Genomic DNA, 57,671 nt, shown 5'->3' with positions numbered 1-57,671 from the left:
GTCGAGATCAGGTTGCGGTCGCCGATGCGGCTGATGGTGATGCGGGCGCGCGGCGCATTGACCGAGACCAGCGGAATGCCGGTCTGGCCGGTGCGCGGCAGGATGTAGCTCTTGCCGGTGAAGCGCACCTGGGGGGCGCGGTCGCGGACATAGATCTCGTAGTCGGCGGCCTTGGGCAGGGCCTCGCCGACGGTCGAGGGCAGGCCCTGGCGCAGCACGATGGCGTAGCGCTCGCCGTGGGCGAGGCCGTCGACGCACAGCTCCTTGCCCGAGACGGAGACCGCCGGGTTCGGCTGGCCGCTGACCGTGACGAAGCTCGCGAGATCGCGCGAGGCCAGCGCCTCGGAGAACTGGAAGCACACCTGGGCTGCTGCGGCATCGGCCGCCACCGTGTAGTCGACGATGCGGAAGCCGTGCTCGGCGCGCAGCGCCTCATAGGCCGAGCGGGTGTCTGTGGTCTCCACCAGCTTGAGGCTGGCGAGATAGGCGTCCATCGCCGGCCGCCACATCTGCCGCTTGGTCAGCGCATCGCCCAGAAGCGTCAGCGCCACCGCCTCGTCGTTGCGCGCGGTGGCGCGGCGATAGGCGGCATAGGCGGCGATCGCTGCGTTCTCCAGAAGCTGGTAGCGCTCGCGGCCGTCCCTGGGATCGATGGCGAGGAAAGCCCGCGTCGCCGCCAGCCACGCGCCGGCATCCTTGGGCTCGGCAGCGATCGCCGCGCTCGCGTCGAGCAGCGCGGCGCGGGCATCGGCAACGAGCCGCGACTCGGCGGCGCGCCGCAATTGCTGCACGCTGCGCCCGGCGATCTGCGAGGCGCCCTCGCGCCTGAGCTGATCCTCCAGCCGCAGCGAGGCCGCGGCCAGATCCTGGCGCACCAGCTCCTTGGGCATGGCCGGCTGCACCGGGCCGGACTGCACGGGGGCGGGCTGCACAGGTTTGGGCACCGGCAGCGGCGGCGTCTGGGCAATGGCGACAACGGGCAGGATCAGCAGCAGCGCGGCCAGGGCGGCGCGGACGACAGGGCGCATGCGAACCTCCGGGAAAATTTCGCCGCAACGATACCCGTATTTGACGCCGAATGGTCGCGACAGGTTCGGTCAGAGGATACACGTATACCGCTCGACCGAAACCCCGTCGACATTGCGGCATCCCGTGAGCGGACGCTACGATGGCCGGCCACTTTTCCCGCCCCACGGACATCGCGCCGCGACGGACATCGCTGGAGTTCAAGGATCAAAGCATGCAGCAGATTGGGACGGATCGCGTTCCGGCATCGGCCGGCACGCTCGAGCATGTTGTGCTGCTCGACGCCGCCGACCAGCCGTCCGGCACCGCCGAGAAGCTCGACGCCCATCGCAAGGGCCTCAAGCATCTCGCCATTTCGGTGATCGTGCGCGACCGCGACGGGCGCTGGCTGCTGCAGCGGCGCGCCGCCGGCAAGTATCATTCGGGCGGGCTGTGGACCAACACCTGCTGCAGCCATCCGCGGCCCGGCGAGACCGTCCCCGCCGCCGCCAGCCGCCGGCTGGTCGAGGAGATGGGCATCGCCTGCGCGCTGGAGCCGGCGTTCGTGACCACCTACCGCGCCGCGGTCGACCCCGATTTGATCGAGCACGAGGTGGTGCACGTGTTCATCGGCACCTATGACGGCGCGATCTCGCCCGATCCCGACGAGGTGGAGTCCTGGCGCTGGGTTTCGGTCGAGGATCTGGTGGCCGACATCGCCGCCCACCCCGACGCCTACACCGTGTGGTTCCGCCACTATGTCGCCGACTTCCTCGACCACATGACGAGCTGACCGGGCGGATGGACCACGTCGAGGCGATCGTCGTCGGTGCCGGCGTGGTCGGGCTCGCGGCGGCGCGCGCGCTGGCCCTGGCCGGGCGCGAGGTGGTGCTGGTCGAGGCCGAAGGCGCGATCGGCACCGGCGCGTCCTCGCGCAATTCCGAGGTGATCCACGCCGGCATTTATTATCCGCCGGGCAGCCTGAAGGCGCGCCATTGCGTGGCCGGCGCCCGCGCGCTCTACGCCTATTGCGCCAGCCACGGCGTCAACCACCGCCGCATCGGCAAGCTGATCGTCGCCACCAGCGACGCGCAGGTGGCGAAGCTCGAAGCCCTCAAGGCGCAGGCGGAGGCCAATGGCGCGGGCGACCTCGCCTGGCTCGACGAGGGCGAAGCGCGCGCGCTGGAGCCGGAGGTCGCCTGCGTGCGGGCGCTGTGGTCGCCGTCCACCGGCATTCTCGACAGCCACGGCTACATGCTGGCGCTGCGCGGCGACATCGAGGCCGCGGGCGGCATGCTGGCGCTGGCCACCCCGCTTGCCGCCGCCGAGGCGACCGGCCGTGGTTTCATCGTCGAGACCGGCGGCGCCGAGCCGATGCGGCTCGCCTGCGACGTGCTGGTCAATGCCGCGGGCCTCGCGGCACCCGACCTCGCCCGGCGCATAGCGGGCTATCCCGAAGGGCGGGCGCCGCAGGCGCGGCTCTGCAAGGGCAATTATTTTGCGCTGGCCGGCGGCCGGCCGCCGTTCCGCCACCTCGTCTATCCGATCCCCGAGCAGGCCGGGCTCGGCATCCACGCCACCATCGATCTTGGCGGGCAGGTGCGCTTCGGCCCCGACGTCGAGTGGACCGACGCGCTCGACTACACGCCCGACGCCAGCCGCGCCGCGGCGTTCGCCGCCGCCATCCGCAGCTATTGGCCGGGCCTGCCGGAGGGCGCGCTGGTGCCGGCCTATGCCGGCATCCGGCCCAAGATCACCGGCCCCGGCGAGCCGGCGGCCGATTTCGTGGTGGAGGGGCCGGCCGACCACGGCGTGCCGGGACTGGTCAATCTGTTCGGCATCGAGTCGCCGGGGCTCACCGCCTCGCTATCGCTCGCTCTGCAGGTGCGCGATCTCGTCGACGCCAACCGCTGACGGCCGGCCGCCGGTGTGGGCCACGCCGCCGCAGGCGGGCCTTGCCGCTGCGGCCAGGGCATCGAAATGCTGCTGCGCCGCCTCGATCTGGAGCGCGTTCTGGCGCGCCCAGTCGCGGATCGCCAACACCGGAATCAGCAGCGAGCGGCCAAGCTCGGTCAGCGCATATTCCACCTGCGGCGGCACGGTGGCGTAGACCGTGCGGGTCACCAGCCCGTCGCGCTCCAGGCTGCGCAGGGTCAGCGTCAGCATGCGCTGCGAGATGCCGCCGATCTCCCGGCGCAGCGCGTTGAAACGCATCGGCCCGCGCCCGAGGAACGTCACCACCAGCACCGTCCATTTGTCGCCGATGCGCGACAGCACCGGCGCCACCCGCGCGCACTCGGCGGTGACGTGATTGGCGGGCGTGCCGCCGTTGGGTATGCCGTTGGCAAAAGCCTGGGTTGCAGGCACATGGCTGTGACCGGGTTTCATCGATGTGCCTCCTTGCGCCGGCCCTGGGCCGGTCACATAGTCATCGCTGGTTACAATAGTATACCAACCCACCGGTCACTAGAGCGTGATCCGATCTGACCGCATCAAATTGGGCGCTCTAAGTTTCTGGTTTGTCGCATTTTCTTCCGCACAACCGGTATCCACTTGTGCGGAAAATGCTCCAGGAGTGGAACGATGGCCCCTCGCCTGCACATCATCACCACCTCGACCCGCCCCGGCCGCATCGGCCCGTCGATCGCCGCATGGTTCCACGACGCCGCCAAGGCCCATGGCGGGTTCGAGGCGGTACCGGTCGATCTCGCCAGCTTCAACCTGCCGATCTATGACGAGCCGCAGCATCCCTCGACGCAGATCTACGAAAAGGCCCACACCAAGGCCTGGGCGGCCAGCGTTGCGGCGGCGGATGCCTATGTGTTCATCCTCCCCGAATACAATTTCTCGCCGCCGCCGTCGCTGATCAATGCGCTCGATTTCGTCTACAAGGAGTGGAACTACAAGCCGGCGGGCTTCGTGTCCTATGGCGGCATTTCCGGCGGCCTGCGCAGCGTGCAGATCGCCAAGCTGCACCTGACGACGCTGAAGATGGTGCCGCTGGTCGAGGCGGTGGTGGTGCCGCTGGTCGGACAGCAGATCGACGCCAACAAGGTGTTCACCCCGAACGACATCCAGAAGGACGCCGCCAAGGGACTGCTCGACGAGCTTCTGCGCTGGACGAACGCGCTGAAGCCGCTGCGCGCGGCGAAATAAAACTGTCACAAAACTGGACTGGACATGCCGCGCCACCCGGCGCGGCATTTTTTTACCGCTTCCGGGCACTGGTAGTAAGCAGTCGTAACGGCCCATTTACACCTTACTTGCAGTATTCTCCCGGTATTCTCGGGGGCAAGGAATTCGTCAGTGACAGGTTCAACTGTTCAACTACGGGAAGAATTTACTGCGGATGCGAACATCGCTGTCGAGAGCATCGCAGACCTGCTCGGCAGCGTGGCCGATGGCGGAAATTCCGTCGCTGCAGCCTGGCGTGACCTGAAAAACACGATCGGCGGCGAGCTTGGCGACTTCTATGAACGGTTGCGCCATCTTCCCGGCTCTCCGCCACTTGTCGGCGACGACACCGCGGTGCCGCAACTGGTCGCCGCCCAGATGGCCCATCTGGAGGCGCTGTTCACCGGCACGGCGCCGGCCGCGGCCCATTCCGCCGCCGACGCACAGGCGGCGCTGCCGCCCGTCTGCCATCTCGCCGCCCAGGGCTGGCTGCTGATGCGGCTGGTGCCGCACCTCACCCGTCGGCACCGGCTGAACCGCCGCGCGCTCGACCGGGTGCTGACCGCGCTGATCGCCCGCCTGTTCGAGGACATCATCCGCGCCAGCGCCGCCGGTCAGGCGCAGATGCTGGCGCAAGGCGCGCGCGCGATCCGGAGCGAGAACAATCTCGCCAGCCTGCGCTCGCTCGCCGGCACCGTCAGCGACGTCAACAATGTCGCCTTCGACCTCGCCCATCTGTCGCGCAACACCCGCAACCTGTCGTCGGGCGCGCAGACCATCGCGTCGGCCGCGGCCGAGCTCGTCGCCTCGGTCGAGGACATCGCCCGCAACAGCGAGGGCGCGGCCAACGACGCCGCCGAGACCAACCGCAACGTTCTCGCTGGGCGCAGCGCGGTCGAGCAGGTGAACGGCGCGATCTCCAACATCGCCGCCGCCGTGGAGGAGACCGCCCGCTCGGTGGATGAACTGTCCGTCGCCTCCGAGCAGATCGGCCAGATCCTGACGGTGATCGAGAGCATCGCCGGCCAGACCAACCTGCTGGCGCTCAACGCCACCATCGAGGCGGCGCGGGCCGGCGAGGCCGGCCGCGGCTTCGCGGTGGTGGCGAGCGAGGTGAAGAGCCTCGCCACCCAGACCTCGAAATCGACCGAGGACATCACCCGCCGCATCGCCTCGCTGCGCGAGGGCATGGGCGTCATATTGTCGACGATGGAGCGCTCCAAGTCCGCCGTGGTCGAGGGCCAGACGGCGATCAGCGAAGCCGCCAGCACCATGACCGTGGTCGCCGACCAGGTCGGCAATGTCTCGGCGCGCATGCAGGGCATCTCCGACATCCTGCATCAGCAGAAGGGCGCCAGCGCCGAGATCGCCGCCTCGATCGACAAGGTGGCGGCCATTGCCGGCGACAATCACGACCTCCTGGTGTCGATGGCCGGCCATCTGCACAACTCCAATGCCCGCTTCTCGGAGAACGCCAAGGCGTGGTTCGTCGCCGGCTCGCACCGCTCGCTGGTCGAGATGGCGAAGATCGACCATGTGATGTTCAAGAAGCGCGTGATGGAGGTGCTGATGGGCCGCGACACCTGGCCGGTGGCCGAGGTGCCCGACCATCACACTTGCCGCCTCGGCAAATGGTACGACGCCATCACCGCGGCCGACATCAAGGCGCTGCCGGCCTATGGCAAGCTCGTGGCGCCGCACCAGCGCGTGCACGCCGCCGGCATCCGCGCCATTGCCGCCTATGGCGAGGGCGACATGGATGGCGCGCTCGCCGCGCTCAAGGATCTGAACGGCGCATCGAGCGAGGTGCTCGCCGTCCTCGACGAGATGTCGCAGACGCTCAATGGCCGGCTGGCCTATCTCGACGCCGCCACCCCGCGCACCCCGGCCGCAGGCGCGCCCCACAGCCACGGCGGCGCGTGCTGCGGCGGCAAGCCTTGACGCGCTATTCGGTTTCCGAGTGATTGGCTCGCCTTCTTCCTTCCCTCTCCCCTTGCAGGAGAGGGTGGCGAGGCCGAGCGAAGCGAGGTCGAGCCGGGTGAGGGGTGTAGACGGCGCATGCTGGAAGCTCACCCCTCACCCGCCTCGCGATCTAAAGATCGCTCGGCACCCTCTCCCGCAAGGGGAGAGGGGAAGAAAGAGCGCCGTTCAGCCGAAATCCGTATCAGCCGCCCGTTGACGGCGGCTCGCCGGCGGCGGCGGCGAAGCCGGCGCGGGTGCGCGCCTGCACCACCAGCAGCGCCAGCGCGCACGACACCAGCCGGCTCGGCATGGTGTCGCCGCTGCCTCCCGGCACGATCGGCACGCGGGCGCCCATCAGGATGCCGGCGGCCTGCGCGTCGGCCAGATGGCGCAGCTCCATCGCCAGCATGTCGCCGGCCTCCAGATTGGGCACCACCAGGATGTCGGCATTGCCCGCCACCGGCGAGGTGAGGCCCTTGGCGCGCGCCGCCGCCTCGTTGACCGCGGTCTCGAACGACAGCGGCCCGTCGAGCTGGCCGCCGGTGATCTGGCCGCGATCGGCCATCTTGCACAGTTGCGCGGCGTCCAGCGTCGAGGGCACGCGCGGCGTGACCACCACCCCCGCCGACAGCAGCGCCACGCGCGGACAGGCGATGCCGATGGCCAGCGCGAGATCGATGGCGTTCTGCACGATGTCGCGCTTGACGGTGAGCGTGGGCGCCACGTGCACGCCGGTGTCGGTGATCAGCAGCGGCCGCGGATAGGTCGGCACGTCCATCACCATGATTTGGCTGAGGGCGCCGCGCCCGGCGCATGCGGCGGCGGCGGCGGCCACCAGCTCGTCCTCCGCCACCGAGCCGTTGACGATCGCCTCGACCTTGCCGGTGCGGGCCAGCGCAAACGCCGTGTCGATCGCCGCCTGCTCGTCGTCGGCCTGCACGAGGTCGAAGGAGGCGATGTCGAGGCCGGCATCGGCGGCGACCCGGCGGATCACGGCGGCGCGGCCGACCAGGACCGGCTGGAGCAGGCCGGCTTCGGCCGCCTGCAACGCCAGTTCGAGCGCATCGGCATCGACCGGATTGACGATCGCGGCACGCACCGGCGCGGGGTCGGCGGCGAGATCGAGCAGGCGCTGCAGGCGCGGGCGCCGGTGCTCCAGCCGCACCGTCGGCAGCTCGGCCGGCGGCCGCTTCACCTTCACGGTCGGCGCGACCACTTCCGCCGTGCCGCTGATCACCGTCTCGCCGCTCTCATTGACCGCCGAGCAGTCCAGCCCGATGCGCTTCTTCTCCGGATCCTTGCGGGTCACCACGACCTTGACGGTCAGCCGGTCGCCGATCTTGACCGGGCGGCTGAACGACAGCGTCTGGCTGCGATAGATGGTGCCGGGGCCGGGAAGCTGGGTGCCGAGCACCGTGGAGATGAGCGCCGCACCCCACATGCCGTGGCCGATCAGATCGCCGAACACCGTGTGCTTGGCGTATTCGAGATCGAGATGCGCCGGGTTCACGTCGCCCGACAGCACGGCGAACATCTCGATGTCGCGCAGTGTCAGCCGGCGGACGAGCTGCGCGGAATCGCCGATCGCGATCTCGTCATAGGTCTTGTTCTCGATAAACGGCATCCGGCCTTTCCTGGCGTCGAAGATTCTGGCGTCGGTGACTCTGGCGTCGGTGACTCCGGCGACGCGCGCCCCTCGACCGGAGCTTTGCCGCGTCCGCGCGACACGACCATGAAATGGAGCATCGGCAAAGCCGCCCACCCCGCCTAGCCGCACACGCACAGGATGCGTTTTTCCCGCACGGTCGATCCTGTCGCGGCCGCACCGGCAATACTGGCCCAACCGCCCTGCCGGTATAGCGCGGATCGAGCGTCCACAGGCGGCAAACGAGCAGCCGGCGGGCTACCGGGAGTCGCCGCCGGTCAGGGGCATGCGCGACGAAGGTTTCAGACGCAACAGGCTTGACCTTGCGGGGCGTCCTGGTGGTAAAGTTCCTGATGGGACGATACGCGGGCTTTCCAGACAGCGGCGCGCCAGACGCCGGCGGAGAGCATAGGCAGGACATGAGCGACTTCATTGTCGAGACCGATGGCCTCACCAAGGTTTTCAAGGGCTTCACCGCGGTCGACTCGGTGTCGCTGCGCATCCGGCGCGGATCCGTCCACGCCTTGATCGGCCCCAACGGCGCCGGCAAGACCACCTGCTTCAACCTGCTGACCAAGTTCCTGGAGCCGTCGCGCGGCGCGATCTTCTACAACGGCCGCGACATCACCCGCACCCGGCCCGCCGACGTCGCCCGGCTGGGTATGGTGAGGAGCTTCCAGATCTCCGCCACCTTCGGCCACATGACGGCGCTGGAGAATGTGCGGGTGGCGCTGCAGCGGCCGCTCGGCACCTCGTTCCAGTTCTGGCGGTCGGACGCCTCGCTCAGCCGGCTCGACGGCCGGGCGATGGATCTGCTCGACGATGTCGGCCTCGCCGAATTCGCCGACGTGCCGGCGGCCGACCTGTCCTATGGCCGCAAGCGCGCGCTGGAGATCGCCACCACGCTGGCGCTCGACCCCGAGATGCTGCTGCTCGACGAGCCGACCTCCGGCATGGGCCACGAGGATGTCGGGCGCATCGCCGACCTGATCCAGCGCGTCGCCCGCCAGGGCGGCAAGAACCGCACCGTGCTGATGGTCGAGCACAATCTGTCGGTGGTGGCCGGGCTGTCCGATACCATCACCGTGCTGGCGCGCGGCCAGGTGCTGGCCGAAGGCCCCTATTCGGAGGTCTCCAAGAACCCCGAAGTGGTGGAAGCCTATATGGGGACCGGCCATGCCTGAGGCGGGCGCGATGGACGCGAACACCCCCGCGGCCGGCGCGGCCGGATCCGCGGCGGCAGCGCCGGCGGCGGCGCACCGCATCCTGCTCGAAGTGTCGGACCTCCACGCCTATTACGGCGAGTCCCACGTGCTGCACGGCATGACCTTCACCGTGCCGGAGGGCGAGGTGGTGACGCTGCTCGGCCGCAACGGCGCCGGCAAGACCACCACCATGCGCGCCATCATGGGCATGCTGAAGAGCCGCAAGGGCTCGATCCGCTTCGACGGGGTCGAGACCGTGGACCTGCCCTCCAACAAGGTGGCGCGGCTCGGCATCGCGCTGTGCCCGGAGGAGCGCGGCATCTTCGCCGGCCTGAACGTGCAGGAGAACCTGCTGCTGCCGCCGGTGGTCAAGCCGGGCGGCCTGTCGGATGCCGAGGTCTACGAGCTGTTTCCGCGCCTCCTGGAGCGCCGCTACAGCCAGGGCACCAAGCTCTCCGGCGGTGAGCAGCAGATGCTGGCGATCGCCCGCATCCTGCGCACCGGCGCCAAGCTTCTGCTGCTCGACGAGCCGACTGAAGGGCTGGCGCCGGTGATCGTGCAGCAGATCGGCGAGCTGGTGCGCACGCTCAAGCACAAGGGCTTCACCATCGTGCTGGTGGAGCAGAACTTCCACTTCGCCGCCACCGTCGCCGACCGCCACTACGTCGTCGAGCACGGCCGGGTGATCGACATGTTCCGCAACGACGACATCGAGGCCAACCGCGACAAGCTCGCATCCTATCTCGGCGTATGACGCGCGCCGCAGCAGACGTTCAACAACAACCACCGGGAGGAGACCACATGCGCATACGCACGATCCTGTTGGCGGCCGCGGCAACGCTCGCGACCACGGCGGCCAACGCGCAGAATTCCAACGGCGTCGTCAAGATCGGCGTGCTCAACGACCAGTCCGCCCTCTATGCCGACATGTCAGGCCAGGGCTCGGTGTGGGCGGCGAGGAAGGCGGTCGAGGATTTCGGCGCGGCGGCCAAGGGCATGAAGGTCGAGATCGTGTTCGCCGACCACCAGAACAAGGCCGACATCGGCTCCAACATCGCCCGGCAATGGTACGACCAGGACGGCGTCGACATGATCGTCGACGTGCCGAACTCGTCGGTGGCGCTGTCGGTCAACCAGATCACCCGCGAAAAGAACAAGGTGTTCCTCAATTCGGGCGCGGCGAGCTCGGACCTCACCGGCAAGGCGTGCTCGCCCAACACCGTGCACTGGACCTACGACACCTGGGCGCTGGCCAACGGCACCGGCAAGGCGGTGGTGAAGACCGGCGGCGACTCGTGGTTCTTCATCACCGCCGACTACGCCTTCGGCCACGCGCTGGAGCGCGACACCGAGGCCGTGGTGCTGGCCAATGGCGGCAAGGTGCTGGGCAAGGTGCGCCACCCGCTCTCGACCCAGGACTTCTCCTCCTTCCTGCTGCAGGCGCAAGGCTCCGGCGCCAAGATCATCGGCCTCGCCAATGCCGGCGGCGACACCATCAACTCGGTCAAGCAGGCGGCCGAGTTCGGCATCACCCAGGCCGGGCAGAACCTCGCGGCGCTCCTGGTGTTCCTCACCGACGTCCACTCGCTCGGGCTGAAGACGGCGCAGGGCCTCGTCTTCACCTCGGCGTGGTACTGGGATCTCGACGACGACGACCGCGCCTTCGCCAAGGCGTTCGCTGCCGACAACAAGGGCATGCACCCGACCATGGTGCAGGCCGGCGTCTATTCGGCGGTGATGCACTATCTCAAGGCGGTCGAGGCGCTGGGCAGCGACGCGGACGGCGCCGCGGTGGTGGCCAAGATGAAGGAGATGCCCTCCGACGACAAGCTGTTCGGCAAGGGTTCGGTCCGCGCCGACGGCCGCAAGATCCACGACCTCTATCTGTTCGAGGTCAAGAAGCCGTCCGAGTCGAAGGCGCCGTGGGACTATTACAAGCTGCGCGCCACCATCCCGGCGGCGGAAGCCTTCCGGCCGCTGGACCAGGGCGGCTGCCCGCTGGTCAAGCGGAGCTGACGCACGATCGCCGCCGCGCCTTCCCTCTCCCGCCCGGGCCGCGCTTGCGCGCGCCCGGGCGCAGGCTCTTGTGGGAGAGGGTGGCGAGGATGAGCGAAGCGAAAGCCGAGCCGGGTGAGGGGTATTTTCGAGCCGCTCGACGTCACCCCTCACCCGCCTCGCGATCTTGAGGATCGCTCGGCACCCTCTCCCGCAAGAGCCTGCGCCCGGGCGCGCGCAAGCGCGGCCCGGGCGGGAGAGGGAAAGAGAGCGAAGCGCCCAGCCGCGATTATTTCGCGACCATCGACCGAAGACCGTTTGAGGAGCCGCCCACATGTTCGAGCTGATCGGCGTGCCGCCGGCGGTGCTGTTCGGCCAGCTCCTGCTGGGCCTGATCAATGGCGCGTTCTACGCGATCCTGTCGCTCGGGCTCGCGGTGATCTTCGGCCTGCTCAACGTCATCAATTTCGCGCACGGCGCCCAATACATGATGGGGGCGTTCGCGGCGTGGATGCTGCTCACCTTCGCCGGCATCCCCTATTGGGCGGCGCTGGTGGTGGCGCCGGTGCTGGTCGGCGCCACCGGCATCGTCGTCGAGCGGCTGCTGCTGTCGCGCATCTACCATCTCGACCACCTCTACGGCCTGCTGCTCACCTTCGGGCTGGCGCTGATCCTGGAGGGGGTGTTCCGCAGCCAGTTCGGCTCGGGCGGCCAGCCCTACCCCAACCCGCTGCCGGGCGGCCAGAACCTCGGCTTCATGTTCCTGCCCAACTACCGCGCCTGGGTGGTGGTGCTGTCGCTCGCGGTGTGCCTCGCCACCTGGTTCATGATCGAGCGCACCAAGCTCGGCTCGTATCTGCGCGCCGCCACCGAGCGGCCGGATCTGGTGCAGGCGTTCGGCGTCAACGTGCCGCGCATGATCACCCTGACCTACGGCTTCGGCGTCGGGCTCGCCGCCCTTGCCGGCGTGCTGGCGGCGCCGATCTATCAGGTGAGCCCGCTGATGGGCTCGAACCTGATCATCGTGGTGTTCGCGGTGGTGGTGATCGGCGGCATGGGCTCGATCCTGGGCTCGATCGTCACCGGCTTCGGGCTCGGCCTGATCGAGGGACTGACCAAGGTGTTCTACCCCGAGGCCTCCAACACCGTGGTGTTCGTGATCATGGCGATCGTGCTGCTGATCAAGCCGGCCGGCCTGTTCGGGACGGCGAAATAATAATCAACAAGCGGGCGCGGGTTTTCGAGGATGGAGACGATGCTGGTGAGGGCCGAGGAGACGACCGGGACGCCGGCCGGTGCGCCGGCCGCGGCCCGGCGGCCGGGCGGCGGCGCCACCTTCCTGTGGCTGTTCGCGGCGATGGTGGCGGCCGGCATGGTCGCGCCGTTCTTCGCCTATCCCGTGTTCCTGATGAAGGTGCTGTGCTTTGCGCTGTTCGCCTGCGCCTTCAACCTGCTCATCGGCTATGTCGGCCTGCTGTCGTTCGGCCACGCGATGTTCTTCGGCGGCGCCGCCTATGTGTGCGGCTACGGCATCAAGACGCTGGGGCTGACGCCCGAGCTCGGCATTCTCGCCGGCATGGCGTTCGCAGCCGTGCTCGGCAGTGCGGTGGGCTGGCTCGCCATCCGCCGCCAGGGCATCTATTTCGCCATGGTCACGCTGGCCTTGGCGCAGATGTTCTTTTTCTTCTGCCTGCAGACGCGGTTCACCGGCGGCGAGGACGGCATCCAGGCCATCCCGCGCAGGCCGCTGTTCGGCCTCATCCCCACCACCGACGACCGCGTGCTCTATTTCATCGTGCTGGCACTGTTCCTCGCCGCCTTCCTGCTCATCTACCGCATCGTGCATTCGCCGTTCGGGCAGGTGCTGAAGGCGATCCGCGAGAACGAGCCGCGCGCCATCTCGCTCGGCTACCGCGTCGAGCGCTACAAGCTCGTCGCCTTCGTGCTGTCGGCGACGCTGGCCGGCATGGCCGGGGCGATGAAGACGGTGGTGTTCCAGCTCGCCTCGCTGTCCGACGTCGCCTGGCAGATGTCCGGCGAGGTGGTGCTGATGACGCTGGTCGGCGGCATGGGCACGGTGTTCGGCCCGGTGGTCGGCGCCGGCATCATCGTGGCGATGCAGAACTATCTCTCCGGTATCGGCGAGTGGGTGCTGGTCACCCAGGGCGTGGTGTTCGTGGCCGCCGTGCTGCTGTTCCGCCGCGGCGTGGTCGGCGAGATCGCCGCGCTGGTGACGCGGGCGCGGGCGCGCGGCGAAAGCTGACAAGGCTTCGGGTGAGCGGCTTGGCTCCATTCGTCCCTCTCCCACCCGGGCCGCGCTTGCGTGCGCCCGGATGGGAGAGGGACGAAAAGGCCGGCTTCGCTATCCCATGCGGCGGCGCAGCAGGCGCGGCAGCGCGGCGAGGTTGCCCGCCGCCAGCGTCTCGATCGCCTCGCGGCGGCGCAGTTGCGCAGCATCGAGCAGCATCTGGCCGGCCCAGCGATAGACGTTGCGGGTGCGCACCAGCGCCCGCATCTGGCGCATGCGCGCCTCCTGCTCGGCCACCGGCATGGTCAGCGCCCGGTTCATCGCGTCAGCCATGTCGTAGGCATAATAGGGGTTGACGATCAGCCCCTCGACCAGCTCGCGCGAGGCACCGGCGAAGGTGGAGAGCACCAGCACGCCGCGCTCGTCGTCGCGCGCGGCGACGAACTCCTTGGCCACCAGATTCATGCCGTCGTGCAGGCTGGAGACCACGCAGAAATCCGCCGCCCGGAACAGCTCGAACACCTCGGCCGGATCGTGATGGCGGATCGACAGCACGATCGGCCGCCAGTCGGGCGTGCCGTGGCGGGCGTTGATCTCGTCGGCCAGCGCCACCGCCTCGTCCTGCAAGGCGCGGTAGGAGGCGATCTTGCTGCGGGTGGGCGCCGCCGCCTGGATGAAGGTGAAGCGGCCCAGCCATTCCGGATGGTTCTGCAGCAGCGCATCGACCGCGTGCATCCGGTCGACGATGCCCTTGGTGTAGTCGAAGCGCTCGATGCCGACGCCGATCCGTACACCCTCGCCGAGGCCGAAGCGGCTGCGCACCGCCGCGCCGCACGCCGGCACCGGCTTCTGGCCGGCCAGCGCCGAGGGCGGCCATTCGATCGAGATCGGATAGGGGCGCACCAGCGTCTCGTGGCCACCCAGCGTCGCCGAACGGCGCTCGCGGTCGATGCGGCTCTCGACGAAGCGGTCGACCGTCTCGAAGAAGTTGTTGCAGTGGAAGTCGGTGTGGAAGCCGAGGATCGACGAGCCGAGCAGGCCGTCGATGATCTCCTCCTTCCACGGGCAGATGCCGAAGGTCTCGGCGTTCGGCCAGGGAATGTGCCAGAAGGTGACGATGGTCGCCTTGGGCAGGCGCTTGCGCACCATGCGCGGCAGCAGCGCGAAGTGATAGTCCTGTACCAGCACGATGGGATCGCGCGTCTTCGCCTCGCGCACCACGGCGTCGGCGAACATCTCGTTGACCTCGCGATAGTAGCGCCAGTCGCTCTCGCGGAAGGCCGGCCGCACGAAGGCGATATGGCACAGCGGCCACATGCCCTCGTTGGAGAAGCCGTAATAGTAGCCGTCCTGCTGCTCCTCGGTGAGCCAGATCCGCCGCAGCGCATAGCTCGGCGCGTCGGGCGGCACGGCGATGCGGTCGGCGGCGTCCACCGTATCGCGGTCGGCGCTGCCGCTGCCGTGGGCGATCCAGGTGCCGCCGCAGGCGCGGATCACCGGCTCGATCGCCGACACGAGGCCGCTCGCCGGGATCTGGACGTTGATGCCGCCACCCTCGATGTGGTTGTGGATGTAGGGCTCGCGATTGGACACCACCAGCACCTCGGCGCCGGGCAACTCGGCGCCGAGCGCCCGCTGCAGCGTCTCCGGCGTCCAGTCGATGTGGACGCCGTCGATGGTGCGGCGCACGAGATCGTACTGGTCGAGCGCCTCGCGCAGCTCCGCCGGCAGGGCTGCCTCCGTATGGGGCGCGTCGACGCGGCCGGCCCGCAGGTCCTCCAGCGTGGTGCGCAACGCCGTGCGCCAGTTGCGCACCAGCACCAGCATTGCCACCGCGACCGCGCCGCTGACCAGAAGCGCCGCCACCACGGTTGCAACCAGAATGTAGACGCGCGCCTTGTCGGAGCGTGCCTTGGCATAGGTCAAATCGTGAACGATGACGACATGGCCCAGCACGCCATCCGCGAGCGGAAACGCCGAGACCAGGAGATCCTGGCTGTCGATGCGGATCGGCATCGTGGTCTCGGCCTTGCCGCGCCGGATCGAGGCGCACAGGAGGCGCGACGGCATGGTCGATGTCGGCGCCCGCATGCGGCCGTCCGGCTCGCAGATACCCACCGCCTGCAGCCGCTCGTCGGTGATCAGGCGCGCAAACAGCGCCTGCAGCTCGGCGGCGGCCTCGGGCGAGGGATCGCGCGCCAGCTCCTCGATCTGGCCCTTGGCCGACAGCAGCACGATGCGGGCCCGCAACTGAACGTCGCCGCGGCTCCAGGTCTCCACCGCGACACCAACCAGCGACGAAACCGTGAGAAGCACGCCGGCCCCGGCGATGGCGCCGAGGGCGATGAACACCGCCGGCCGCGGCACCCGCGCGAGCACCTGATCGCGGACGAACGCCAGCCCACGCCATAGAGATGTCACTGCCAATTGAGCACTGCTTTTCGCGGCATTCCATCCGTTGTTCGAGAGTGTCATCGACCGGTCCCCCTGGCTCTGCTCCAGCCCCGGAGCGTTTTCGGATCAGGCACGGCGTAGGTCTTCTGCCCTCGACACGGGAGGGCGCTGACGTCGCGGCCGGCCTCGCGAGAACCGACTGTCGATCGAGCCCCGGTTTCATGGAGCAATGTCGCCTTCCCCCCGATCACCTTCCCTGGTCACGTTTGGTCGTCTTATGTCGGGATTGTGGCAGAACGCCGGGCCACTTCAGCCCAAGGCGGATCCACCCGACCCGAAACCCCGGGCACGAAGCGTCGCCAGCAGCGCGGCGGTGCGCGGGGCGCCCACCCCCGGCAGGGCATGGCCGACCTCCGGCGGATGGCCGGCCAGCTCGGCGGCGAGCAGCGCCAGCGACGGCGGATCATCAACGTCGTACCAGCCCGGCAGTTCGACCAGCTCGAGCTCCGCCGCCCGTGCCCGCGTTCGCGTCAGTGCCGCCACCTGATTCGTGCTCCACGGCATGTCGGCAAACAGCGCCGGGTGCGGCCGGTCGAGCGCCAGCACGCCGTAGCCGCCGTCGCGCACCGGGGCCATGGCGATCCGGCCGGGAATATCGAGAGCGCGCACCGCCTCGGCCAGGATGGCGTCGGGCAGGGTCGGCGCATCGGTACCGAGCAGCACCACGCCGCGGTGGCCGCGGGCGCATAGCGCCGCCACCACGCCGGCCATGCGGGCGCCGAGATCGCCCTCCCCCTGCGCGATCAGCGGCAGCGGCAGCGGCAGGCACGCGGCCATCTCGACCGCCTCCCCGGCCGGCGCATGGGCGACATGCGCCACCGCGCCGAGGCGGCGGGCAAGATCCGCCACCCGCCCGGCGACATCGGCCAGGAACGCCGCCGCGAGTGCTGCCGCCTCGACCGGCGCCAGCGGCGGGCAGAGCCGGGTCTTCACCCGCCCCGGCACCGGCACCTTGGCCATGATGGCGATGGCGACCGGGCCCGAGGCCTCCACGTCAGCCCCGCGCCGGGTCGGCGGCGGCCTGCTTGAGGTCGAAGGACGGATCGGCGATCTCGGCGGCGCTGAGGCGCGTGCCGGCGGTGACCAGCCGGCGGCCGATCATGTGGTCGGCCGGCTTGTTGAGGGTGTCGACGGCGATCACCCGGCCGCCCCGGAGCAGGAACACCGAGAAGGCGAGGCTGTCGGGATCGCCGCGCACCACCGCCTCCTCGACGTCGAAGGCGAGACCCGTGGTCTGCAGCTTCATGTCGAACTGGTCGCTCCAGAACCACGGCACCGCGTCATAGGGCTTGGGCTTGCCGAGGATGGTGGCCGCCACCGCCTTGCCCTGGTCGATGGCGTTCTGCACCGATTCGACCAGCACCGGCTTCGGCGCGAAGCGGGTGGGGAAGCGCGCCACGTCGCCGATGGCGAACACGCCGGGCGCGGAGGTGCGCAGAAGCTCGTCGACGACGATGCCGTTGTCGGTGGCGATGCCCGCCGCCTGGGCGATGCCGGCCGCCGGCACCACGCCGATGCCCACCACCACCAGATCTGCCGGCAACTTGGTACCGTCCGACAGCACGACGGCCGAGACCGCCCCCTCGCCCTCGATGCGGCTGACCCCGGCGCCGGTCTTGATCTCGACGCCCTTCTCGCCGTGCCGGCGCACGATGGCCGAGGCCATCGCCGGCGCGGTGGAGCGCGCCAGCACCCGCGGCAGCGCCTCGACCACCACCGCCTTACTGCCGAGCTTGGTGGCGGAGGCCGCCACCTCCAGCCCGATGAAGCCGCCGCCGATCACCACCACCTGGCGCGGCCGGGCCAGCGCCTCCTTGAGCTTGAGCGCATCGTCGAGCCCGCGCAGGTAGAGCACGCCCTCCAGCTCGGCGCCCGGCACCGGCAGCTTGCGCACATCGGCGCCGGTGGCAACGATCAGGTGGTCGTAGGCGATCGTGTCGGCGCCGGCGGTGACCGTCCTGGCGCCGGGGTCGATGGCCTCGACCCGGCGGCCGGTGACGAGGTCGAGCCGGTTGTCGGCGAAGAAGGCAGGCGCGCGCAGCGGCACGGTGTCGACGCCGGCCTCGCCCGACAGCACCGCCTTCGACAGCGGCGGCCGCTGATAGGGCGCGTACGGCTCGGCGCCGATGATGCGGATGGCCTCGCCATAGCCGCCCTGGCGCAGGCTGGTGGCGAGCTGCAACCCCGCCTGCCCGCCGCCGACGATGACCACTCCCGCGCCCATGGCTCGACTCCCCTTACCGGTCTTTTGACCCCGGACGATTAGCGCGCCAGGGCGCGGGGGGGAAGCGGCAGGCGCGCGCGGCCTGCCGCCGCCACCGGTCATATCGCCTGCTGCGCCCTGCCCCCTGCTCCGACCTTGCATCGGCGTGCCATCGGGTGCAGTTGGACGTTTCCCCTCTCCAGCACCCTTGACCGATGCCCACGCCCGCGACCCCCTTCGACGATCTTCACCCCGAGACCCGGCTGGTGCATGGCGCCATCCAGCGTTCGCAGTTCGGCGAGACCTCGGAGACGCTGTTCCTGACCCAGGGCTTCGTCTACGACCGCGCCGAGACCGCCGAGGCGCGGTTCAAGAACGAGGATCCGGGCTACCAGTACACCCGCTACGCCAACCCGACCGTGGCGATGTTCGAGGACCGGCTGGCCGAGTTCGAGGGCGCGGAGATGTGCTGCGCCACCGCCACCGGCATGGCCGCGGTGCACGGCGCCATGGTCGGCCTTCTCGCCGCCGGCGACCATGTGGTGGCGCCGCGCCTGATGTTCGGCGCCTGCCGCTGGATCATCGAGGATTTTCTCCCCCGCTTCGGCGTCGCCTCGACCCTGGTCGACGGCACCGACCTCGATGCGTGGCGCGCCGCCATGCGGCCGAACACCAAGGCGTGCTTCCTGGAAAGCCCGGCCAATCCGACGCTCGTGGTGATGGACATCGCCGCCATCGCCGAGATCGCGCACGCCGCCGGGGCGCTCGTCGTGGTCGACAATGTGTTCGCCACGCCGGTCTTCCAGAAGCCGCTCAAGCTCGGCGCCGACGTGGTGGTCTATTCCGCCACCAAGCACATCGACGGCCAGGGCCGCTGCATGGGCGGGGCGATCCTCGGCGGCCGCAAGCTGTTGGAGGAGAAGATCCAGCCCTTCCTGCGCATGAGCGGGCCGACGCTGTCGCCGTTCAATGCCTGGGTGCTGCTGAAGAGCCTGGAGACGCTGGTGCTGCGCGTCGAGCGCCAGACGGCCACCGCCGCCAAGGTCGCCGACGCGCTCGCCGGTTTGCCGGGCGTGACGCGGGTGATGTTCCCCGGCCGCGCCGACCACCCGCAGGCCGCATTGATCGCGCGGCAGATGCTCGGGCCCTCGACCATGGTGGCGTTCGAGGTGAAAGGCGGCAAGGCCGGCGCGTTTTCCTTCCTCAATGCGCTGAAGGTGGTGCGCATCTCAAACAATCTCGGCGATGCCAAGAGCCTGATCACCCACCCGGCCTCCACCACCCATTCGCGCCTCAAGCCGGAGGAGCGCGCGGCGCTCGGCATCACCGACGGCATGCTGCGGCTGTCGGTGGGGCTGGAGCACGCCGACGACCTGATCGCCGATGTGAGCCGGGCGGCCGGGGTGGTGTGAGGTCGTCGTCCCGGACGGCGCGCAGCGCCGAGCCGGGACCGTCATCAGGAAGGGGACTCGTCCGGAGGACGATCCCGGGTCTCGGCTATCGCCTCGTCCGGGATGACAACCGGGATTTCGTCGTCCCGGACGGCGCGAAGCGCCGAGCCGGGACCGTGCGCAGGATGGGGACGCTTCCGGAGGACGATCCCGGGTCTCGGCTATCGCCTCGCCCGGGATGACAAGGTTGCGTCACCGTGTCCGTTTGCCCGCATCGCGCTGGGCGGTGGCCCGCGCCAGCGCCTCGGCGAGCGCGCCGCCGCCGGACGACGTCTCCTGCTGGCGCTGCTCGCGGCGCGGCTGCCTTGGCGCCGACGACGGCCGGCTGCCGGCGGGCGCGCTCGCGGCATCGGGCAGCGGATCATCGAGCCGCATGGTGAGCGCGATGCGCTTGCGCGCCAGATCGCAGGAGAGCACCTTCACCTTCACCACGTCGCCCGGCTTCACGATGGTGGACGGATCCTTCACGAAGGTCTTCGACATCGCCGACACGTGCACCAGCCCGTCCTGGTGCACGCCGATATCGACGAAGGCGCCGAACGCCGCGACATTGGTCACCGTGCCTTCCAGGATCATGCCGGGCTTCAGATCCGACAGCGTCTCGACGCCCTCCTGGAAGGTCGCGGTCTTGAACGACGGGCGCGGATCGCGGCCGGGCTTCTCTAATTCGCGCAGAATGTCCGACACGGTGGGCACGCCGAAGCGGTCGTCGGCGAAGGCGTGCGGCTTCAGCCCGCGCAGCGTGATCTCGTCGCCGATCAGCGCCTTCGCGGTCTTGCCGGTGGCCTTGAGGATCTTGCGCACCACGTCATAGGCTTCCGGATGCACGCCCGAAACATCCAGCGGATCCTCGCCGTCGCGGATGCGCAGGAAGCCGGCGCACTGCTCGAACGCCTTGGGGCCGAGCCGCGGCACGTCGCGCAGCTTGGCGCGCGAGGTGAACGCGCCGTTCGAGTCGCGGTGGACGACGATGTTGCGGGCGAGCGTTTCCGAAAGCCCCGACACGCGCGTGAGCAGCGGCACGGAGGCGGTGTTGAGGTCGACGCCGACGCCGTTGACGCAATCCTCCACCACCGCGTCGAGCGAGCGCGCCAGCTTGTGCTCGTCGACGTCGTGCTGGTACTGGCCGACGCCGATCGACTTGGGATCGATCTTGACCAGCTCGGCCAGCGGATCCTGCAGGCGCCGGGCGATCGACACCGCGCCGCGCAGCGTCACGTCGAGTTCCGGCAATTCCTGCGAGGCGTAGGCCGACGCCGAATAGACCGAGGCGCCGGCCTCCGACACCACCGCCTTGATGAGCTGGAGATCGGGCTTGCCCTTGATCAGATCGGCGGCGAGCTTCTCGGTCTCGCGCGAGGCGGTGCCGTTTCCGATCGCCACCAGCTCGACCTTGTGCTTTTTCACCAGGGCGGCCAGCACCGCCAGGGCCTCGTCCCAGCGGCGCTGCGGCTCGTGGGGATAGATGGTGGCGGTGTCGACCACCTTGCCGGTCCTGTCCACCACCGCCACCTTGACGCCGGTGCGGAAGCCCGGATCGAGCCCCAGCGTCGCGCGCTGTCCGGCCGGCGCGGCGAGCAGCAGCGCGCGCAGGTTTGCGGCGAACACCCGCACGGCTTCCGCTTCCGCCATCTCGCGCAGGCGCATCCTGAGGTCGACGGCCAATTGATGCTGCAGGCGCGTGCGCCAGGCAAAGCGCACGGTGTCGACAAGCCAGCGGTCGCCGGGGCGGCCGCGGTCCGAAATATCGAAGCGCGCGGCGATGCGCCGCTCATACTCGCTCGGCCCCTTGGCGTCGGCCTCGGCCGGCGGCTCCGGCACGATCGAGACGTCGAGGATCTCCTCCTTCTCGCCGCGCAGCATCGCCAGGATGCGGTGCGCCGGCAGCTTGGGCAGCGGGTCGGCGACGTCGAAATAGTCGGAATACTTCACGCCCTCGGCGGCCTTGCCGTCGCGTACCTTCGAGATGAAGCGGCCGCGCCCCCACATCTCCTCGCGCAAGCTGCCGACGAGATCGGCGGTCTCGCTGAAGCGCTCGACCAGGATCGAGCGTGCCCCTTCCAAGGCTGCCGTGGTGTCGGCGACCTTCTTCTCGGCATCGACGAACGCAGCCGCCGCCGTGGCGGGGTCTTTCTCCGGGTGGGCGAGCAGCAGGTCGGCCAGCGGCTCAAGCCCCGCCTCGCGGGCGATCTGCGCCTTGGTGCGGCGCTTGGGCCGGTAGGGCAGATAGAGATCCTCCAGCGCCGCCTTGGTGTCGGCGGCCTCGATCGCCGCCTCCAGCTCCGGCGTCAGCTTGTCCTGCGAGCGGATCTCGGCCAGCACCGCCGCGCGCCGCGCGTCGAGCTCGCGCAAGTACGTCAGCCGCTCCTCCAGCGTGCGCAACTGGGCATCGTCGAGGCCGCCGGTCGCCTCCTTGCGGTAGCGGGCGATGAACGGCACGGTCGAGCCGCCGTCGAGCAGTTCCACCGTCGCCTCGACCTGCTGGACGCGGACGGAAAGTTCGGCGGCGATTCGGGCGGTGATGGTGGCGGGCATTGCGGCTCCGATCCTTCAGCCAAGGGGCGGCTTCACTAGTCGATTCGCGTGCAGGACGAGAGCCGGCCCCGGCCGTCCTCCACAGGTGCGGCCTCCCTCTCGCATGCCGCACGATGACGGTCCATTATGGCGGCTTCGTTGCGGCTGGAGAGTGGTCACGTGCGTGTCGATGTCGTGGTGCTGGGGGCGGGAATCGTCGGGGCGTCGGCTGCGGCCCATCTGGCGAGGCGCGGCGTCAGGACCGCGCTGGTCGACCGCCGCGCGCCGGGCAAGGAGACCTCGTTCGGCAATGCCGGGCTGATCGAGCCCTCCGGCGTGGTGCCGATGGCCTTTCCGCGCGATCTCGCGACGCTGGCCAAGGCGGCGCTGGGCCTGTTGCCGCAATCCAACTACCACCTCAGCGCGCTGCCGGCGCTGCTGCCGTTCCTGTGGCGCTATCGCCAGCAGTCCACCCACGCCAACCGCCTGCGCTCGGGGGTGGCGCTCTTTCCGCTGCTGTCGCGGGCGGTGGAAGCCCATCGCGAACTGCTGACGGCGGCCGGCGCCGCCCACCTGCTGCACCCCACCGGCTTCTACCGGCTGTTCCGCGCGCCCGAGAGCTTCGAGCGCTACCTGTCGTTCGAGCTGGCGGTGGAGGCCGGCTACGGCTCGCCCTACGAGATCCTGTCGCCGGCCGAGGTGGCGGCGCGCGACCCTGCGATCCGCCCGGTGTTCCACAAGGCGGTGTGGTGGAAGGATGCGGTGGCGGTGCGCTCGCCCGGCGAGGCGGTGACCGCGATCGCCGGGCTGGTGCCGCGCCATGGCGGCCTGCTGCTGACAGGCGACGCCCGCTCGCTCCGCCGCGACGGCACGGGCTTCCGCGTCGACACCGGCGCAGGCCCCCTTGAGGCCGACACCGTGGTGGTGGCGCTCGGGCCGTGGTCGACCGACGTCACCGAACAGTTCAAGCTGAAGCTGCCGTTCGCGGTCAAGCGCGGCTACCACATGCATTTCGAGCCGGGCAGCGACGCGAAGTTCGACACGCCGTTCGTCGACATGGAGGGCGGCTATTTCCTGGCGCCGATGCCGCGCGGCATCCGCCTCACCACCGGCGTCGAATTCGCGCTGCGCGACGCGCCGCCGACGCCGGTGCAGATCGAGCGCACCCGGCCGATGGCCAACGAGCTGGTGGCGCTCGGCCCGCCGCTCGATCCCGAACCGTGGATGGGGCGGCGGCCGTGCCTGCCGGATTCGCTGCCGGTGATCGGCCGGCTGACGGGGGCCGAAGGCGTGGTGCTGGCCTTCGGCCACCAGCATCTCGGCCTGACGCTCGGGCCGATCACCGGGCAACTGGTCGCCGACATCGTCACCGGCACGGCGCCGGTGGTCGATCCCGCCCCCTACCGGCCGGAACGGTTCGCGTGACCGGTTCTACGGGTTCTGGGTGATCGCCTCGGAACAGTGGTCGCCCGGGAGCCGCCTTTTCCCTCTCCCCTTGCGGGAGAGGGTGGCGAGACCGAGCAAAGCGAGGTCGAGCCGGGTGAGGGGTTACTTCAAACCCGCTCGGTTTTACCCCTCACCCGCCTCGCGATCTGATGATCGCTCGGCACCCTCTCCCACAAGGGGAGAGGGTAGAAAGAGCCACCCTCTCCCGCAAGAGCCTGCGCCCGGGCGCGCGCAAGCGCGGCCCGGGTGGGAGAGGGAAGAAGAGGCCGAGCCCATCACCGGAAACCGCGTTACGCCGCGCGCACCGTCGCCAGGAAGCTCGCCACTTCCTGGCGCAGGCGCTCCGACTGGCGGGCGAGGTCGCCCGCCGAGGACAGCACCTGGGTCGAGGCGGCGCTGGAGTCGGAGGCAGCACGGCTGACCGAGACGATGTTGCTCGTCACCTCGCCGGCCCCCTGCGACGCCTGCTGGACGTTGCGGGCGATCTCCTGCGTCGCCGCCCCCTGCTCCTCCACCGCCGAGGCAATGGTGGCGGCGATCTGATTGACCTCGCCGATGGTGGTGGTGATGCCGGCGATGGCGGTGGCGGAGTCCGAGGTCGCGGCCTGGATCTCGGCGATCTGCGCGGCGATCTCGCTGGTGGCCTTGGCGGTCTGGGTGGCGAGGTTCTTCACCTCGGCCGCCACCACCGCGAAGCCGCGGCCCGCCTCGCCGGCCCGCGCCGCCTCGATGGTGGCGTTGAGCGCCAGCAGATTGGTCTGGCCGGCAATGGTGGTGATCAGCCCGACGATGTCGCCGATCTTCTGCGAGGCTTCGGCGAGCGCGCGAACCTTGTGGTTGGTGTCCTCGGCATCGCGGGCCGCCTGGCTGGCGATGGCGGTCGAGCGCTCGACCTGACCGCCGATCTCGCGCGTCGAGGCGGCAAGCTCCTCGGTGGCGCTGGCCACCGTCTGCACGTTGCTCGCCGCCTGCTCGGCGGCGGCGGCCACCGCGGTCGACTGGCGGGTGGTCTCCTCGGCCGACGACGACATGGTCTGCGCCGCGGCCTGCAACTGCGTCGCAGCGCTCGACACCGTGCCGACGATGGCGCCGACCGCCGACTCGAACGCATCGGCAAGCTGGCGCATCTCGCCCTTGCGCTGCTCGGCGGCGCGGCGCTCGGTTTCCTTCTGCTCGGCTTCGAGACGTTCCATTTGCAAGAGATTCTCCTTGAAGGTCTGCGCAGAGCGCGCGTTTTCGCCGACCTCGTCCTTGCGGTCGGCATAGGGCACCACGACCGACTTGTTGCCGTTGGCCAGTTCCATCAGCACCGCGCCGATGCGGCGGATCGGCACGGAGATGGATCGGCCGATCAGCCACGCCAGCAGCGCGCCGGCGACGAGCGCGCCGATGGCCAGGAACAGGATGAAATTGCCGGTGGTATCGATGGTCTCCGACATGCTGTTCTGTAACTGGGTCTGCTCGGCAACCGCCGTATCCCGGATGCCGCGGGCGTCGCCGGCAACGGATTCCGCCAACGCAGCCATCCTCTCGTCGACGAGGGCGGCGATGTCGCGCGCTTTGCCTGCGGCGGCGGTGAAGGCCTCACGATAACGGGCGGCCTCGGTCTCGGCGTCGCTGAGGAGCGTGCGCATCTCTGCGTCGCTGGCCGCTGTCTTGAGGGTGGACAGCGCGGTGTCGAGCGCGCGGAAATTTTGAGTGGCGGCTTCGACGGCGGACTCCTCGTGGCGGCCGACCACCTTGTTGACATTGAGCCGGACGGTCAGCACGCCCTTCAGCGCGTCGGCCGCCAGCAGTGCCGTCGTGGTGTTGCCGGCCTTGGCGGCTGCCCCCTGCTGGACCTGCTCGAGCGCGTGGGTCAGGCGAGCGCCGGTCGGATCGAGCACCTCGTGGATCAGCCGCTCCTGCTCCCGGCGCAACGCCACCAGCCTGTCGAAATCCTTGGCGTAGGTGTCGACCTTCTCGCCAATGCCTCGCATCCTGGCTAACCGCTCAGGGTTCTTGATGGTTTCGAGCCCGCTGGCGATGCTCGCCTTGACGGAATCCCGACGCTTGAGACCAGCGTCGAGAGCCTGTTCGTGGCCCGTCGCGACATACTCGCGCACGTAGCGGCGGAACGCCAGGAAGTCGCGGTCGACGTCGCGCACGATGCCCACGACGGTGACGCGGTTCGAATAGGCGTCGACGTTGGCACCGACGTCCTTGAACGCAAGGTACGCGGCGCCTGAGCTGAGCGCGCTGAGCACCAGCACGCAGGCGAAGCCCAGCGAGACCTTGGTGCCGATCTTGCGGTCGGCGAACAGGCGGCCGAGCCCGGACGTTCCGGGCGGCGGCGCAGTCGAGGCAGTCGTCGTCATGGCGGGGGGATCCTTGGTGGTCTCTGGAGGTCGGGAACTCGTGGGACGGGCGCCACCGCGGCGCCCGGACCCTTCTGTGTCGATCCGGCCGGAAACCCGCCGAATTTCGTCTGGGCCGCAGGCCGGCCCGATGCCTCCCCTGCCGTGACCGCGGGGGCAGCTGTTGCGGATGCCGGCCAACGGGCCGGGATCGCTGTTCCGCCGGTTCCGCTCGCCGTAACCCCGCGCACCGGGCACGGGGTCTCGGCGAAACTGTTTCCGGGATCCCGGGGGGATCCTCAGGACGCAGGCCATCGCCTACGTTGCGAGCGCAACCACATTAGGTAGCATCACCTAAAGGAACGGTAAATTTTCGAGCATTTGTACTTCAACACCCTCAACCTGCCCGCGGCTACGGCATTATTGTATTGCGCCGCAGCATTTCCGAGATGACAGAGATCGGATATTCTGCATTCCGGCCCTACGATTGACTGTTCTTCCTGCCATCGTGGCGCCGAGCGGCACCCCCTGCCCCACCGCCAGCGCGTTTGACTGATGCGGGATGGCGCAAGATTGTGCATCCTGCAATCCTCGGATGCTTCATCCGCCGGCCCGGAAACCCTGGCCTGTGCCGGCGCCCGCGCGCGCCGCTTCAAGCGCCAGCGGCACCGCAACGCCCCTGGTCCCGGTGCAAATATCGCGGGCGCTGCGAGATCCGCCCCACGCCTGCTTCAATCGTCATAGGTTACATCTGCCGTTCAACTGAACGACATCGATCGCGACACCCCATGTCGTCAAATATCCCGGAATGTCTTCTTTCATCGACGACGGCATGCCTGCACCTTCGGGCATTTTTCATGCGTCTTGCGAGCGGCCGCATGGCGCCGGCAAGGCGCAGGCTTGACGGCGCGGGAAGAACTCATTAACGCTTCATTAAGTCTTTCGATCAAATGACGAGGCTATTGGCATGTCCACTTCTGAAACCGATACGATCACTTCGCCGTCCTCCACTGATGGTAATTTCAGCAACGCTTACCTCCTTACGGTTGTCGGCGGAGATTATCGCATTCTTGACGGCAACATCTTCTCAAGCGGCGTCAACCCTGTTGCGACAGACGTTGTCCTTGAGGACAAGGATCAAGGCAGGCGCGACGACACCAGTGTTCTCGGCGACATTGCTGTCGATCGCGTGACGGTCAGCGGCGCCGGCCCGCTGCTCAATGGGAAGTATACGTTCGTGACCGCGGCGACGGTCGGCACCGGCGAGGGCGCCGCCACCGGAATTATTGTCAAGAAGGGCTTGGTCTACCTCTTCCTGACCGACGACGAGTACCAGCCCCAGGCGCTTGACGACCGGGTTCTGCAACCCATGGAGGGTGAAGTTCCGCTCTGCTTCATGCCCGGTACGATGATCCGCACTCCGGCGGGCGATGTCGCGGTCGAGACGTTGAAGATCGGCGATGCCGTGACCACCGCCGACGGCCGCGCCGTTGCCGTGCGCTGGATCGGCCGGCAGACCGTCTCCACCCGCTTCTGCGACGAGGTGAAGCTGCCGGTGCGCATCAAGGCCGGCGCGCTCGGCGACAACCTGCCGCAGCGCGACCTGCTGGTGTCGGGCGACCACGCGCTGTTCCTGGACGGCATCCTCGTCCACGCCAGCGCCCTGGTGAACGGCGCGACGATCGTGCACGCCCGCGACGTGCCAGGCGTGTTCACCTATTTCCATGTCGAGGTCGCCGACCACGAGCTGATCCTGGCGGACGGCGTCGCTGCCGAGACCTTCATCGACAATGCCGGCCGCCGGGCCTTCGACAATTTCGCCGAGTTCGAGGCGCTGTACCCGAACGGCGTCGATCTCGTCGAAATGCCCTACCCGCGGGCCAAGGCCTATCGCCAGCTTCCGTCGTCGCTGCGCCAGCGTCTCGCGGCCAAGGCCGCCGAGCTCGGCGCCAGCGAGGCCGCCGCCGCCTGATCGGGCCCGGCTTTCGTTCGAACGGCGCCCCGTCGCAGGGGCGCCGTTCCCGTTTGCACCGGACCTTCCCCAAGCCGCCCCCAAGCCGCGACCCGCGACCGGGCTTGGTCATCGGGCGGTGTCCGGCTGCCGGCATGCGGCCTTTCGGCTCGATCGGCCGGAGACCGTCTGATTTCCCTGCAATTTCCGGAAATAGCCCGACATGTACGTTGTTCGCTAAAGGGATTCTTGGCGATCGGACAGCGAAACTCCGGCCTGCAGTTCGGGTTCGCATCATTGGTTGTGGCCGGCGCGCCTTTCCCGTGTCAGGTTTTTGTCACACAAATCCGCCTGCGAGGCCGGGCTTCCGGTCCTGGCGGACGGACGGGGCGCATTCGACCGGCGCCATGAAGGCCTGCGTCCGCGTCTGCGGAGACTGCCCAAGGGAACGCTCACCGGAGAGGTGCGATGGCTGAGACGAAGCAGACCGAAAGCCAGCCCGCGGCCAGCGCCGCGCCCGCCAAGCGCGTCCTCAATGCCGGCAGCGGCGGCCGCGCGTCGCGCCAGCTCCATCCGGTGTTCCGCAGCGCGGGCTGGGCCGAGGTTCGGCTCGACATCGACCCGCAGGCGCAGCCCGACCATGTCGGCTCGTTCACCGACATGAACGACAATTTCCATTCCGGCAGCTTCGATGCCGTGTGGTCCTCGCACGCGCTGGAGCACCTGTTCGCCCACGAGGTGCCGGCGGCGCTGGCGGAGTTCCGGCGCATCCTGAAGGATGACGGCTTCGTGCTGATCCGCTGCCCGGACATCGAGATCGCCGCCGCCCTGCTGGCCCAGCACGGCCCCGACCATGTCGCCTACACGTCGTCCGCCGGGCCCATCACGCCGCTCGACATGCTGTTCGGGCACGGTGCCTCGATCGCGCGCGGGCGCGTCCACATGGCGCACCGGACCGGCTTCACCAGCTCCAGCGTGGCCAAGCTGCTGCTCGATGCCGATTTCCAGACGGTGGTCACCAAGCGGGAATATTTCGACCTGTGGGCGCTGGCCCTCATGCCGGCCTCCGACCTGCCGCGCATCCAGGAGGAGCTGGCCGCCGCCGGGCTCGACCTGAGCGACGCGGAGGATGACGTCCCGTAGGCCGCCGCCGCGCCTCACCCTCCGGCGCCAGTCGTGCTAGCTTCGCCGCAGCCATGCTGAGCGAAAGTCCGATTCCTCTCGAAGGCGATGTGCTGGCGCGCCGCATCTATGCGCCGCAGGCCTACCGGCTGGTGCGCGAGATCCAGATCGTGCCGATCGTCCACACCGAGGCGCTGAAGCTGTCGACGTGGTTTCCGATCGCCTGGCGCATGGCGGCGCATGGCCCCGAGCTGGTGGTTCTTCGCGCGCTCCTTGCCGACAGTCGTGCGCTGCCGCCGCCGGCACGCGGCCTGTTGCCGCTGCTGCTCGCCGCCTATCCCTTCGTGTTCGACCCCGACACGCTGCCCGGCCCCGATTGCCGCTGGATGTTCGACAACGTGTTCGCCGACGAGCCCACCGACATCGGCGCGCCGATCATCACCATCGAGCGCAAGCCGGCGCTGGCGACGCGGCTGCGCCTCGATGCGCTGGAAACGTTCTCCGTCGAGTTCGCCGTCACGCGCGACATCGGGCTGGCGCTGGCAGACGCCGGCCTGCTGGAGCCCTGGAGCCTCAGCTTCGACGTCGAGGGGCGGCGGATCGAGGTGGCCGGCCTCCACATCGCCCATCAGAGCGGGTTCGAGACCGGCCGCTATGCGCCGATCCTTGCCCGCCACGGCTTCGCGGCCGCCCAGCTTCTGGGCCTGCATCGCCTGTCGCTGTTCCGCGCCGGCCTGCTGCTCACGATGGCGAAGGCGACGCTCGCCGCCGACCGCGGCCCGCAACTCATCGCGCAGGTGCGCGTGCCATGAGCGACGCTGCTGCGGCAAGCGCGCTGCCCGCGAGCCGGCTGGTGCCGCTGCGCGGCGCTGCCCGCGCACGCCACGCCATGCCGGCGCACGGCCGCTGGGTGACTGCGCTCGGCTGGCAGCCGATCGCCTATTCGGAAATGCATTTGTGCGCGCACTATTACCCGCTCGCCATCCGGTTCAGCCGCGGGCTTCCGCTGCTCGGCGTGATCCTCGACGAAGCCTATCTGACGCGGCCCCTCGTCGATGCGTCGGGCACCTGGCAGGGCGGCTACATGCCGATGGCGGTGCGGACGTTTCCGTTCCAGGCCACGGGGAACAGCGTCGATCCGTTCGACGATCTGGTGGTGCCGGCCGACACCGACTTCCTGTCGGCCGAGGCCGGCACGCCTCTGTGCCGCGACGACGGCGCCCCGAGCAGCCATCTGCAGACGCTGCACCGGCTGGCGCGCCAACTGCTGGACAGCCGGCGCAGCCTCGCTGCCGCCCTCGATCATCTGCTGATCGCCAGGCTCCTCGTGCCGCTGCGCCAGCCGCCGAACGGCACGGCGCAGCCGGCGACGCCGCAGCTCCATACGGTCGACCGCGCCCGGTTCGCCGAGATCGAGCCCGCCGCCTTCGCGGCGATGGCGCGGCACCGGTTCGCCAGCGTCGACATCGCCGTGGCCTGCCAGTTCTCGCTGCACCGCCTGCGGTCCGAGTGCCAGCCCAAGAGCGCGCGGTCCACCCTCGCGGCGTCCGCCGCCGGCGGGCGGGGACTCGATTTCCTCGGCATGGAGGATATCGCCATCGACGATGGCGACCTGTTCTCGCTCGGCGACCTGGAGGCCACGCACAGCGGCCTCGATGCGTCAGGCAGCGACGCGCCGGAGTATCCGCCGGTTTGATGCGGTTTCCGGTTGATCACCTCGGAACAGCCGCTGGTCGTGAGCCGCGCTCCCTTCCCCTCTCCCCTTGCGGGAGAGGGTGCCGAGCGATCGTCAGATCGCGAGGCGGGTGAGGGGTGAAGCTTCAAGCCCGCGTCTGCAGTTACCCCTCACCCGGCTCGACCTCGCTTCGCTCGATCTCGCCACCCTCTCCCGCAAGGGGAGAGGGAAGAAAGAAGCCGAACCAGTCAACCGGAAACCGTCTGATGCGGATGGCATCCGCTCAGCGCTCGCGCATCGACAGAGCGATGTTGTGCAGCATCGGCCCCATCAGATAGGTCAGCACGGTGCGCGCCTCGGTCGGGATCACCACGTCGACCTGCATGCCGGCGGTGAGCTTGTCGGCGAGCTCGGGCGGAATGGACGCCTTGTCCACTACCACCTCGGCGGCGAAATACATCTGGTGCGTCGCCTCGTCGGGGATGCTGTCCTGCGACACCGAGTGAAGCTGCCCGGTGATGGGGGCAAGCTGATACTTGGCGAACTGCGCGACGCGCACCTCGACGGGCATGCCGACACGCACGCGGTCGCGATCATAGGGCGTGATCTGCGCCCGGACCACCAGGCTGTCGGCCGCCGGCACGATGTCGACGATCGGATCGCCCGCCCGGATCACGCCGCCGATCGTGAAGATCCGCATCTGCTGCACCGTGCCGGTCACCGGCGCCTTGATGTCGATGCGATGCAGCGCATCGCTGGCGATGACCAGTTGCTGGCGGGCGTCGCCGATCGTGCGCTGGACGTCGGGCAGCAGGTTTGCGGCCTCCTGACGGTACTCCTGGCGAAGCTGCTCGATGCGCGCCTGATATTCGCCGATCTTGGCCTTGCCCTTGTCGATCGCCAGGCGTCCATTGTCGAGCGCACCCTGGGTCAGCGAGAGATCGCGTTCGAGCGCGGTCACCCGCGGCAGGGGAACGAGGCCGCGCTCCAGCAGGCGGCGCAGATTCGGCAGCTCGCGATTGATGGTCGCAAGGCGCTCCTGGGCGGAGCGCACATCGACCTGCGACTGCTCGATCTCCTGGCCGACCTGCACCATCTGCCGCTCGATGACGTCGATGCCGCGCGTCAGCGACTCACGCCGGTTCTCGAACTGACGCTGATTGTCGGATACCGCAACGCCGACCTGCGGGTCGCTCCGCATGTCGAGCACCTCCTTGGGAAACGCCACCTTGTCGAGCATGTCGCGCTGGGCCGCGAGGCGCGCTTCCAGGGCGAGGGCGATGGCGAGCTGCTGACGGAAGGCGCGGCTCGTGGCCTCGCTGCGCGTCGGATCGAGCCGGACCAGCACATCGCCTTCCGTGACGGCGTCGCCGTCGCGCACCAGGATTTCCTTCACGATGCCGCCTTCGAGGTGCTGCACCGTCTTGCGGTTGGACTCCACCGATATCTTGGCGGTCGCCACCACGGCGGCATCGAGCCGCGCGGTCGCCGCCCAGCCGCCCAGGACGACGAAGGTGAAGAACACCACGGCAAAGCCGATCAGCAGCATCCTGCGCCAATCGGTCGATACCGGCGGCGCCGGAAGGAGCTCGATACGCTGCTCGTCCATGTCAGGACCTCCGTCCTTCCGCCGATCCCTCGATCACCATCAGGTTCGGCTGGGTGCGGATGCGCGGGATGCGGTCGACGATCTGGTCGCGCGTGCCGAAGGCCTGCACGGTGCCGGCATTGAGCACCAGCACGTCGTCGCAATAGTTCAGGATGTTGAGCTTGTGCGTCACGATCAGCACGGTGCTCTGCATGGCCTGCAGCTTCTGCAGCATGGTCATCAGCGACTGCTCGGCGAGCGCATCGAGGTTCGAGTTCGGCTCGTCCAGCACGATGAAGCTCGGCATGCCGTAGACGGCGCGGGCGAGCGCGATGCGGCTGCGCTGGCCGCCCGACAGCACGTGGCCGCCCGACCCGACGCGGGTGTTGTAGCCCTCGGGCAGCGACTTGACGAGGTCGGCGATGCCGGCCAGCTCGGCCGCCGCGATGATGCCGGAACTGTCCTCGGCCGCCTTCGGATCGAAGCGCGCGATGTTCTCGGCGATCGTGCCGGGCAGCAGCTCGACGTCCTGCGGCATGTAGCCCATCTGCTGGCCGAGTTCGTCCTCGTTCCAGTGGGACAGATCGTGGTCGCCGATGACGATGGTGCCGCGGCGCGGCGGCCAGACGCCGACCAGCACCCGCGCCAGGCACGATTTGCCGGCACCGCTGGGGCCGACGATGCCGACGGTGCGGCCCTGCGCCACCGAGAACGACACATCGGTGAGAATCGGCCTGTCGCCGCCCGGCGCGCTGGCGAACACCCGCGAGACGACCAGCGGACCGGACAGGCCCGGCAGCGCCATCTTGTTTCCCTGCTGGGTGGCGTCCTTGAGAATGGCATCGACCCTGCTGAGCGCCGAGGCAAAGCCGGCATAGGTGCGCCAGTTCATGATCAGCGAGTCGATCGGTCCCATCGCGCGCAGCATCACGATCATGGCGATGAAGATCACCGACGTCGAAACCTCCTGCTGCAGAAACAGGATGATGCCGATGACGTAGATCAGGACCATCTGGCCGTTGCGTACGAAACGCACGATCGCGGCGATGATGTCGTTGGGCCTTGCCGCCGCCTGCTGCCAGCCCAGCATCCGGCCGTGCAGGTCGTACCAGCGGTCGCGCAGACGCGGCAGCATGCCGAGCGCCCGCACCGCCTCGACATTGCGCGTCACCGCAAGGCCGAACTCGGCCGCCTTGCCGGACATGCGCTGGAAGCGCTCATTGTCGTTCTTCACCAGAGCGGCGTTCAGAACACTCATCGCGGCGGAGAACGCCACCATCAGCAGGGCGTAGATGCCGAACACCCAATGGACCAGCGCCATCGCAATGATGAACAGCGGCGACCAGAACGCGTCGAACACCGCCGTCACCGACGCACTCGAGAGCGTGTCGCGCACAATGTTGAAATCGTTCAGCGTCGAGGGCGAGGCGTTCATTCCGGCCGCCGGGCGCGGCCGGTGCATCGCCTCGAACAGAACGAGGCCGAGGCGCTGGTCGATCTCGGCGCCCATCCGCCGCAGGGCCTTCTGGCGCACCCATTCGAGAAAGGCGTGAACCGCCAGCAGGAACAGCGCAATGATGGCGAGGAAGAACAGCGTCAGCTCGCTGCGGCTGGTCGTCACCCGGTCCATGATCTGCGACACGAACAGCGGCGCCGAGAAATAGAGAAACGGCAGGAACAGGCTCATCGCGAAAAGCCCGGCATAGGCCGGCGCCAACGGCCGCAAGGCGTTGAGCGTCGGCGAAGCAAGCTTCGTTTTCACCCCAGCCTCCTGTGTTGACCAAACCTTGAAATGGAAAACTCCAAGCAGGCTGTCATGCGGCGTCCGGCCGATCAGCCCGGCTGTCGTCGCCCCTCTCCCCGCACGGGCGAGGGACGGAGCGCGCCGCCTGGCCGGCGGCCGTTCCGGGCCGATCATCCAAAGACCGTATCATGAGAAATCCGCCAGCCCCATCCGCCGCGCCACAGGCGCAAATCAAGCGACGTACACTATAGGCAAGACCGTGGTGATCCCATGGTGATCCGTGGTGCGGTCTTGCCGCGCCCCCGGCCCGCGGCGGGAATTTCGACCTCTGGTTTATGAAATACTGCCCGGCGCACCGGCATTCGCGTCATACGATACAGAATTGTACGCGTCCCTGGAGCGCGATCCGGTCCCGGCGGCGGCACTTCGATCTGCTGCAAGCCGCAGCAGCCGCCATCCGGGTTGGCGCTGATCGGCCCGAAACGTCCCTTGGTTGCAGGCCCTCTCTCTTCCCTCTCACCTTGCGGGAGAGGGAAGAGAGAGGCCGAGCCTGATCGTCCAAGAACCGAATTACACCAGCCGGCTCTGCACCACCGCCGCCGCGATGAAGGAGGCGAACAGCGGGTGCGGATCGAACGGGCGCGACTTCAGCTCCGGGTGGAACTGGACGCCGAGGAACCACGGATGCTCGGGATATTCGATGATCTCGGGCAGGATGCCGTCCGGCGACATGCCGGTGAAGGCCAGCCCCACCTGCTCCAGCCGGTCACGGTAGGACATGTTGACCTCGTAGCGGTGGCGGTGGCGCTCCGAAATCTCGGTCTTGCCGTAGATTTCGGCCACCCGGCTGCCCGGCCGCAGCAGCGCGGTATAGGCGCCAAGCCGCATGGTGCCGCCGAGGTCGCCGCCGGCCCTGCGCTTCTCCAGGTCGTTGCCGCGCAGCCACTCGGTCATCATGCCGACCACCGGCTGGTCGGTGGCGCCGAACTCGGTCGAGCCGGCGTCATCGATGCCGGCGAGATTGCGCGCCGCCTCGATCACCGCCATCTGCATGCCGAGGCAGATGCCGAAATAGGGCACCCGCCGCTCGCGGGCGAAGCGGGCCGCCCGAATCTTGCCCTCGGTGCCGCGCACGCCGAAGCCGCCGGGCACCAGGATGCCGTTGACGTGCTCCAGGAACGGCGCCGGATCCTCGTTCTCGAAGATCTCGCTCTCGATCCAGTCGAGCGACACTTTCACATTGTTGGCGATGCCGCCGTGGGTGAGCGCCTCGATCAGCGATTTGTAGGCGTCCTTCAGCCCGGTGTACTTGCCGACGATGGCGATGGTGACCGAGCCTTCCGGATTGCGGATGCGCTGGGTGATCTTCTCCCAGCGCGTGAGGTCGGGTTCCGCCCCCGGGTCGATGCCGAACGCCTGCAGCACCTCCATGTCGAAGCCCTCGGCGTGGTAGGCGAGCGGCACGGCATAGATCGAATCGACGTCGCGCGCCTCGATCACCGCCGTCTCGCGCACATTGCAGAACAGCGCGAGCTTCCTCCGCTCCTCCTTGGGGATCGGCCGATCGGTGCGGCACAGCAGGATGTCGGGCTGGATGCCGATCGAGCGCAGCTCCTTGACCGAATGCTGGGTCGGCTTGGTCTTGAGTTCCCCGGCGGACGGGATGTAGGGCAGCAGCGTCAGGTGGATGTAGACGGCGTGATTGCGCGGCAGCTCGTTGCCGAGCTGGCGGATCGCCTCGAAGAACGGCAGGCCCTCGATGTCGCCGACCGTGCCGCCGATCTCAACCAGCACGAAGTCGAAACCGTCGTTGCCGGCCAGGACGAAGTCCTTGATGGCGTTGGTGACGTGGGGAATCACCTGGATGGTGGCGCCGAGATAGTCGCCGCGCCGCTCCTTCAGCAGGATCTCCTGGTAGATCCGGCCGGTGGTGATGTTGTCCATGCGCGAGCACGGACGCCCGGTGAAGCGCTCGTAATGGCCGAGGTCGAGGTCGGTCTCCGCCCCGTCGTCGGTGACGAACACCTCGCCATGCTGATACGGGCTCATCGTGCCCGGATCGATGTTGAGGTACGGGTCTAGCTTGCGCAGGCGGACCTTGTAGCCGCGCGCCTCCAGATTGGCGGCGAGCGCGGCGGATGCGAGACCCTTGCCGAGCGAGGAGACCACGCCGCCGGTGATGAAAACGTACCGCGCCATGGGAGTCAGGTTTTAGCCCGCCCATCTCGTTTTGGCGAGCGGCAGGGCCGCTCGCCGGATGAATTTGGAGACCCTGCGGAAGATCCGCGGGCGTTCAGCGCGAGACCGGCGGCTGCGGCGGTCCCGGCGGCTTGATCTGGTCGAGAATGCCCTGGCCCTCGGCCGGTGCCTGTGCCGGCGCGCCGGCCGGCGCCCCGCCCAAATCGAGGATCGACTTGGGCTCCCGGCTGTAGCCGGCCAGCACCGACAGCGCCAGGCTGGTGGCGAAGAAGACGGCGGCCAGGATTGCGGTGGTCCGGGTCAGCACGTTGGCGGTGCCGCGCGAGGACATGAAGCCGCCGCCACCGCCCATGCCGAGGCCGCCGCCCTCCGACTTCTGCAGGAGGACAACCCCGACCAGCGCAAGAACGACCATCAGATGGATGACGATGAGAACGGTCTGCATGACTCAAAGCAAATAGGCCGGGGCGGACCCGATCGGAAGGGCACGCCCGCGGCCGGACCACGGTTGGCCGGGCTATTACACGATCGCCGCGGGCATTTCCACCCGTGTGACGCCCGGATGGCGAACACTCAGCGATAGACCCCGGCAATCGCCAGGAAATCGGCCGCCTTCAGCGAGGCGCCGCCAACCAAAGCGCCGTCGACATTGGCCACCGCCATCAGCTCGGCGGCGTTGTCGGGCTTCACCGAGCCGCCATAGAGGATGCGGATGCCCTGCCCCTCGGCGCCGAAGCGCTCGACCAGCCGGTCGCGAATCATGGCGTGGACCTCGGCGACGTCGGCGGTGGTGGGGGTGAGGCCGGTGCCGATCGCCCACACCGGCTCGTAGGCGATCACCGTGTCGGCGGCGGTGGCGCCCTCGGGCACCGAGCCGTCGAGCTGGCGGCGCACCACCTCCAGCGTGTGGCCGGCCTCGCGCTCGGCCCGGGTCTCGCCGACGCAGACGATGGCGACGAGCCCGGCGCGGCGGGCCGCCACCGCCTTGGCGTGGACCACCGCATCGCTCTCGCCATGGTCGGCGCGGCGCTCGGAATGGCCGACGATGACCGCGCCGGCGCCGGCATCCTTCAGCATTTCCGCTGAAATATCACCGGTGTGGGCGCCCGAGGGCTTGGCGTGGCAGTCCTGCCCCCCCACCTCCACCGGCTCGCGCGGCTCGGCCGCGAACGCAGCCACCAGCGTGAACGGCGGGCACACCAGCACCTCGGCGTGGCCGGCTGCCCCGCCGGCCACCGCCGCCGCCACCGAGCGGAGTTCGGCGATCGAGGCCCGAAACCCGTTCATCTTCCAGTTGCCCGCAACCAGCGGACGGCGCAGCGCCACCATGATGTCTCCCCCCAACTCGTTATACCGTTTCCGGTTGATCCCTTCGGGATACCGGAAACGGTCTCGCCGAAAATCCCTTGTTCGGTAACGGGATTTTCGGCGATCGGAATACGGCTCGAAGGCTTGATCAGCCGGAAACCGTATATCGCGCAGGCCTAGCCTTGTCGCCCACCCATAGCCGGTCCTGCGGCCGCGAGCACGTCGGATTGCTCCTGGCGCAGCGTGCCCCTATGGTAGGACCCAAAGGGCGGCGCGCGCCGCCTGTTTTCATTTGGAAACCGGATTTCGGTCAATGCTCCAGTCCTTGCGAAAAGGCGCGGCGAGCTGGGTCGCCAAAATATTCCTCGGCCTGCTGGTGGTTTCGTTCGCCGTGTGGGGAATCGGCGACATCTTCCGCGGCTTCGGCCAGCGCACCGTCGCCACCATCGGCTCGACCGACATTTCGACCGAGAGTTTCCGGCAAATCTACAATCAGCGGCTTCAGGCGCTCGGCCGGCAGGCCGGCCGGCCGGTGACCCCGGATCAGGCGCGGGCGTTCGGCTTCGACCGGCAGATGCTGGCCGAGGTGCTCGCCGAGGCCGCCCTCGACGAGCGGGCCCGGCAGCTTCGCCTCGGCATCTCCGATGAGGAGCTGATCCGCCGCATCCACGACAATCCGGCCTTCCGCGGGCCGAACGGCCAGTTCGACCGCAATCTGTTCGACCAGGTGCTGCGCTCCAACGGCTATTCCGAGCCCGCCTACATCGACGCCGAGCGCAAGCTCGCGCTTCGCCAGCAGATCGCCCGCGCCATCGGCGGATCGGCCGAAGCGCCGCGCACGCTCGTTAGTCTCGTCGACACCTTCCAGAACGAGACGCGCAAGGTCGAGTTCGTCACCCTCGACCGCGCCGCCGCCGGTCCCATCGCGCCCCCCACCGACGACGCGCTCAAGGCCTTCTTCGAGGAGCGCAAGGCCACCTTCCGGGCGCCGGAATACCGCAAGGTGGTGGTGCTGCCGGTCACCGTCGAGACGCTGGCGCAGTGGATCGAGGTGACGGACGCCGACGTGCGCGCCTATTTCGACGCCCACCGCGACCGGTTCGGCGCGCCCGAGCAGCGCACCCTGCAGCAGATGGTGCTCCCCACCGCCGAGGAGGCCAAGGCCGCCGCCGCCCGGATCGCCGGCGGCGAGAGCTTCGAGAGCGTGGCGGCCGCCCGCGGCCTGAAGCCGGCCGACATCGACCTCGGCACGGTGACGCGTGCCGGCCTTCTCGACCCCACGGTGGCCGACGCCGCCTTCGCGCTGGCCGCAGGGACGGTGAGCCCGCCGATCCAGGGCCGGTTCGGCCACGTGCTGGTGCGCGTGCTCAAGGTGCAGCCGGCGCAGTCCAAGTCGTTCGAGGAGGTTTCGGGCCAGATCCGCCGGCAGATCGCCGGCGAGCGCGCCAAGCGCGAGCTGCTCGACCGTCACGACAAGGTGGAGGACGAGCGCGCCGCCGGCCTGACGCTCGCCGAGGTCGGCGCCAAGACCGGCCTGCCGGTCGAGACCATCGAGGCGGTCGACCGCTCGGGCCGGGACGCCGATGGCAAGCCGGTCCCCGCCTTCCCCGGCAAGGACGAGGTGCTGCAGGGTGCGTTCAAGACCGAGGTGCGGGTCGAGAACGACCCGGTCCAGCTCGGCGGCAACGGCTTCGTCTGGTACGAGGTGGCCGGCATCACCAAGGCCCGCGACCGCACCTTCGACGAGGCCAAGGCTCAGGTGCTGACGCGCTGGCAGGAGGAGCAGGCGGCCGAGCGGGTGAAGGCCAAGGCGGACGGCCTCATCGAGCGCCTTGAGACCGGCAGCTCGCTGGAGGCGGCCGCCAAGGCGCTCGGCCTCAGCGTCTCGACCGTGGCGGAGGTGCGCCGGGCCGGCACCAAGGAGCTGCCGGAGGCCGCGATCGCCGCGGTGTTCGCCGCCGCCCCGGGAACAGCGACCACGGCGCCCGGCGAGGATACGGTGTCCCGTCTGGTGCTGCGCGTCGTCGACGCCCGCCTGCCGGACGCCGCCAAGGCCCCCGAGCGGCTGCAGGCCGATCTGCGCCGCGCCATCGAGGACGACCTGCTCGCGCAATTCGTCACCGGGCTGGAAACCGAGCTTGGCGTGACGGTCAACACCCGGATCCTCAACCAGATCGTCGGCCGCGACGCCGGCTCCTGATCCGTGCCGACCGCGCACGCGTGCGCGCCGGCGATCCGCCCGCGACGCTGCGCCTGCGAAGCCGCGACACGCCCCAACCAAGCCCCGCCAGACAAGTCGAAATCATGCCATGCTGAAAATCGAGCCCGCCATTGAGGCGTTTCCGGTCGACCGGCCGAGCGTGGTGTGGACGACCCTGGTCGCCGACCTCGAAACCCCGGTCTCCGCCTTCCTCAAGCTCGCCGACGGGCGGCCCAATGCGGTGCTGCTCGAATCGGTGGAGGGCGGCGCGGTGCGCGGCCGCTATTCGATCCTGGCACTGGCGCCGGACGTGATCTGGCGCTGCCAGGGCGCGTCGTCCGAGATCAACCGCCACGCGCTCACGCAGCCGGACGCCTTCGAGCCGTGCGCCGAGCCGCCGCTGCAGGCGCTGCGCGGGCTGGTCGCCGAATCGGCGATCGACTTGCCGCCGGGCCTGCCGCCGATGGCGGCCGGCATCTTCGGCTATCTCGGCTACGACATGGTGCGGCTGATGGAGAAGCTGCCGTCCGACAAGCCGGACCCGATCGGCGTGCCCGACGCCATCCTGATCCGCCCGACCATCGTCGTGGTGTTCGACGCGGTGCGCGACGAGATCACCATGGTGACGCCGGTGCGCCCCATGCCGGGCGTGAGCCCGAGCCAGGCCCATGCCCGCGCCGTCGACCGGCTGACCGAGATGGTCGAGCGGCTCGATGCCGCGCTCGACAAGACGCCGCCGGCCGCCGACCTCTCCTGCCTCACGGCGGAGCTGACCTCGAACACCACGCCCGACGAGTACCACGCGATGGTGGCCAAGGCGAAGGAGTACATCCTCGCCGGCGACATCTTCCAGGTGGTACTGGCGCAGCGGTTCGAGGCGCCGTTCACGCTGCCGCCGTTCGCGCTCTACCGGGCGCTGCGCCGCGTCAACCCGGCGCCGTTCCTGGTCTATCTCGCCTTCGACGACTTCTCGGTGGTGTGCTCGTCGCCCGAGATCCTGGTGCGGCTGCGCGACGGCAAGGTGACGATCCGGCCGATCGCCGGCACCCGGCCGCGCGGCGCAAACCCAGCCGAGGATCACGCGCTGGAGGCCGAGCTTCTCGCCGACCCCAAGGAGATCTCCGAGCATCTGATGCTGCTCGATCTCGGCCGCAACGACGTCGGCCGGGTGTCGTCGATCGGCTCGGTCACCGTCACCGACAAGTTCTTCATCGAGCGCTACAGCCACGTCATGCACATCGTCTCCAATGTCGAGGGGCGGCTCGATCCCAAGCGCGATGCGCTCGACGCGCTGGTGGCGGGCTTCCCGGCCGGCACGGTGTCGGGCGCGCCCAAGGTGCGGGCGATGCAGATCATCGACGAACTGGAGAAGGACAAGCGCGGCCCCTATGCCGGCGCCATCGGCTATTTCGGCGCCGACGGCGACATGGACACCTGCATCGTGCTGCGCACCTCGGTGGTGAAGGACGGCCGCATGTATGTGCAGGCCGGCGCCGGCATCGTCCATGACAGCGTGCCGGCGAGCGAGCAGGCCGAATGCGTCAACAAGGCCAAGGCGCAGTTCCGCGCCGCCGAGGAGGCGCGCCGCTTCGCCGCCGGAGCCGGCCGCGGGCAGTGAGGCGGCGCCGGGCGCGTGACGCGGCCTTCTTCTCCCTCTCCCGCCCGGGCGCAGGCGCTTGTGGGAGAGGGTTCCGCTTCTTCCCTCTCCCCTTGTGGGAGAGGGTGGCGAGACCGAGCGTTGGCGAGGTCGAGCCGGGTGAGGGGTACATATTGCGAATGCTGGAAGATTCACCCCTCACCCGCCTTGCGATCTGAGGATCGCTCGGCACCCTCTCCCACAAGAGCCTACGCCCGGACGCGCGCAAGCGCGGTCCGGGTGGGAGAGGGAAAGGGAGCGCGGCTCCTGGGGAATAGGCTCTTCGAGCAACTCCGCTGGAAACCGTGTGAAGCTCCGGCCCTTGCGGGCCGGAGTCTCGATCGCAGTTCGATCACACGAAGCGGAAGTCGTCGGCGGTGAGCTGGGCCGCGGTGACGCCCCACAGCCCCACGCCATTGGTGCCGGTGTCGGCCCAGATCGCGAGATAGCCGCTGCCGGTATCCACCATCGCCGCCTGGACCTCGGCGAAGTCGGCGAACACGTCGGTCGAGAACTCGATCGTGTCCGTGCCCACCGCGAAGTCCTTCACCTGATCGATGCCGAAGCCGGCATTGAACACGAAGGTGTCGGCCCCCGCGTCGCCGATCAGGATGTCGTTGCCGGCGCCGCCGTTCAGCCTGTCATCGCCGGAACCGCCCTTCAGCGCGTTGTCGACGCCGTCGCCGATCAGCGTGTCGGCGTGCTCGGAGCCGATGACCTGCTCGATGCCGCTGAAGGTGTCGCCTTCCGCGTCGCCGCCGCTGCCCTGGCCGGTCGCGAGGTTCACCGTCACGCCCGCGGCCGAGGCGGAATAGATCACGCGGTCGGTGCCCGCGCCGCCATTCTGTGCATCGGCACCCGCGCCGGCATAGATGATGTCGTTGCCGCCGCCGCCATTGACCGTGTCGTCGCCGGCGCCGGCCTGGAAGACGTTGTCGCCGTCGTCGCCGATCAGCGTGTCGCCGAAGGCCGAGCCGATGACCTGCTCGATGCTGTCATAGGTGTCGCCCGCGGCGTCGCCGCCGCTGCCCTGGCCCGTCGCGAGGTTGACGATGACACCCGAACCGGCGGTGGAGAAGACCGCCGTGTCGATGCCCGCGCCGCCGATCAGCGTATCGGCACCCGCGCCACCGACCAGGTAGTCGTTGCCGTCATTGCCCACCAGCGTGTCGTTGCCGGTGCCGTCCCACAGGATGTCGTTGCCGAGCGCGCCGGTGAGCGTGTTGTTGCCGGCATCGCCCTTCACCGTCTCGGCCGCAGCCTGCAGCACGGTGTCGGCGCGGTCGTCGAGGTTCTGGATGCGCGTGTCGTTTGCCTTGTCGGTGTCGGCCACGTCGTAGGGCGTGTCGGAATAGTTCGCCGCCATGTATTCGGCGAACGCATCCTGCTCGGTGCCCTCGGCGGCGAAGGTCGCCACCTGCCCGTCATCCGGCACCAGGTCCGCCGTCAGATTGACGACGTTGGCGAAGGCCGGATCGGCCGCGATGAAGCTGGCGAACGGATAGCTGTCGCCGCCGGTGAGCAGGAAGCTCAGCGTCACCACCCGGATCGCCATCGCCGGATCGACGACGAGCTCGCCATTCTGGACCAGGGCGACGGTCGGAACGCCATCCTCGTTGAGGAGCGCCGCCGACAGCACGCGGCTGCCGGCCGGCAGATCCTTATCGAACGAATAGGCGATGCCGCCGATCTGCGCGAACTGACCCGGCGTGGCGGTCGCCGTCGTGGCGGCCACGGCGTGCTCCAGCACCAGCAGGAGCTGGGCGGCGGTGACGGTGACCAGCGACAGCGAATTGTTGAAGCGCAGCGAGTTGGCGATGTCGAGCTGCGAGACCTCGCCCTCCTCCTTGCCGACCTCCTCATTGGCGACCGGCGGGCTCTCCACCGCATCGTCGCCCACCGCATAGACGGTGCCGATCGAGTCGCGGATGCCGCCGCCATTCTTGATCGACACCATCACGGTGGCGTCGGCCTTCTGCGCGTACCAGAGATTGGCGTCGGCGCTGAGGTCGCCGAGATTGGTCTCCTCGGTGCGCGCCTCGGCGCGGCGGCCTTCGAGATAGACGTCGGTGGAGCCGAAAACGTTGCCGTCCTGGGCATCGATCACCGCGCCGACCGCCTGGGCGATGTCGTCGACGAGATCGCCGCGGCTGCCTTCGGCGAACGGATCGGCATCATCCGCGTCGATGTCGCCGTCGGCATCGACGTCGATGACGTCCGCATAGAGATCCTCGACCACCTCGTCGGTGGTAGCGTAGGCGCCGCTGACGTTCGCGTCGACGCTGTCGGCGATCACGTCGCCATTCTCGTCGAAGCTCACCACCAGGCGGCCGACATAGGAGTATTCGCCATCGGTGTTGACGATCAGCGTGGTCTTGCCGTCGGCATTGGTGGTGACGATCGGATAGGTGCCCGCCGCGGTGTCGCCGGCGCGCAGCGTGTCCTGATCATCGGCCAGCAGCGTGTGCGAGCCGCCGGCGACGATCACGTCGACGCCGTGCAGCAGCGGCGCCAGTTCCTGTTCCAGCGAAAGCTGCTGGAGGTGGCTGACCAGGATGATCTTGTTGATGCCCTGGGCGAGCAGCGCGTCGATGGTCGGCTGCAGGATGGCGGCCAGCGCCGCCATGTCGTTCACGTCATCGCCGATCACATCGACGCCGCCGGTCGAGGAGATGCTCTCGACGATCTGGGTCGTGGCGCCGACGACGCCGATCATCTCGCCATTTTCCTCGATGATCGTGGCGGGCGCGATCTTCTTGGAGTTGCCGGCCGTCGAGGGGAAGCCGGAATAGTTCGACGCATCCTGGATGGTGCTGGTGTAGACCGAGGCCAGATTGCTGTCGCCCGAAAAGTCGAGGTTCGCCGACAGATAGGGAAACTGGGCGCCGGGATAGCCCGCGGTCTGCTTGATGATGTCGCCGAGCGCCTTGGTGCCGGCGTCGAACTCGTGATTGCCGACCGCCGAGGCCTGCACGCCGATGATGTCGAGCATCGCCATGTCGGCAGTGCCGAAGCCCGGCGAGATGCTGAGTGTGCCGGCCGCCAGGCCGTAATAGGTCTCCAGCGCGGTCTCGTAGACCTCCTTCAGTGACGGGTCGCCGCCGGCGCTGAAGAACGGGCTGGGAATGAAGTTGTCGCCCGACGACAGGGTGATCGAGTTGGCGTAGGTTTCTTCGAGGTAGTCGACGATGGCGGCGAAGTTGCCGGCGCGGTCGACCGCCTTGAGGCCGGCCTCGAAGTCCGAGGCGTGCAGGATCTGAAGCGTGTAGGTCACTTGCGGGGTCTCCGTAAGGTCGAGTCCAATGATCAGCGGATCGTGGTCGGAGACGCGGACAGAGGTGTCGGCGTCGAAGATCGCGGTGTCGCGGCCGTAATCGGTGTTGTAGTCGAGGGCGTCGGCCTCATCGGCATTGATGTGCCAGGTGGTGACGCCGGTAACCTGCGAAGCGAGGCTCGTGTTGGCGAAGACGTAGTCGAGCGTGCCGGTCTGGCCGTCGAACACGTAGGAATAGGCGTTGCCCTCGCGCGCCTGCAGATCCTCGTAGCCGGCGTCCTCGATGATGCCGATCGCGTCCTCCTGCGAATAGGCGTTGAAGTCGCCGAGCAGGAGAATGTCGGTATCGCCCGAGCCGGTGGGATCGCTCGCCGCCCAGGCGGTGAGCGCGGTGGCCGCCAGCTCGCGCTGGTTCTGCCAGGCGCCCTGGCCGTCGAGCTGGTCGGCATCGACGCCGGTGCCGGTGCCGCTCTTCGACTTGAGGTGATTGGCGATGGCGGTGAATTCCTCGCCGGTCGCGAGCTCGGTGAAGGTCACCGCCAGCGCGTTGCGGCTGGTGTTCTCGCCATCGAAGACGCCGCCGACCGTGCTCTGGCCGAGAAGGTCGCCCATGCCGATGGCCGCGAGGTCGGAGTCGTCGAGGGTCTCGATCGTGGTGTCGATCGACACCTCGACCGCCGAGGGCTTGTAGATGAAGCCGACGGCGATGGCGTCGGTGCCGACGAACCGCTCGCCGGGCCGCACCCAGTCGTAGGTGCCGGCGCCGAGCACGGCGTTGAGCTCATCGACGAGATACGCGATGGCGTTGCCGGACGAGCCTTCGAGGAAATCGTTCTCCAGCTCGATCAGCGCCAGTACGTCGGCGTCGATCGCGATCAGCGCATCGACCAGCTTGTCGGTCTGGCGGGCGAACTCCTCGGCCGTGTCGGCGCCGCGCGGCTCCGCGCCGATCGCCGTGCTCGCGCCATTGTCGAGCGTGACGAAGTAGTTCAGCACGTTGAAACAGGCGACCGTGATGTCGCCGCCGACATCCGCCGGCGTGTCGGTGCGGACGTTGGCGCCATCCTCGAAGGTGTTGGTGCCGTTCTCGACCGAGCGGACGCGCCAGGTCGCGCCCGAGGCCGAGGCGCCGGCCCACTGATAGTCGAGCACGCCGGTCAGCCCGGTCACGGTGTCGCCCATGCGCGGCGCCGTGTCGGTGTTGTAGACCGGGCCGAAGCCGTCGAGATTGGCGATGGCGGTGTTCTGGACGTTCAGGCCGTCGTCATAGGTGATGGTGCGGGCGCCGAGATCTTCCAGATAGGCCTGGTAGGCTTCCGCGTCCGGCGCGTTGTCCTGGGTGAACTGCTCGGGGCGCTCGCCAGCCACCAGCTTGATCTCGTTGAAGCGGTCGAGATTGTACTGCTCGGTGACGGTCAGCGTCTCGGGGATGGTGACCAGCATGCCCTCATAGGCTTCGAGGTCGGCCTGGTAGTCGCCATCCTGGCTCACCGACGAATCCGCCGCCGGCAGGTCGATCTCGGTCGCCATGGTGTTGATGTCGGCCACCGCGTTCGCTTCCAGCACGGTGATGCTGGAGGCGGAAATCTCGGTGAGGCCGTAATACTCGCTCACCGTGCCGGTGACGCGCACGCGGTCGCCGATCGCGACGTCCACCGAGCCGCCATAGATGAAGATGCCCTCGGAGGTGAGCGGGTTGCCGTCGGCGTCGAACGCCTCCTCCTGCAGGTAGAAGCCGTTGAGGTTGCGCGAGCTGTCGGCGTCGCCGTTCTGGAAGTGGCCGACCACGATGGCCTCGACCGTCACGGTCTGGCCGACCATGGCGCTGGAGGCGCCCTCGCCCTGGATGGCGCTGATCTTGGTCACCGCCGGGTCTTCGAGATCATAGACGGTGACGGAGCCGGAGACCTCGTTCGCCGTCATCACGAAGGCGCGGCCGGTCGGGCTGTCCTCGGCGGAGACGAAGGTGATCACCTCGGGGCCGTAGTCGTCGCTGGTCGGCGCGAGGTAGGTGACGTACTTGGCGTCCGACGGCGTGGAGACGTCCCAGACCATGATGCCGCCGATGCGCTCCAGCGCGACGAAGGCGTAGGTCTTGCCGTTGACCTCGCCGACCACCACGCCTTCCGGCTCGGCGCCCTTGTTGTCGGAGCGGGTGTCGAAGCCGCCGCCATTCTCGCCGTTGAACACCGCCGAGGCGTTGGGCAGCGCGGCGATGATCTGCTCGAAGTCGCCGCCGGTCTCCTCGACCTTGACGATGGTGCCGTCGGCATTCTGCTGGAAGATCGAGAAGCCGCGGCCACCGAACGAATAGAGATCGGTCGCGCTCGACCAGGTGGTGTCGACATTGAGGCGGGCGTAGTCGGGATTGTCGGGATCGGTCAGGCTGCTGGCGCGCGCCTCGTTGTAGCCGTCGGCGCCGCCATTGACGATGCGCGAGTCGCCCTCATTGGCGGTGATGAAGTAGGTGACGCCAGCGATCTCGAAGGAGGCGATGGCGTCGGGCTGCAGCAGACCCTTCACCGGGGCATTGCCGACCGAGATCGAGGTCGTGTTGCCCGCGCCGTCGCGATCGGAGAAGTCGGCCTCGTTGCCCTCCAGGCTGAAATCGACATAGCCGAGCGGCAGGATCGACACCGGCTTGTCGGCCGCCGTGTCAGTCAGATCGATCACCGCGACCGCATTGACCTCCTGCAGCGTGACATAGGCCGTGGTGCCGTCCGGCGACACGGCGATATATTCGGGCTGGATGTCCTGGGAGGCGGTCGGCACCGCGCCGGCCGCCGTGCCGGTGTAGGTCTTGATGCCGAGGGTGGCGAGCAGCGCCTCGCTGCCGTCGAGCGCGGTGAAGCCGATGGTGTTGCGCACATCGGCCGCGGCGGCGCCGCCGGACAGGTCGATGATCGTCACCGAGCCCGACGCGTTCTCGATCACGCCGGCCGCCGTGTCGTTGTAGGGCTCGGCCTCGTTGGCCACCAGCAGCAGCGTTCCGTCCTGGTTGAAGGTGAGCTGGTCGGGCAGCACGCCCACGGTGATGGTCTTGATCAGCGTGCCGGAGGCGTCAAAGAGCGCCACCAGGCCCGGCTCGCCGCCATCGATGTTCTGCACCGCGACGGCGACGATGCCGTTCTTCACCGCCACCGAATTGACCTCGCCATAGGCGGGCAAGGTGGAAAGATCGATTTCGCCGATCTCGGTCGGCGTGAAGGGGTTCGAGAGGTCGAGAATGACGATTGTGTCGGCCGCGGCGCTGGTGACATAGGCGCGGGCATTGGCGGCGTCGAAGGCGATCGACTCGGCCCCGCCCTCGCCGTCGCCGGAGACCCAGCCGCCCTTGCGCGTCACGGTGAGCGTCTCGGTGGCGACCGGCGTCTCGACCGCCCCCTGCAGCGACTCGGCCATATCGAGGATGGTGATGCCGCCGACATCGACGCCGATCGCGGAATCGTCATCGAGGATGGTCGCCTGGGCGGTGGCCGCGGTGGCCTCGATCGAGATGTCGATCGCCGCGTCGTCATTGGCGACGGTGGTGAGGGTGAGCGAGAAGGACTCGGCGTCCTCGGGCACGGTGTCGCCGGCCACGGTCACGGTGATGGTGGCGGACTCGGCGCCGGCCGGGATCGTGCCGTCGAACGTGGTGGGCGCGCCGCCCGCGAAGTCGGCGGCATCGGTGGCGCCAAGCGCGATGGTGCCGGAGAAGCCGACCTCGCCGGTGGTGCCGCCGCTGCGCTCGACCGTGAAGGTGAAGACGGTGGTGCCGCTGTCACCTTCGGCCGCGCTGACGCTCAGCGACTCGTCGGCGAAGCCGATGGTCTGCGGCGCGGCCTCGGACGTCACCGAGAAATCGCCGGTGATCTGGGTCAGGAGGCTGTTGCTGCCGGACCAGTTGGCGGCATTGCCGATCGCCGCCAGAAGCTCTTCCTTGGTGCCGCTGGTCGGACCGGTATAGACGACATTGTCCCACTCCGCGCCCGGCGCGCCGGCGCCGCGCGCCAAAGCGGTGACGTTCTCCACGAGGCCGGTCGGCAGGGCCGTGGAATTCGAGTCCGAGGCGTCGCTGCTGAAGGCGTTGCCGTGCGTCGACAGCGCGAACAGCAGCGTCGGCGCGGACGATGCGCCCTGGAAGGCGACGAGCTGGTCGCCATCGGTCGACAGGTTCAGACCGGCGGTGCCGACAGAGCTGTCATTGGCGGTGGTGAACTGGGCGGCGTCGGCGACGAAATTGATGACGGTGCCAGCCGACAGATCGGTGGCGGCGGTCCACTTCTTGGCGCCCTCATTGGGGCGGAACCCGCCGGTCGACTTCCAGCCTGAGTCGGTGAAGGTGATCTCGGTGCCCGCCGTCACGTCCGTCAGCAGAACGAACGAGAAATCATCGGGGTTGTCGGCGTTCATGCCGATGATGGCGATATCGCCGGCGCTGAGGGTCGTGGACATGGGCGGGCCTGTCTCGTCGCAAGGCACGCGTCGGGAGAGGGCCGGCGCGCACGCAAGCGCGCACCACCCCGCGCCGACAGCGCACGGTTAAGGAACGGTTAATGCGGGCAGACCGTAGGAAAGGCTCGCAACAGATCGATGACCGCAATCTGAAGGATGTATGACTTTGAGCGCGCTGGAAAATCCTGCGGGACCGGCCTACCGCCCCCGGATCGCGACCCTCTCGCGCAAGAGGCCGCACCCGGGCGCGCGCAAGCGCGGCCCGGGTGGGAGAGGGTGGCAAGATCAAGTGAAACGAGGTCGAGCCGGGTGAGAGGTGCTGACGGTTTCCGCCTGAAGATACACCCCTCACCCGCCTCGCGATCTGACGATCGCTCGGCACCCTCTCCCACAAGGGGAGAGGGAAGAAAGAGCGGCGCCCGGCCAGTCTTCGGTCCGGCTGGTCAGCCGGACACCGCGTCAGTAATTGCGGACCGCGGTGCGGCCTTCGACCCTCGGCGCCAGCGTGCCGAGGCTGCGCAGATAGGCCATCACGTCGGCGATCATCAGCTTGCCGTCGCGCGCGCCGGAGAGCGGGCGGGCCGCCTTCAGCATGTCGTAGCCGTCGCCGCCATTCATCAGGAAGTCGTTGGTGGCGAGCCTGTAGCGGGCGGCATCGTCGAGCGGCGCACCATCGACGCGGATCGCGACGATGCGCTCCCCGGCCGGGCGCGACCCGATCGCGGCGATCTCCAGGCCGGACACCTGCGGGAAGCGGCCCGACGCCTCGCCGAGCTTGCCCAGCCCGTGCTCCAGCGCGGCGCGCAGCTCGGCGCCGGTCACCTCCAGCACCACGGTCGTGTTGCTGAACGGCAGCTCCTTCAGCACGTCGCGGCGGGTGATCTCGCTCCCCGCCTCGTAGCGCCGGTTGCCGCGAAAGCCGCCGCCATTGAGCAGGGCGGCGTCGGCGCCGGTCGCCTTGCGGATGGCATCGGCGAACAGATTGCCGATCGCCGCCTCGCCGGTCCGCACCGTGGCGTTGAGGCTGTCGAAGGGGGCCGCGACCTTGGCCAACGGCACGTCGAACTCCTGCGAGAGCTCGGCCTCGAAGCCCTTCACCAGCGCGGCGACCTGCGGCTCCGCTTCGGCGCCTTTGGTGTCGATGATGCGGAAGTCGGGCCACCATGTCACCGTCCGCTTGGCGGCGCCCTCCTCCACCTCGACCGCCAGATCGATGGCGATGACGTACTCGCCGTCCTGCTTGGCTTCGGCGGCGGCCACCCGGCCGTCATACTGGACCCACAGATCGTGGTCGTCGCCGGACAGCAGGATGTCAGCGGCACCCGAGGCGAAGAGCTTGAGGTCGATGTCGCGGTTGGCGTGGGCGAGCGCCACCACGAGGTCGATGCCCTTGGCGCGCAGGTCGGCCGCCTGCCGGCGCAGCGTCTCGACGCTGTCGGCAAACTGGAGGTCGCCGGGCTGGGACTTCTGGGGCGAGTCGGTCGCGGTCAGGCCGACCACGCCGACCTTGAGGCCATCGACCTCGAACACCCGGTTGTCGGCGATGCCCTCGATCGGCCGGCCGTCGCGGTCGCGCAGATTGGCCGCCACCACCGGGAAGCGGGCCTCGCCGATGCGCTGGCGGAACACCTCGGGGCCGAAGTCGTACTCGTGATTGCCGGGCACGAACACGTCCGGCCGGATGGCGTTGAGCAGTTCGACGACGTTGCGCGCCTGATCGAAGCCCGACAGCATGGTCGGCGAGAAGGCGTCGCCGGCATGGGCGAGAATGACGTTGCGGCCCGACGCCCGCGCCGCCGCCACCACGCCCGCCACCTTGGCATAGCCGCCGCGTCCGTTCTGCGGCGACAGATTGTACATGTCGCACATCAGAAGAAGCGTGAGATTGACCGTTCTCGCCTCGGCGAAGGAGGCAAGCGGCGCGAGCCAGCCTAGAACGGCAACAAACAGAAGCGCGACAAGACGCATGAATGTCCTCTGGGGAAACTTGCAGGGGCGATACGGTTTCCGTTTGATCCCTTCAGAACAACCGCTGGCCGGGAGCCGCGCTCTTTCCCTCTCCCCTTGCGGGAGAGGGTGCCGAGCGATCGATAAGATCGCGAGGCGGGTGAGGGGTGAATCTTCAAGCCCGCGTCTGCATTTACCCCTCACCCGGCTCGACCTCGCTAACGCTCGGTCTCGCCACCCTCTCCCGCAAGAGCCCGCGCCCGGGCGCGGGCAAGCGCGGCCCGGGTGGGAGAGGGAAGGAAGAAGCCGAACCAATCAACCGGAAACCGTATGACACCCTCGCCGGGGATTTCTTGAAATGGCCGGAGTCGAGCCGGCAGACAAGGCGGAAGAAGGCGCAGGACGGCGCGGGCTGGGGGCTGGCGGGGGGCGCGCGCCAGCGGCCAGATCCGGGCTGGCCGCCCGCCGTCGGCCCGGTATCATGGCCGCACCGTCCCGCCGCCGCGCCGCAGGCCCGTTCCGGCCGGCACGGCCGCTGGCGAGGCGCTTGCGGGCGCCAAGCCCAGGCGCTACAGCCTGAGAGGGTGGGCAACGCATGATCCTTCTGATCGACAACTACGACAGTTTCACCTGGAATCTGGTCCAGTATCTCGGCGACCTCGGCGCCGAGCTCAACGTCATCCGCAATGACGAGATCACCGTCGAGGCGGCGATGGACGCCGATCCCGACGCCATCGTGCTGTCGCCGGGGCCGTGCACGCCCAACGAGGCCGGCATCTGCTGCGACCTGATCGCCAGGGCCAGCGCCAGCGTGCCCATGCTCGGCGTCTGCCTCGGCCACCAGGCGATGGGGCAGGTGTTCGGCGGCAAGGTGATCCGGGCGCCGGCACCGATGCACGGCAAGATCAGCGAGATCCGCCACGCCGGCGCTGGCGTGTTCCGCGGCATCAACGGCCCGTTCCAGGGCGCCCGCTACCATTCGCTGATCGTCGAGCGCGACTCCCTGCCGGCCGACCTCGCCGTGACCGCCGAGACCGCGGACGGGCTGATCATGGGCCTCGCCCACCGTCAGCTTCCGGTCCACGGCGTGCAGTTTCATCCCGAGTCGATCGCCTCCGAGCACGGCCACGTGCTGCTGAAGAACTTCCTCGATCTCGCCGCCGACTGGAACGCACGGAGCGGGCGCCGCCCCGTCCGGCAGAAGGGCCACTGATGAACCGCTTGAAGGAACTGATCGGAAAGGTCGCGACCGGCGCCGCGCTGACCCGCGAGGAAGCGGCCCACGTGTTCAGCCTGATGATGTCCGGCGAGGCGACGCCCTCGCAGATGGGCGCGCTGCTGATGGGCCTCAGGGTACGCGGCGAGACGGTGGCGGAGATCACCGGCGCGGTCTCGGCGATGCGCGCCAAGATGCTGCCGGTCGAGGCGCCGCCCGGCGCGGTGGACGTGGTCGGCACCGGCGGCGACGCCTCGGGCTCCTACAACATCTCCACCTGCGCCGCCTTCATCGTTGCAGGCGCCGGCGTGCCGGTGGCCAAGCACGGCAACCGGGCGCTGTCCTCGCGCTCGGGCGCCGCCGACGTGCTGATGGCGCTGGGCGTCAAGATCGATCTGCCACCGGCCGGCATCTCGGCCTGCATCCAGGAGGCCGGCATCGGCTTCATGTTCGCGCCGGCCCACCACCCGGCGATGAAGAATGTCGGGCCCACCCGGGTCGAGCTCGGCACCCGCACCATCTTCAACCTGCTCGGGCCGCTGTCCAACCCCGCCGGGGTGAAACGCCAGATGGTCGGCGTGTTCTCACGCCACTGGTGCGAGCCGCTGGCGCACGTGCTGGCCAATCTCGGCTCCGAGCGGGCCTGGGTGGTGCACGGCTCCGACGGGCTCGACGAGATCACCACCACCGGGCCGACCGCGGTCGCCGCCCTCGACAAGGGCGAAGTCACCACCTTCGAGATCCGCCCGCAGGATGTCGGCCTCAGCCCCACTAGGCCGGACTCGCTGCGCGGCGGCGATGCCGCCGAGAACGCCGCGGCGCTGCGCAAGGTACTGGAGGGCGCGCCCGGCCCCTATCGCGACGTGGCGCTGATGAATGCCGCCGCAGCCCTGGTGGTCGCCGGCAAGGCCGACACGCTGGTGCAGGGCTTCGCCCTCGCCAAGACCTCGCTCGATACGGGTGCGGCAGAAGCCCGCCTTGAACGGCTCATCACCGTTTCCAATGCTTGAGGTCAGATGAGCGACATTCTCTCCCGCATCGGCGCCTACAAGCGCGACGAGATCGCCAAGGCCAAGCGCGAGCGGCCCTTGTCGGCCATCGAGGACGAGGCGCACCACGCCGGGGCGGTGCGACCGTTCGCCGGCGCCATCCGCGAGAAGATCGCCGCGGGCCAGACGGCGCTGATCGCCGAGATCAAGAAGGCGAGCCCGTCCAAGGGCCTGATCCGGCCGGACTTCGATCCGCCGGCCCTGGCCACGGCTTATGCGGACGGCGGCGCCGCCTGCCTGTCGGTGCTGACCGACGGCCCGTCCTTCCAGGGGGCGCCGCAGTTCCTCACCCAGGCGCGTGCGGCCTGCGCGCTGCCCGCCCTGCGCAAGGACTTCCTCTACGACCCCTATCAGGTGGTCGAGGCGCGGGCGCTCGGCGCCGACTGCATCCTGGTCATCATGGCGGCGGTCGATGACGGCTGCGCGGCGGAGCTTGCCGCCTGCGCCCGCGAGTGGCGGATGGACGTGCTGGTGGAGGTCCATGACGGGCGCGAGCTCGACCGGGCGCTGCGCCTGGACTCGGAGCTTGTCGGCATCAACAACCGCAACCTCAAGACCTTCGAGGTCGATCTCGCCACCTGCGAGCGGCTGGCGCCGGCCATTCCCGAGGGCTGCATCCGGGTCGGCGAGAGCGGCATCTTCACCCCCGCCGACGTGGCGCGGTTGGCCCGGGTCGGCATTCGCACCCTGCTGGTCGGCGAGAGCCTGATGCGCCAGGACGACGTCGCCGCGGCGACCAAGGCTTTGCTCGCGCCCGCCGCGGGCGCATGAGCGCGCCGGTGGCGAAGGGCTCCTCCCTCACCCATCTCGACGCGCGCGGCGCGGCGCGCATGGTCGACGTGTCGGACAAGCCCGACAGCGACCGGGCGGCCATTGCCGAGGGCCGGGTGATCATGACGGCGGCGACGCTGGCTGTCGTGCTGCGCGGCGACGCCAAGAAGGGCGACGTGCTGGGGGCCGCCCGCATCGCCGGGATCATGGCGGCCAAGCGCACGCACGAGCTGATCCCGCTGTGCCACCCGCTGCTGCTCACCAAGGTGGCGGTCGAGCTTGTGCCCGACGACACCCTGCCCGGCGTGGCGGTGCGGGCCGAGGTGAGGACCCGCGGCCAGACCGGCGTCGAGATGGAGGCGCTGACGGCCGTGTCGGTGGCCTGCCTCACCGTCTACGACATGGCCAAGGCGGTCGAGCGCGGCATGCGCATCGAGGGCATCCGGCTGGTCGAGAAGACCGGCGGCGCCTCCGGCCGGTTCGTCGCCGACGAGGACGTGCCGTGACGCTGATCGCGCTCGACGAGGCCCAGCGCCGGGTGGTCGACGGCACCGAGCCCCTGCCTGCCGAAGACGTTGCGCTTGCCGCCGCCCATGGCCGGGTGCTGGCCGCCGATGTCCGCGCCCGCCGCACCCAGCCGGCGACGGACGTCTCGGCGATGGACGGCTATGCCGTGCGCCACGCCGACCTTGCGGCGCCGCCCTCGCGGCTGCGGCTGGCCGGCACGTCGGCCGCCGGATGCCCGTTCGCCGGGCGGCTGGCGCCGGGCCAGGCGGTGCGCATCTTCACCGGCGCGGTGGTGCCCGAGGGCGCCGACACCGTGGTGATGCAGGAGGATTGCACCGCCGAGGACGACGCCGTGCTGGTCGCGGCCGCGCCGCACCGGGGCCGGCACATCCGCCAGCGCGGGCTCGATTTTTCCGAAGGCCGGGTGCTGCTGCCGGCTGGGCTGCGCGTTTCGGCCCGCGCTATCGGCCTTGCCGCGGCGATGAACCACCCCACCCTGCCGGTGCACCGCCGGCCGCGCGTGGCGCTGTTTTCGACCGGCGACGAGCTGGTGCCGCCGGGGGTGATCCCGGCCGAGGGGCAGATCGTCGCCTCGAACGGGCCCTATCTCACCGCCGCGCTGGCGGCCGAGGGGGCGGAGGTGGTCGATCTCGGGCTGGTGCCGGACCGGCTGGAGGCCACCGTGGCCGCCGTGCAGGCGGCGCATGGCATGGATGCCGACGTGCTGGTGACCACCGGCGGCGCCTCGGTGGGCGAGCACGACATGATGCACCGGGCGCTGCAGGCGGACGGCGTCGATCTCGACTTCTGGCGCATCGCGCTGCGCCCCGGCCGGCCGCTGATCTTCGGCCGGCGCGACGGCATGCGGGTGCTGGGCCTGCCGGGCAATCCGGTCTCGGCCTTCACCTGCGCGCTGTTGTTCCTGCTGCCCTTGGTGCGGGCGCTCAGCGGGCGCGCCGACATCCTGCCGCAGACCGAGCCGGCGCGGCTGGGGACGAGCCTGCCGGCCGGCGACCGGCGGGCCGAGCTGCTGCGCGGCACCCTCGCCCACCCGCCGGACGGCCCGCTGATCGCCACGCCGTTCTCCGAGCAGGATTCCTCGATGGTGTCGCTGCTCGCCGCCGCCGACTGCTGCATCCTGCGCGAGCCGTTCGCCCCGGCAGCTGCGGCCGGCGAGCCCTGCCGGATCATCCGGCTCGGCTTGTAGCCAGGGTTGACGTTCCGGCCAGCCGGCGCGATCACTCGCCCATGTCCTCGGCATCCGGCTTCAAGGACCATTTCTCGGGTCACGCCGCCAGCTACGCGGCGCACCGGCCGACCTATCCGCCCGAGCTTGCCGCGGTGCTGGCCGGGCTGGCGCCGGGGCGCGAGCGCGCGCTCGATGCCGGCTGCGGCTCCGGCCAGCTGTCGGTGCTGCTGGCCGGCCACTTCGCCGAGGTGGTGGCGACCGACGCCAGCCCCCAGCAGATCGCCCAGGCGACGCCGCATCCCAACGTCGCCTATCGCATCGCCCGCGCCGAAGCCTCGGGCCTGCCGGCGGCCAGCGTCGATCTCGTCACCGTCGCCCAGGCGGCGCACTGGTTCGACCTCGACGCCTTCTATGCGGAGGTTCGACGCATCGCCCGGCCCGATGCGGTGCTGGCGCTCGTCGCCTATGGCGTGTTCTGCGCCGAGCCGGACATCGACCCGGTGCTGCAGCGCTTCTACCGCGAGGACACCGCGCCCTACTGGCCGCCCGAGCGCCGGCACATCGAGGCCGGCTACCGCACCCTGCCCTTCCCCCTCCCCGAGATCGCGACGCCAAAGCTGGCGATCACCGTCGACTGGCGGCTCGGCGATCTCGTCGGCTACATCGACACGTGGTCGGCGGTGCGGGCGATGGAGAAGGCCAGTGGCCGCGGCGCGATGGACCGTTTCGCCGCCGATCTCGCGGCGGTGTGGGGCGCGCCGGAGCGGGCGCGGCCGATCCGATTCCCGCTGTCGCTGCGGGTCGGCCGGGTGGGGTGATACGGTTTCCGGCGGGCCGACCCATCATCGTCCGCCATCCGGGCACCGCCCACTTCCCTCTCCCCTTGCGGGAGAGGGAAGAAAGAACAGATCCCCGAAAGCCGCGCTCCCTACCGCGCGAGCCAGCGCACGAGCGCCGCGGTGACGGCGTCCGGGTTTTCCAGCGGCGACAAATGGCCGGCGCCGGGCACCACCACGAGCTCGGCATCCGGCATGGCGTCGGCCATCTCGCGGGCAAGATCGGGCGGCGTGATCTGGTCGTCGGCGCCGACCACCACCAGCGCCGGCACGGTGATGGTGGGCAGAATGGGCCGCGAATCGATGCGGCCGAGAATCGCCCGCTGCTGGCGGACGAAGGCCTCGGCGCCGACCTGCTGCAGCATGCGGCGGACGACGATTTCGAGCGCGCGGTCCTCACGCCGGCCGGGCGCGATCAGCCGCGGCCACAGCGCTTCGTGGATCTTGTCGAGCTGCCCCTCCTCGCCAAGCTCGATCATGCGCTTGCGCACGTCGGCGGCAGCCGGGGTGTCGGGGCGCGCCTGGGTGTCGATCAGCCCGAAGCGGGCGATGCGCTGCGGCGCCTGCCGCCACAGCTCGAAGCAGACATAGCCGCCCATCGACAGGCCGGCGACCGCGAAGCGGGGCGGCGCCGCCGCCAAAATGTCGGCGGCGATCGCCGCGATGGTGTCGGGCCCGCCGGTGTCCTGCCCGCCGGTGTCCTGGCCGCTGGTGGGCTGGCCGCTGGTGTCGGCCACCACGATGTCGCGGCTGGCGAATGCGGCCGTCTGCGCCGCGAACAGTTCCGCGGTGCAGGCGAGGCCCGGAACAAGGATCAGCGGCAGCGCTTCAGGCATCGCAACCCCATTCGGCGGGAAATGGCCCGCGGGCCGGAACAACGCGATCGACAGGTCGGTGGTGGGCGGTGACGGGATCGAACCGCCGACCTACTGGGTGTAAACCAGTCGCTCTAACCAGCTGAGCTAACCGCCCGAGACTGCGCCCCGCCTGCCGGCGAAGGGGGCCGGATGCCTGCCTGCGGCCGGCATACCGCCGCCAGCCTCGCGCATCCGTCCGCCGCCCCTTCTCTACCCCCGGCCGCGCCGGACCGGCAAGCACATGGCGGCTGTCGTACGGTTTCCGGTTGATCCCTTCGGGATACCGGAAACGGTCTCGCCGAAAACCCTTGTTCGATAACGGGATTTTCGGCGATCGGAATACGGTTTTTGGCCTTGCAGGCTGGAAACCGTATCAGCCGGCTCAGCGGTTGACCATCTGCTTCAGCGCCTTGCCCAGGGCGATCGGGTGAAGAAAGGCGTGACAAGGTCCTGAAGTGCTGAATCTGTCGGTTCCTTCGATTCGGATGCGGAGGATGGGCGATGGAGCCAGCGGAACCGGACTTTGC

General features: G+C 69.1%; 40 protein-coding genes and 1 tRNA gene (1 of these 41 running past the window's edge). 23 read left to right on the top strand and 18 right to left on the bottom strand.

Annotation, left to right across the window (positions count from 1 at the left end; translation table 11 throughout):
* Nucleotides 1-1,028: the start of an alpha-2-macroglobulin family protein gene (locus tag F1193_RS12065; RefSeq protein WP_150098066.1), read on the bottom strand. The gene continues 4,264 nt to the left of window position 1, outside the view; the window shows 1,028 of its 5,292 coding nt (coding positions 1-1,028); the start codon lies at nt 1,026-1,028; its stop codon lies off the left edge, out of view.
* 212 nt (nt 1,029-1,240) lie between these two features.
* Here F1193_RS12065 and idi point away from each other — a divergent pair, with 212 nt between their 5' ends.
* Together idi and F1193_RS12055 are read left to right on the top strand one after the other, a co-directional pair.
* Nucleotides 1,241-1,798 (top strand): isopentenyl-diphosphate Delta-isomerase, encoded by a 558-nt coding sequence (idi, locus tag F1193_RS12060; RefSeq protein WP_150098065.1) that lies wholly within the window; start codon nt 1,241-1,243, stop codon nt 1,796-1,798.
* A gap of 8 nt (nt 1,799-1,806) precedes the next feature.
* Complete coding sequence (locus F1193_RS12055; protein ID WP_150098064.1) at nt 1,807-2,919, top strand: NAD(P)/FAD-dependent oxidoreductase; 1,113 nt, start codon at nt 1,807-1,809, stop codon at nt 2,917-2,919.
* Here F1193_RS12055 and F1193_RS12050 read toward each other — a convergent pair.
* Entirely contained in the window at nt 2,872-3,393 is a 522-nt protein-coding gene (locus F1193_RS12050; protein ID WP_150098063.1) for a winged helix-turn-helix transcriptional regulator, read from the bottom strand. The genes F1193_RS12055 and F1193_RS12050 overlap by 48 nt on opposite strands.
* A 195-nt stretch (nt 3,394-3,588) precedes the next feature.
* On the opposite strand from F1193_RS12050, the gene F1193_RS12045 reads away from it, so the two are divergent.
* Entirely contained in the window at nt 3,589-4,161 is a 573-nt protein-coding gene (locus F1193_RS12045) for an NADPH-dependent FMN reductase (protein ID WP_150098062.1), read from the top strand.
* 171 nt (nt 4,162-4,332) lie between these two features.
* On the opposite strand, the gene F1193_RS17105 is transcribed toward F1193_RS12045, so the two are convergent.
* Nucleotides 4,333-4,494, bottom strand: a complete 162-nt coding sequence (locus F1193_RS17105) for a hypothetical protein (protein ID WP_170263568.1) — start codon at nt 4,492-4,494, stop codon at nt 4,333-4,335.
* 39 nt (nt 4,495-4,533) lie between these two features.
* Here F1193_RS17105 and F1193_RS12040 point away from each other — a divergent pair, with 39 nt between their 5' ends.
* The gene (locus tag F1193_RS12040; protein WP_150098061.1) at nt 4,534-6,120 is read left to right on the top strand and encodes a methyl-accepting chemotaxis protein; all 1,587 of its coding nucleotides are present in this window, start codon (nt 4,534-4,536) and stop codon (nt 6,118-6,120) included.
* A 223-nt stretch (nt 6,121-6,343) separates the two neighbouring features.
* Here F1193_RS12040 and F1193_RS12035 read toward each other — a convergent pair whose 3' ends face one another.
* A complete protein-coding gene (locus F1193_RS12035; protein ID WP_150098060.1) occupies nt 6,344-7,765 on the bottom strand; it encodes a bifunctional enoyl-CoA hydratase/phosphate acetyltransferase in 1,422 nt (473 codons plus the stop codon).
* Nucleotides 7,766-8,205: 440 nt separating this feature from the next.
* On the opposite strand from F1193_RS12035, the gene F1193_RS12030 reads away from it, so the two are divergent.
* From F1193_RS12030 to F1193_RS12010, 5 genes are all read left to right on the top strand, one after another.
* Nucleotides 8,206-8,970, top strand: coding sequence for an ABC transporter ATP-binding protein (locus tag F1193_RS12030; protein ID WP_150098059.1), 765 nt, complete (start codon nt 8,206-8,208; stop codon nt 8,968-8,970).
* Entirely contained in the window at nt 8,963-9,745 is a 783-nt protein-coding gene (locus F1193_RS12025) for an ABC transporter ATP-binding protein (protein ID WP_425457234.1), read from the top strand. Before F1193_RS12030 ends, F1193_RS12025 begins: the two co-directional genes overlap by 8 nt.
* 47 nt (nt 9,746-9,792) lie before the next feature.
* Complete coding sequence (locus F1193_RS12020; RefSeq protein WP_150098057.1) at nt 9,793-11,007, top strand: ABC transporter substrate-binding protein; 1,215 nt, start codon at nt 9,793-9,795, stop codon at nt 11,005-11,007.
* Nucleotides 11,008-11,320: 313 nt separating this feature from the next.
* On the top strand, nt 11,321-12,202 hold the full coding sequence (locus F1193_RS12015) for a branched-chain amino acid ABC transporter permease (RefSeq protein WP_150098056.1): 882 nt from the start codon (nt 11,321-11,323) through the stop codon (nt 12,200-12,202).
* 39 nt (nt 12,203-12,241) lie between these two features.
* Nucleotides 12,242-13,249 carry a branched-chain amino acid ABC transporter permease gene (locus F1193_RS12010; protein WP_210247364.1) on the top strand — a complete coding sequence of 336 codons (1,008 nt, stop codon included), beginning with the start codon at nt 12,242-12,244 and terminating at the stop codon, nt 13,247-13,249.
* Nucleotides 13,250-13,348: 99 nt separating this feature from the next.
* On the opposite strand, the gene F1193_RS12005 is transcribed toward F1193_RS12010, so the two are convergent.
* The 3 genes from F1193_RS12005 to F1193_RS11995 all read right to left on the bottom strand — a co-directional run bounded on the left by F1193_RS12005 (nt 13,349) and on the right by F1193_RS11995 (nt 17,912).
* Complete coding sequence (locus F1193_RS12005) at nt 13,349-15,655, bottom strand: alpha,alpha-trehalose-phosphate synthase (UDP-forming) (RefSeq protein ID WP_342781819.1); 2,307 nt, start codon at nt 15,653-15,655, stop codon at nt 13,349-13,351.
* 282 nt (nt 15,656-15,937) lie between these two features.
* Nucleotides 15,938-16,681, bottom strand: coding sequence for a TIGR04282 family arsenosugar biosynthesis glycosyltransferase (locus F1193_RS12000; RefSeq protein ID WP_150098054.1), 744 nt, complete (start codon nt 16,679-16,681; stop codon nt 15,938-15,940).
* Between the two features lies 1 nt (nt 16,682).
* Nucleotides 16,683-17,912 carry an NAD(P)/FAD-dependent oxidoreductase gene (locus F1193_RS11995; protein ID WP_150098053.1) on the bottom strand — a complete coding sequence of 410 codons (1,230 nt, stop codon included), beginning with the start codon at nt 17,910-17,912 and terminating at the stop codon, nt 16,683-16,685.
* Nucleotides 17,913-18,106: 194 nt separating this feature from the next.
* On the opposite strand from F1193_RS11995, the gene metZ reads away from it, so the two are divergent.
* Nucleotides 18,107-19,303, top strand: a complete 1,197-nt coding sequence (gene metZ, locus F1193_RS11990) for an O-succinylhomoserine sulfhydrylase (RefSeq protein ID WP_150098052.1) — start codon at nt 18,107-18,109, stop codon at nt 19,301-19,303.
* A gap of 231 nt (nt 19,304-19,534) precedes the next feature.
* Here metZ and F1193_RS11985 read toward each other — a convergent pair whose 3' ends face one another.
* Nucleotides 19,535-21,877 carry a Tex family protein gene (locus F1193_RS11985; RefSeq protein ID WP_150098050.1) on the bottom strand — a complete coding sequence of 781 codons (2,343 nt, stop codon included), beginning with the start codon at nt 21,875-21,877 and terminating at the stop codon, nt 19,535-19,537.
* 159 nt (nt 21,878-22,036) lie between these two features.
* Here F1193_RS11985 and F1193_RS11980 point away from each other — a divergent pair, with 159 nt between their 5' ends.
* Nucleotides 22,037-23,281: an NAD(P)/FAD-dependent oxidoreductase gene (locus tag F1193_RS11980; RefSeq protein WP_170263567.1), complete on the top strand. Its 1,245-nt coding sequence runs from the start codon at nt 22,037-22,039 to the stop codon at nt 23,279-23,281.
* Nucleotides 23,282-23,592: 311 nt separating this feature from the next.
* Here F1193_RS11980 and F1193_RS11975 read toward each other — a convergent pair whose 3' ends face one another.
* A complete protein-coding gene (locus tag F1193_RS11975) occupies nt 23,593-25,659 on the bottom strand; it encodes a HAMP domain-containing methyl-accepting chemotaxis protein (protein WP_170263565.1) in 2,067 nt (688 codons plus the stop codon).
* 1,216 nt (nt 25,660-26,875) lie between these two features.
* Between F1193_RS11975 and F1193_RS11970 the strand changes: the two genes are divergently transcribed.
* The 4 genes from F1193_RS11970 (at nt 26,876) to F1193_RS11955 (ending at nt 30,407) form a co-directional block, all read left to right on the top strand.
* Entirely contained in the window at nt 26,876-27,610 is a 735-nt protein-coding gene (locus tag F1193_RS11970; RefSeq protein ID WP_246164354.1) for a Hint domain-containing protein, read from the top strand.
* Between the two features lie 447 nt (nt 27,611-28,057).
* A complete protein-coding gene (locus F1193_RS11965; RefSeq protein ID WP_150098042.1) occupies nt 28,058-28,732 on the top strand; it encodes a class I SAM-dependent methyltransferase in 675 nt (224 codons plus the stop codon).
* Between the two features lie 53 nt (nt 28,733-28,785).
* Nucleotides 28,786-29,523 carry a SapC family protein gene (locus tag F1193_RS11960; RefSeq protein ID WP_150098040.1) on the top strand — a complete coding sequence of 246 codons (738 nt, stop codon included), beginning with the start codon at nt 28,786-28,788 and terminating at the stop codon, nt 29,521-29,523.
* Nucleotides 29,520-30,407, top strand: a complete 888-nt coding sequence (locus tag F1193_RS11955) for a SapC family protein (RefSeq protein WP_150098038.1) — start codon at nt 29,520-29,522, stop codon at nt 30,405-30,407. The genes F1193_RS11960 and F1193_RS11955 overlap by 4 nt, the downstream gene beginning before the upstream one ends.
* A gap of 262 nt (nt 30,408-30,669) precedes the next feature.
* Here F1193_RS11955 and F1193_RS11950 read toward each other — a convergent pair whose 3' ends face one another.
* The 5 genes from F1193_RS11950 to tpiA all read right to left on the bottom strand — a co-directional run bounded on the left by F1193_RS11950 (nt 30,670) and on the right by tpiA (nt 37,246).
* Nucleotides 30,670-31,995 carry an HlyD family type I secretion periplasmic adaptor subunit gene (locus F1193_RS11950; protein WP_150098036.1) on the bottom strand — a complete coding sequence of 442 codons (1,326 nt, stop codon included), beginning with the start codon at nt 31,993-31,995 and terminating at the stop codon, nt 30,670-30,672.
* 1 nt (nt 31,996) lies between these two features.
* Nucleotides 31,997-33,736 carry a type I secretion system permease/ATPase gene (locus tag F1193_RS11945; RefSeq protein ID WP_170263563.1) on the bottom strand — a complete coding sequence of 580 codons (1,740 nt, stop codon included), beginning with the start codon at nt 33,734-33,736 and terminating at the stop codon, nt 31,997-31,999.
* A 552-nt stretch (nt 33,737-34,288) separates the two neighbouring features.
* Nucleotides 34,289-35,917 (bottom strand): CTP synthase, encoded by a 1,629-nt coding sequence (locus F1193_RS11940; RefSeq protein WP_150098032.1) that lies wholly within the window; start codon nt 35,915-35,917, stop codon nt 34,289-34,291.
* A 94-nt stretch (nt 35,918-36,011) separates the two neighbouring features.
* Nucleotides 36,012-36,362, bottom strand: a complete 351-nt coding sequence (gene secG / locus F1193_RS11935) for a preprotein translocase subunit SecG (protein ID WP_150098030.1) — start codon at nt 36,360-36,362, stop codon at nt 36,012-36,014.
* A 128-nt stretch (nt 36,363-36,490) separates the two neighbouring features.
* Nucleotides 36,491-37,246 carry a triose-phosphate isomerase gene (gene tpiA, locus F1193_RS11930; RefSeq protein ID WP_150098028.1) on the bottom strand — a complete coding sequence of 252 codons (756 nt, stop codon included), beginning with the start codon at nt 37,244-37,246 and terminating at the stop codon, nt 36,491-36,493.
* A gap of 292 nt (nt 37,247-37,538) precedes the next feature.
* Here tpiA and F1193_RS11925 point away from each other — a divergent pair, with 292 nt between their 5' ends.
* Complete coding sequence (locus F1193_RS11925; protein WP_150098026.1) at nt 37,539-39,425, top strand: peptidylprolyl isomerase; 1,887 nt, start codon at nt 37,539-37,541, stop codon at nt 39,423-39,425.
* A 109-nt stretch (nt 39,426-39,534) separates the two neighbouring features.
* Nucleotides 39,535-41,043, top strand: coding sequence for an anthranilate synthase component I (trpE, locus tag F1193_RS11920; protein WP_150098024.1), 1,509 nt, complete (start codon nt 39,535-39,537; stop codon nt 41,041-41,043).
* 370 nt (nt 41,044-41,413) lie between these two features.
* Here the strand turns inward: trpE and F1193_RS11915 are convergent, their stop codons facing one another.
* Both F1193_RS11915 and F1193_RS11910 read right to left on the bottom strand, forming a co-directional pair.
* The gene (locus F1193_RS11915; protein WP_246164353.1) at nt 41,414-48,772 is read right to left on the bottom strand and encodes an ExeM/NucH family extracellular endonuclease; all 7,359 of its coding nucleotides are present in this window, start codon (nt 48,770-48,772) and stop codon (nt 41,414-41,416) included.
* A gap of 459 nt (nt 48,773-49,231) precedes the next feature.
* Complete coding sequence (locus F1193_RS11910) at nt 49,232-50,740, bottom strand: bifunctional metallophosphatase/5'-nucleotidase (protein WP_150098022.1); 1,509 nt, start codon at nt 50,738-50,740, stop codon at nt 49,232-49,234.
* A gap of 574 nt (nt 50,741-51,314) precedes the next feature.
* Here F1193_RS11910 and F1193_RS11905 point away from each other — a divergent pair.
* The 6 genes from F1193_RS11905 to F1193_RS11880 are packed head-to-tail and all read left to right on the top strand — an operon-like array spanning nt 51,315 to nt 56,269.
* Nucleotides 51,315-51,932 carry an anthranilate synthase component II gene (locus F1193_RS11905; protein WP_150098020.1) on the top strand — a complete coding sequence of 206 codons (618 nt, stop codon included), beginning with the start codon at nt 51,315-51,317 and terminating at the stop codon, nt 51,930-51,932.
* Nucleotides 51,932-52,945 carry an anthranilate phosphoribosyltransferase gene (gene trpD / locus F1193_RS11900; protein ID WP_150098018.1) on the top strand — a complete coding sequence of 338 codons (1,014 nt, stop codon included), beginning with the start codon at nt 51,932-51,934 and terminating at the stop codon, nt 52,943-52,945. The genes F1193_RS11905 and trpD overlap by 1 nt, the downstream gene beginning before the upstream one ends.
* Nucleotides 52,946-52,951: 6 nt before the next feature.
* The gene (gene trpC, locus F1193_RS11895) at nt 52,952-53,755 is read left to right on the top strand and encodes an indole-3-glycerol phosphate synthase TrpC (RefSeq protein WP_150098016.1); all 804 of its coding nucleotides are present in this window, start codon (nt 52,952-52,954) and stop codon (nt 53,753-53,755) included.
* Nucleotides 53,752-54,261: a cyclic pyranopterin monophosphate synthase MoaC gene (moaC, locus tag F1193_RS11890; protein ID WP_150098014.1), complete on the top strand. Its 510-nt coding sequence runs from the start codon at nt 53,752-53,754 to the stop codon at nt 54,259-54,261. Before trpC ends, moaC begins: the two co-directional genes overlap by 4 nt.
* Nucleotides 54,258-55,469, top strand: coding sequence for a molybdopterin molybdotransferase MoeA (locus F1193_RS11885; protein WP_150098012.1), 1,212 nt, complete (start codon nt 54,258-54,260; stop codon nt 55,467-55,469). The genes moaC and F1193_RS11885 overlap by 4 nt, the downstream gene beginning before the upstream one ends.
* 41 nt (nt 55,470-55,510) lie before the next feature.
* A complete protein-coding gene (locus tag F1193_RS11880) occupies nt 55,511-56,269 on the top strand; it encodes a class I SAM-dependent methyltransferase (protein ID WP_150098010.1) in 759 nt (252 codons plus the stop codon).
* Nucleotides 56,270-56,379: 110 nt separating this feature from the next.
* Here the strand turns inward: F1193_RS11880 and F1193_RS11875 are convergent, their stop codons facing one another.
* Together F1193_RS11875 and F1193_RS11870 are read right to left on the bottom strand one after the other, a co-directional pair.
* On the bottom strand, nt 56,380-57,123 hold the full coding sequence (locus F1193_RS11875; RefSeq protein WP_150098008.1) for an alpha/beta fold hydrolase: 744 nt from the start codon (nt 57,121-57,123) through the stop codon (nt 56,380-56,382).
* A 59-nt stretch (nt 57,124-57,182) separates the two neighbouring features.
* Nucleotides 57,183-57,259: transfer RNA gene (locus F1193_RS11870), tRNA-Val, on the bottom strand.
* Between the last annotated feature and the right edge of the window lie 412 nt (nt 57,260-57,671).

The organism is Blastochloris sulfoviridis, assembly GCF_008630065.1.
Taxonomy (GTDB): Bacteria; Pseudomonadota; Alphaproteobacteria; order Rhizobiales; family Xanthobacteraceae; genus Blastochloris; species Blastochloris sulfoviridis.
The sequence above is the reverse complement of the archived record's forward strand: the minus strand, read 5'-3'. Positions and strand labels throughout refer to the sequence as shown.

What these genes read in the sequence shown, in the direction of transcription:
- idi (WP_150098065.1), top strand. Translation starts at nt 1,241, where the DNA reads ATGCAGCAGATTGGGACGGATCGCGTTCCGGCATCGGCCGGCACGCTC.
- F1193_RS12055 (WP_150098064.1), top strand. Translation starts at nt 1,807, where the DNA reads ATGGACCACGTCGAGGCGATCGTCGTCGGTGCCGGCGTGGTCGGGCTC.
- F1193_RS12050 (WP_150098063.1), bottom strand. Translation starts at nt 3,393, where the DNA reads ATGAAACCCGGTCACAGCCATGTGCCTGCAACCCAGGCTTTTGCCAAC.
- F1193_RS12045 (WP_150098062.1), top strand. Translation starts at nt 3,589, where the DNA reads ATGGCCCCTCGCCTGCACATCATCACCACCTCGACCCGCCCCGGCCGC.
- F1193_RS17105 (WP_170263568.1), bottom strand. Translation starts at nt 4,494, where the DNA reads ATGGCGCAACCGTTCATAGAAGTCGCCAAGCTCGCCGCCGATCGTGTT.
- F1193_RS12035 (WP_150098060.1), bottom strand. Translation starts at nt 7,765, where the DNA reads ATGCCGTTTATCGAGAACAAGACCTATGACGAGATCGCGATCGGCGAT.
- F1193_RS12030 (WP_150098059.1), top strand. Translation starts at nt 8,206, where the DNA reads ATGAGCGACTTCATTGTCGAGACCGATGGCCTCACCAAGGTTTTCAAG.
- F1193_RS12025 (WP_425457234.1), top strand. Translation starts at nt 8,963, where the DNA reads ATGCCTGAGGCGGGCGCGATGGACGCGAACACCCCCGCGGCCGGCGCG.
- F1193_RS12020 (WP_150098057.1), top strand. Translation starts at nt 9,793, where the DNA reads ATGCGCATACGCACGATCCTGTTGGCGGCCGCGGCAACGCTCGCGACC.
- F1193_RS12015 (WP_150098056.1), top strand. Translation starts at nt 11,321, where the DNA reads ATGTTCGAGCTGATCGGCGTGCCGCCGGCGGTGCTGTTCGGCCAGCTC.
- F1193_RS12010 (WP_210247364.1), top strand. Translation starts at nt 12,242, where the DNA reads ATGCTGGTGAGGGCCGAGGAGACGACCGGGACGCCGGCCGGTGCGCCG.
- F1193_RS11995 (WP_150098053.1), bottom strand. Translation starts at nt 17,912, where the DNA reads ATGGGCGCGGGAGTGGTCATCGTCGGCGGCGGGCAGGCGGGGTTGCAG.
- metZ (WP_150098052.1), top strand. Translation starts at nt 18,107, where the DNA reads ATGCCCACGCCCGCGACCCCCTTCGACGATCTTCACCCCGAGACCCGG.
- F1193_RS11985 (WP_150098050.1), bottom strand. Translation starts at nt 21,877, where the DNA reads ATGCCCGCCACCATCACCGCCCGAATCGCCGCCGAACTTTCCGTCCGC.
- F1193_RS11975 (WP_170263565.1), bottom strand. Translation starts at nt 25,659, where the DNA reads ATGACGACGACTGCCTCGACTGCGCCGCCGCCCGGAACGTCCGGGCTC.
- F1193_RS11965 (WP_150098042.1), top strand. Translation starts at nt 28,058, where the DNA reads ATGGCTGAGACGAAGCAGACCGAAAGCCAGCCCGCGGCCAGCGCCGCG.
- F1193_RS11960 (WP_150098040.1), top strand. Translation starts at nt 28,786, where the DNA reads ATGCTGAGCGAAAGTCCGATTCCTCTCGAAGGCGATGTGCTGGCGCGC.
- F1193_RS11955 (WP_150098038.1), top strand. Translation starts at nt 29,520, where the DNA reads ATGAGCGACGCTGCTGCGGCAAGCGCGCTGCCCGCGAGCCGGCTGGTG.
- F1193_RS11950 (WP_150098036.1), bottom strand. Translation starts at nt 31,995, where the DNA reads ATGGACGAGCAGCGTATCGAGCTCCTTCCGGCGCCGCCGGTATCGACC.
- F1193_RS11940 (WP_150098032.1), bottom strand. Translation starts at nt 35,917, where the DNA reads ATGGCGCGGTACGTTTTCATCACCGGCGGCGTGGTCTCCTCGCTCGGC.
- secG (WP_150098030.1), bottom strand. Translation starts at nt 36,362, where the DNA reads ATGCAGACCGTTCTCATCGTCATCCATCTGATGGTCGTTCTTGCGCTG.
- tpiA (WP_150098028.1), bottom strand. Translation starts at nt 37,246, where the DNA reads ATGGTGGCGCTGCGCCGTCCGCTGGTTGCGGGCAACTGGAAGATGAAC.
- F1193_RS11925 (WP_150098026.1), top strand. Translation starts at nt 37,539, where the DNA reads ATGCTCCAGTCCTTGCGAAAAGGCGCGGCGAGCTGGGTCGCCAAAATA.
- trpE (WP_150098024.1), top strand. Translation starts at nt 39,535, where the DNA reads ATGCTGAAAATCGAGCCCGCCATTGAGGCGTTTCCGGTCGACCGGCCG.
- F1193_RS11915 (WP_246164353.1), bottom strand. Translation starts at nt 48,772, where the DNA reads ATGTCCACGACCCTCAGCGCCGGCGATATCGCCATCATCGGCATGAAC.
- F1193_RS11910 (WP_150098022.1), bottom strand. Translation starts at nt 50,740, where the DNA reads ATGCGTCTTGTCGCGCTTCTGTTTGTTGCCGTTCTAGGCTGGCTCGCG.
- F1193_RS11905 (WP_150098020.1), top strand. Translation starts at nt 51,315, where the DNA reads ATGATCCTTCTGATCGACAACTACGACAGTTTCACCTGGAATCTGGTC.
- trpD (WP_150098018.1), top strand. Translation starts at nt 51,932, where the DNA reads ATGAACCGCTTGAAGGAACTGATCGGAAAGGTCGCGACCGGCGCCGCG.
- trpC (WP_150098016.1), top strand. Translation starts at nt 52,952, where the DNA reads ATGAGCGACATTCTCTCCCGCATCGGCGCCTACAAGCGCGACGAGATC.
- moaC (WP_150098014.1), top strand. Translation starts at nt 53,752, where the DNA reads ATGAGCGCGCCGGTGGCGAAGGGCTCCTCCCTCACCCATCTCGACGCG.
- F1193_RS11880 (WP_150098010.1), top strand. Translation starts at nt 55,511, where the DNA reads ATGTCCTCGGCATCCGGCTTCAAGGACCATTTCTCGGGTCACGCCGCC.
- F1193_RS11875 (WP_150098008.1), bottom strand. Translation starts at nt 57,123, where the DNA reads ATGCCTGAAGCGCTGCCGCTGATCCTTGTTCCGGGCCTCGCCTGCACC.